Genomic DNA, 56,381 nt, shown 5'->3' with positions numbered 1-56,381 from the left:
CACGATCATTCCGGTCACGATCGTGCCGAGCATGGTGCGCCGCCACAAAAACCAGCCGAGGCCGGCGAGCGTCGCGTAAAGCTCATGGTTGGAAGGCGCGAACGACAGCCCGTCGGACGTCGTCAGCACGTCGGGCACCACCACCGCGGCGAGCGCGGCGGCCGGCGCGTAGCGCAGCATCTTCTGCACGCGCGCCGGCAGTACCGTGCGCTCGCCGCCGATCAGGAACATCGCGCGCGTGAGCGCGGTGACGAAGGTCATGCCGAAAATGGCGAGCCAGATTTGCGTGGAGGTCATCGGGAGTCTCCGGCGCGATCGTTCACGCCACGAATGCGGCGCAGGTCGGCGCGCTCGATCATCAGGTCGGCCGCGCTGCCGGCCGCGATCGCCGCGATCACCGAGAGCAGCAACGCCAGCCGGTACGGCAGATCGAGCGCGAGCAGCGACACGATGCCGGCCACGCTGACCGCGACCAGCGTCGAGCGGGTGGCGATCGCCGACACCATCACCGGCAGCAGCGCGAGCGTGCCGGCCAGCGCGAGCCCCCAGTTGTCCGGAATCAGGCTCGCGAGCAGGATGCCGATGATCGACGACACCTGCCACGACAGCCAGCTCGATACCGCCATGCCCCAGAAGTACGCCTCCTTGCCCGGCACGTAGCCGGCCGGAAAGCTCTTCTTGACGAATAGCAGATAGATCACGTCGCCGTTGAAATAGCCCAGCACGATGCGCCGCCACATCGACAGATACGAGAAGTGCGGCGCGAGGCCGGCGCTGAAGATCACGAAGCGGGTGTTGACCATCGCCGCGGTCAGCAGCACCGTCCACACCGGCAGCTTCGCGGCGAGGAGCGGCAACACCGCCAACTGCGACGAACCGGCATAGCACAGCAGCGACATCGTGAGCGCCTGGGGCAGCGTCAGCACGGACTTGCTCATCGCGATGCCGGTCACGAGGCCCCAGGAAAAAATCGCCATCAGCGTGGGGGCATAGGCGCGCGCGCCTTCACGAAAAGCGCGGCGATCGGTGTCGGACAGTCGAGCGAGCATCGGGCGAAGGGTGCGGGCGCAGGAAACGCCGTCAAGAAGGCCAGGTCGGCGCCAGCTTGCGAGACCACCCGCTGGCGCATCCGGATTTGATTTATGCGTGCGCTGGATTATAGCGTCCGGGGTGCGCCCAAATGCCCGTGGTGTGTGCAAAAGACGCTAAAATAGCGCTCCCGGCTATGTCCTGCGCTCATGGCCGCACCTCATAACGCACCTGCTGGAGAACCGTATGTCAATGGCCGACCGCGACGGCAAGATCTGGATGGATGGCAAGCTCATCGAGTGGCGTGATGCCAAAATCCACGTGCTCACCCATACGCTGCACTACGGCATGGGCGTGTTCGAGGGCGTGCGCGCTTACAAGACGGCCGACGGCGCCACCGCGATTTTCCGCCTGCAGGAGCACACCAAGCGCCTGCTGAACTCGGCGAAGATCTTCCAGATGGCCGTGCCGTTCGACCATGAAACGCTCGCCGCCGCGCAGCGCGAAGTGGTCCGCCAGAACAAGCTCGAGTCGTGCTATCTGCGCCCGATCATCTGGGTCGGCTCGGAAAAGCTCGGCGTGTCGGCCAAGGGCAACACGATTCACGTCGCGATCGCCGCGTGGCCGTGGGGCGCATACCTTGGCGAAGACGGCATCACCAAGGGCATCCGCGTAAAGACGTCGTCGTTCACGCGCCATCACGTGAACGTGTCGATGGTGCGCGCGAAGGCGTCGGGCTGGTACGTGAACTCGATCCTCGCGAACCAGGAAGCGATCGCCGACGGCTACGACGAAGCGCTATTGCTCGACGTCGACGGCTACGTGTCGGAAGGCTCGGGCGAGAACTTCTTCCTCGTCAACAACGGCAAGCTGTACACGCCTGATCTGTCGTCGTGCCTCGACGGCATCACGCGCGACACCGTCATCACGCTCGCGTGCGACATGGGCCTGCAGGTGATCGAAAAGCGCATCACGCGCGACGAAGTCTATACCTGCGACGAAGCGTTCTTCACCGGCACGGCGGCCGAAGTCACGCCGATCCGCGAGCTCGACAACCGCACGATCGGCGCCGGCGCGCGCGGCCCGATCACCGAAAAGCTGCAGTCGGCTTTCTTCGACGTCGTGAACGGCAGGAGCGCGAAATACGCGCACTGGCTCACGAAGATCTGAGCGACGTTTCGAGATGCCCCGCGCAGCCCAACGGCGGCGCACTGCAAGCACCCCGCATACAAAGAGAAAGTCTCATGAGCGAAATCAAGGAAATGCCGCTGGTCGAACTGTCGGCAAAAGATCTGCCGGCGTATTGTCCGAACCCGGCCATGCCGCGCTGGAGCGCGCATCCGCGCGTCTTCATCGACGTGTCGCACGGCGAAGCGCGTTGCCCGTATTGCAGCACGCGTTACAAGCTGCGCGACGGCGAAGTGATCAAGGGCCATTGATCCAACGCATCGAGCGGTTCTGAGCCAGCTTGCACGGCACGAGGCGCGCGTTTTGAATCACGCGCTCGCCGCGCCGCAGGCTCGACCGCACGACCCGTGCGGCCGCACCGCCGCCGCGCCGCCATCGCGGCGCGTGTGGCCAAACGGCATCGCGCCGTGCGGCTTTCCGCTTTCCCCATTTACCTATCCGAGTGCCGCGCGCATCGCGCGCGCGGCGCTTGTTATCGACACCGGACACTCACTCTGATGCGTCGCGCGTTGGTTATCGCACCGAACTGGATCGGTGACGCATTGATGGCGCAGCCGCTGTTTGCGCGCCTCGTGAAATTGCATCCGCGCATCGTCATCGACGCGGTCGCGCCCAGCTGGGTCGCACCCGTGCTCGAACGCATGCCGGAAATCCGCGACGTCTACGCGACCGATCTCGCCCACGGCAAGCTGCAGATGCTGCGCCGCTGGCAGCTGTCGAGCGATCTGCGCGACGTCGGCTACGACGCGGCCTACGTGCTGCCGAATTCGTTCAAGTCGGCGCTGATTCCGTGGCTGGCGGGCATTCCGCTGCGCATCGGCTACACCGGCGAGAGTCGCTACGGCGTGCTGAACGTGCGTCACGCGAATCCGCGCAAGGACGCCCGCCCGCCGATGGTCGGCCACTACGCCGCCCTCGCCTACGCGCCAGCCGCCAAGTTCCCCGAAGATCTGCCGATGCCGCGCCTCGACACGGACCTGAACGAGGCCTCGCGCGTGTCGGCGCGCTTCAATCTCGATACGCGCGTGCCGCTGCTGGTGTTCTGCCCCGGCGCAGAATACGGTCCCGCGAAGCGCTGGCCGCCCGAGCACTTCGCGTCGCTCGCGCAGATGGTCGGCCAGTCGTTCCCGTACACGCAAATCGTCGCGCTCGGCTCGCCGAAAGACGCGCCGCTCGCGCAGGCGATCGCCGAGAAAGCGCCGAACGTGCGCAACCTGTGCGGCCAGACTGCACTCGGCGAGGCTTGCGCGCTGATCTCGCGGGCCAACGCGGTCGTCACCAACGACTCCGGACTGATGCACGTCGCCGCCGCGCTGCGCCGCCCGCTCGTGGCCGTCTACGGTTCGACCGATCCGCGCCACACCCCGCCCTTGTCCGAGCTCGCGAAGGTACAATGGCTTCATCTCGAATGCAGCCCCTGTTTTGAGCGCGAGTGCCCGCTCGGTCATCTGAACTGTCTGAAGCAACTGGGCGCCGAGCAGGTTTTCGGCGATTTGCGCGGCATGCTGCTCGCGCAGCGCTGAGCCGACTGGTACTTGCACGCAACACCGCACGCCCCGAGCGCGTCGCGTCATGTTCGCGCCTTGCGGCACGGGCAAGCTGACGCCGGGGGCGATGGTCCGGCGCTCTGGACCGTCCCGCTACCGCAGACCCGCAACCGCGCGCCGCGCACAAGAGACTGACAAGCCATGCCACGTTTTGCCCATATCTTCGAAGCCGCCGCCGATACCCTGACCGCCTACTATCAGGCCGTCGCCGAGGTCAATATCGACAGCTTGATGGGCTTGTGGATCGACGAGGAGTTCGTCAGCTGCATCTGCGCGGACGGCTCGCATCTGCACGGCCTCGAGAGCATCCGCAATGGCTTGCAGGTCCAGCTCGAAGCGCTGCCGGTGTCGATCGAGCCGCTCGACATCCGCGTCTACGACAGCCTCGGCACCGTCGTCTATGCGATTGCCGAAGCACATCGTCCGGCCGACCCGACCGCCACGCCCGCGATGGTTTTCACCACCTACGTGATGGTCCATGAACGCGGCGAGTGGCGCATTGCGCATATTCACGCAAGCCCGATGCCGAACGAGACCGCCAGCCAGTTCGCAACGAAGATGCGGCATGGCCAGGGCCCGCTGCACTGACGCGCGGCACCACGACGGATTCAGAATCACGTTTTCTCGCTCTTCCGCCGGTATGAGTTCGACGCCACATAAACCCGCTTCCTCCGGTACGGCCCCCGCCAAGGTGGCGGCCGCCGTCGAGGCGACCGTCGAGCTGCTGTACCGCGCGCCGCTCTGGCTGCCGAACCGGCATGTGCAGACGATCGTCCCGTCGCTGTTCGCGCGCCGCCCCGCGGTATCGTTTCGCCGTGAGCGCTGGGACACCCCGGACGGCGATTTCATCGATCTCGACTGGGTCGCGCACGATACTCCGCCCACCGACACCGCGCCGCTCTTCGTGCTGTTTCACGGCCTGGAAGGCAGTTCGTCGTCGCACTACGCGGTCGCGCTGATGGCCGCCGCGCGCGAATACGGCTGGCACGGCGTGGTGCCGCACTTTCGCAGTTGCAGCGGCCCGCTGAACCGGCTGCCGCGCTTCTACCATCTCGCCGACAGCAACGAGGTCGACTGGATCCTGCGCCGCCTGCGCGCCGCGCGTCGCGGGCCGGTGGTCGCGGCGGGCGTGTCGCTCGGCGGCAACGTGCTGCTGCGCTGGCTCGGTGAGCGGCAGGCCGATGCGGCGCGGGTGGTAGCGGCCGCTGCCGCGATTTCGACACCGATCGACGTCCATGCGGGCGGCCGTGCGCTGTCGCAGGGCTTCGGCCTCGTCTACACGCGCAGCTTCCTGAAGACGCTGAAGCACAAGGCCAACCAGAAGCTCGAGCAGTTCCCGGGCCTGTTCGATCGCGACGCGATGCTCGCGAGCCGGACGATGTACGAGTTCGACAACGTCGTGACCGCGCCGCTGCACGGCTTTCGCGATACCGATGACTACTGGAGCACCGCAACCACCCGCCCGCTGCTGCCGCACATTCAGGTGCCGACGCTCGTGCTCAACGCGCGCAACGACCCGTTCCTGCCGGCCGAAGCGCTGCCGTCGCGGCACGAGGTGTCGGCGGCGGTCGAGCTTTATCAGCCTGAGCACGGCGGCCACGCGGGCTTCATGACCGGGCCGTTCCCGGGCCGCATCGACTGGCTGTCGCGGCGCGTGTTCGGCTATCTGGAGCGACACGTCGATCATGGATGACATCGTCAAACAGGCGCTCGCCAAATGGCCGAACGTGCCGAGCTGCACCGGCTGGCTGATGCTCGACCGGCGCGGCAACTGGCGCATGCGCGACGAAGCGGCCCAGGCGAGCGGCGCGCCCGGCGTGCCGATCCGGCATGAGGCGCTGCTTGGCTTCATCAACCGGAACTACGAGGCCGATGAGCGCGGGCAGTGGTTTTTTCAGAACGGACCACAGCGCGTGTATGTCGAGCTGGCTTATACGCCGTGGGTGGTCAGATTGTCCGCGCACGCGGATGGAACGCTCGCGCTGCACGACCAGGGCGGCGGCGCGTTCGAGCCGACGGCGGTGTTCGCGGATGAAGACGGCGGCATTCTGTTTGCCGATCGCTCGCAGCCAGCACGTATCGCGGTGCTGCACGATCACGACCTCGAGCTCTTCTCCGATCACGCGACGCTCGCCGACGATGGCTCATTGAGCGGTGCGTTCCACTGGAGTGTTCAGCGCACCTTGCCGCTGCAAAGCGTGCGACGCGATCAGGTGGCCGCGCGCTTTGGCTTCGTTGCGAGCCCGGCGGCGCAGGTCTGACGCGCGCAGCGGCGCGCGTTCACGTCCACCCTACCCTTTCTCGTCGAGCCGCTCCTCCTTGTAGCGGCTCTCCATCTCGTGCACGCGCGCCCGAGACGAACGTCGCGCGCGCGTTCGCGAGCGAGGCCGCCGCGTCGTCGTAGCGCTCGAGCAGCATCTGCCCGTAAGCGATGCCGTACCAGTTCGCCGCGACGTTCAGCGCGGTGCGGTCCTCGATTTCCGAGCGCAATCGCGAAATCTCGTCCGCGTATTCGCTGCGCGACTGGTCCTGCAACAGACGCGAGCGCGCCCGCACGAAGCCGTACTCGGGGTCCTGATGCGGCTGCCGGTACGGCGCGCGGCGCGCGCGGTCCTCCATGTCGGCGATCCGCTCGACGGTCAGCGGGTGCGTGCGCGCATAGGCCGGAATGCCGTTTTCGTTCATCGCCGCGCGGTCGAGCCGGTGGAAGAACGTGGGCATCGCGTAGGGATCGTAACCGGCGCCGGCGAGCAGCAGAAAACCGACGCGGTTCGCCTCCTGCTCGGCCGATCGCGAGAAGCGCAGTTGGCTGTCGACCGCATACGCCTCGCTGCCGAGCGCGATCGCGCTGCCGAGGTCGCCGCTATGCGCGAGCACGCCTGCCAGCACGCCGAACAGTACACCGACGAGCGCCGCGTAGCCGCCGCGCTCGCCGTTCGAGATCATCCGCGAGATGTGCCGCTGCAGCACGTGCCCCATCTCGTGACCCAGCACCGACGCGAGCTCGGACTCCGTCTGCGTCGTCACGATCAGCCCCGTGTTCACGCCGATGAAACCGCCCGGCAGCGAAAAGGCGTTGATCTGCGTGTCGCGCACCGCGAACAGCTCGAAATCCGGACGATAACCGCCGATGTACAGCGCAGCGCGCTGGCCGCTGCCGCGAGCTTGACGGCGACCGAATTGAGATAGTCGCGCACGAGTCAGTCGTCGAGATAGTCGGGGTCGCGGCGTATCTCACGCATCACGCGCTCGCCGAGCTTGCGTTCGGCCTGTGGACTCAGCGAGCCGGCGCCGCCGCTGCCGAGATCGGGCAACTTCTGCGCGACGATCGGCGCGCGCCAGTCGTTGCTCCCGGTTTTGCCGCCAGTGCGACCGCTACCGCTGCCATTGGAAAAGCGGCTCTGCGCGCCGCCGTAGGTGCCGAACACGCCGCGCGCGATGTCGGGCGGCAGGATCGGATCGGCATGCGCGTCGCTCGGGCCGCTCACGAGCGGCGCCTCGGACGATGACGTTCCCGGCACGGTGGCCGCCCCGCCCGTCGATTGCGCGAGCGCGCCCGGCGGCATCGCGATGCGCGATGGATAGCGACGCAGCGAGGAATCGTTTTGGATGCAACGCGAAGCCGGTCTGACGAAGTCGAAAACGCCGCGCGTGGCCCGGACTAAGATAACGGGCAAGGGCGTCGCAGGACGCGTACGAGGCAAAACTCAGCGCACGACACAGCGCAAGTGGAATCAGTCGCCGCGACGATTCGAGGCCGCGCCGCACTGCTATGATAGGCGCCCTCTGAAGGAGTCAACCATGCCTGAACTCACTCATTTCGATGCGGCCGGTGACGCGCATATGGTGGACGTCGGCGGCAAGCAGGAGACTAGGCGCATCGCGATCGCGCGTGGCTCGATCCGCATGCTGCCCGACACGTTCGCGCTGATCCGCGACGGCAACGCCAAAAAGGGCGACGTGATCGGCGTCGCGCGGATCGCGGCGATCCAGGCCTCGAAGCGCACCGCCGATCTGATTCCGCTCTGTCATCCGCTCGCGCTGACACGCGTGAAGGCCGATTTCGAACTCGACGAGCAGATGCCCGGCGTGCATTGCACGGTCCAGGTCGAGACGTTTGGACGCACGGGCGTCGAAATGGAGGCGCTTACCGCCGTGCAGATCGGGCTGCTGACCGTGTACGACATGTGCAAGGCGGTGGATCGCGGCATGACCATCACCGATGTGAAGGTGATGGAAAAGCATGGCGGGAAATCGGGGGATTGGGTGGCGCAAGCTTGACGTGCGGTTCGACAACTATCCGGATAGCAACATGACCATCGACGAACTGCTCGAGCAGCTACTGGCGTTTCGCGACGCGCGCGACTGGCGGCAGTTTCACACGCTGCGCAACCTGATCGTCTCCACCGGCATCGAAGCCGGCGAGCTGTTGGAGACGATTCAGTGGAAGACCGATGCGCAGATCGACGCGCTGCTTGGCGATCCCGCGCAATCGACGAACCTCAGGCACGAGTGCGCCGACGTGTTCATGTATCTGCTGCTGGTCGCCCATACCGCCGGCTTCGATCTCGTCGACGCGGCAGCGGAAAAACTGAAGCTGAACGAAGCACGCTACCCCATCGACAAGGCGAAAGGCACGGCCGCGAAGTATTCCGAGCTTTGAACTTTGAAGGGAGGAAGCCGCGGCGCCAGCACGCCTGAGCTTCCGCGGTCCGATCAATCGTCGTCACTGTCGTCATCCGGCGTCGCATCGGCCGCCGGTGTGCCGTAGCGCTTCACCAACTGCTGCTTGAAGCCCGCGAGCGACTTCTGCTCGTCGACGAGCTGGTAGAGATAACCGAGCTGCGCCGGCCAGTCTTTCAATTCCTCGGCGAAGATCCGCAAGCGTTCGACCGTATCGAGCGCCGCCGCGGTATCGCCGGTCAGCGCCTGCAGCACCGCGTAGCGACGCAGCACCGTCTCGCCCGGCAACAGCGCGATCGCCTGCTTGTGCATCGCGAGCTTGCGCTGCAGGTTCAGCGGATTCATCGGCTGCAGCGTCGCGAGACCGTATTCGCCCCACGCGCCGAACAGGAACGACGGATCGGCGCCGTACTGCTCGGCCGGACGCGCGCCGTAGTAGAGCACCTCGGCGCGCGCATAGTCGCGATACACCGGATACAGCGCGGCGAGTCCGCCGAACACCACCACCGCGAACGCGCCGAGCGACAGATTCGCCGGCACCGCGCGCAACGGCCGTGTTTCGAGCAGGCCGAACACGAACATCGCGGGCAACAGGAAGAACATGTACTGCTGCGGATACTCGACGAGCGCATGCATCGTCAGCACGCCGATCAGCGCGATGCCGAACACGCGCGCGGCGCTTTGCGGCGCACGCGCGACGCGCACGAGCCACGCGACGAGACCCACGAGCACGATCGCAAGACCGATCAGACCGGTTTTCGCGAGCAGGTCGACGAAAATGTCGTGCGAGTTGTTGGCGATTTCGACGCCGCCCAGCTGCTTGACGAGCTCGAACTGATGGCTCGGAAATTCGCCCCAGCCGACGCCGAGCAGCGGATGCTGCTTGAACATCGTCCAGCCGTATTTCAACAGCGCGAGGCGCGGCGCGATCTGGCCGGCATCCTGGAAGCGCTCGGCCGCCGACTGCCCGAGTTCGAGGTGATAGCGCACGTTGGCCCAGCGGATCAGCGCATTGACCACGAAAAACAGCACTGCGAGCGCGACCGGCACCAGCCATTCACGGTTGCTGCGGCGCAATTGCGCTTCGTTGCGAGTCTGCGCGAAGGCCATCCAGAAGCCGGCCACGACGATCACGCCCATCTGCAGCCACGGACCCCGCGACACGGTCAGCGCGAGGCCGACCGAGAAAATCGTCGACACGAGCAGCCAGATCGGCACCGCGATGCGGCGCGTCTGCACGAGATACAGCGCGCCCGCCATCGCGAACGCAATATACGTCGCGAGGTGGTTCGCCTGCGCCATGTTGCCGAACGGCCGGCGCTCGACGGTCACGTTATACGCGACGACGAGCGGAGCCACGCGCGCCTCGAGGTGAAACAGCTGGATCACCTGACTGAACACCGCGAACAGACCGCCGACGATCAACGCCCCCGCCGCCCAGCGCAACGCGGTCTCGTCGAGCTTCACGCGCGTGAAGCCGTAGCCCACATGCACGGCCATCCACGCAGCGAGCAGGAAGCCCGCGCCGAGCCAGTTCATCGATGGCTCCGCGACCGGCAGCACCAGCGTCTGCACGACCAGCACGAGGCCGAACAGCAAGGGTACGAGCGCGACCGTGGGCGACGCGAAGCTCACGCGCGGCCGGGTGGTCGCGACCAGCAGCACGACGGCCGCCCCGGTCAGCAGAAACAGCGCGAGCGAGGTGAATTCGGCGTAGAAGGTTGGGATCGGATACGTATGGTTGGCAACCGCGTAGGGCAGGATCAACGCAAGAGCCAGCAGTACGAGAGACAGGTAGCGTGCGAAAGGGGTGGGCATCGAATCAACAGTGGGCGTCAGCAACCGGCGCACTATACAAAAATTTCGTTGCACTGTGCGCCGGTCCGGCCGAAATAGGCTGAAAATCAGCCCTTTACGTTGTGGCTTCGACTCATCCAGTCAGCGCTCGGCTGCTGTCTCGTCCACTCACTCATTTGCCCCTTATGAACGGCATTCGGGCGGCGCCAGATTCGCGGCGAGCGTCGGCGCATCGCTTGGCATCGGCCCCGAACCCGGCGCCGGCAACGACGACGCGCTCTTGCCGCTCGCAAAGCATTCCCACGTCAGCGCGCCGGTCTGCACCGCGTCCTTGCTCAACGCGACGCGCGCGCTCGGCGCATCGACGTTGTCCGGGACCGACGGCACCAGCGTCATGGTGTTTGCGCCGGCCTGCGCGACACGCGTCGAGTACGTGATCGTGATCTGACCAGTGTCGTCGTCGATCTGGATGGACTCGACGTTGCGCGTGGCGGGCGGCGACGCATAACCGCCGCTGAACGCGTTGCCGCTCGCGGCGTTTTCGGCCACCGCGAGCCGCGCCGACGCCGCGAGCGACAAGCCCTCGCCGACCCGGCTGCGCGCCAGATAGTCCTGATACGCGGGAATCGCGTAGGCCGCGATCACGCCGACGATCGCGAGCACGATCATCAACTCGATCAGCGTGAAGCCGACGCCGCAGCGGCGGCAGATGCGCGCGAACCAGCTCGCGCGCCAGCGTGCGCGGCGCGACCTACGCGTGGATTGCGTCGATTGAGAGTATGGGGAATATGGCAGGGTAACGATCATCGGCAGACTCCTGATACGAGAAACGCCTGGCCCGTGGATCGGGAACAGGCGTTTCAATCGTAGCGAGCGAAGCTCGCGCGTCACAGTCAGCCGGATGGCCAGGCTTGCATTCGGACGGCATCACGAATCAGGCAGCGATGCACCGTCAGCACCATGCTCACACCGCCGCACGTTTCGCGTTACGGCGCTTCAACAGATAACCGACGATCACGAGTAACAGCGCGCCCGCGATGCTCATCCCGTATTCGGCGACTGGCGTGTCGAGGATCGGCCAGCGGTCGCCGGCCGGGTCGTTGACCATCAGACCACCCGCGATCCAGCCGAGCAGGCCCGCGCCGAACAGTACGATGCCCGGAAAGCGATCGAGCAGCTTCAGAATCAGCCGGCTGCCCCACACGATCAGCGGAATGCTCACGACGAGGCCAAAGATCACCAAAGCCAACCGGTGCTCGTGCTCCGCGGCTTCGGCCGCGCCCGCGATCGCGATCACGTTGTCGACGCTCATCACCGCATCCGCGATGATGATCGTCTTCACCGCCGAGATCAGCTTGTCGGCCGGCTTCACGTTGTCGTGAGCGTCGTGCGCCGGCGCGAGCAGGCGCACGCCGATCCACAGCAGCAGCAAGCCGCCCGCGAACTTCAGGAACGGCACGTCGAGCAGCACGACCGCGAACGCGATCAGCACGACGCGCAGCGCGATCGCGCCGGCGGTCCCCCACACGATCCCACGCATGCGCTGCGACTGCGGCAGGTTGCGGCAGGCGAGCGCGATCACGACCGCGTTGTCGCCGCCGAGCAGAACGTCGATGACGATGATCTGAAAGACCGAGCACCAATGGAGGGTCGTGAAGAATTCGAGCATGGAAAAAAGCATAAGAAAAAATCGACCGCGCGGGCAGAACCGCGGCGCAAGCGCGGAAAAAAAAGCGGGGGAGTCTGCACTCCCCCGCTTTTCGGGACCGCCCGCTCACGAAAGGAGTTCGTAAGCGTAACAAAATCGCGCGCCAACGGCACGCGAATTCGATTTACAGCATCGCCTTCAGAAGACGCGCCATTTCCGACGGGTTCTTCGTGACCTTGATACCGCACGCGTCCATGATTTCCAGCTTCGCTTCGGCGGTGTCCGCACCGCCCGAGATCAGCGCGCCGGCGTGGCCCATGCGCTTGCCCGGAGGCGCCGTGACGCCAGCGATGAAGCCAACCACCGGCTTCTTCATGTTGTCCTTGATCCACTCAGCAGCGTTCGCTTCGTCCGGACCGCCGATTTCGCCGATCATGATGACGGCGTCCGTATCCGGATCGTCGTTGAACATCTTCATCACGTCGATGTGCTTCAGACCGTTGATGGGGTCGCCGCCGATGCCGACTGCCGACGACTGGCCGAGGCCGATCGCGGTAAGCTGGCCGACTGCTTCGTACGTCAGCGTGCCCGAACGCGACACGACGCCGATGCGGCCCTTGCGATGGATGTGACCCGGCATGATGCCGATCTTCAGCTCGTCCGGCGTGATCGTGCCCGGGCAGTTCGGTCCGAGCAGCAGCGTCTTGCGGTTTTCGCGACGCATACGGTCCTTGATCTCGATCATGTCGCGGACGGGAATGCCTTCCGTGATACAGATTGCGAGATCCAGGTCGGCTTCGACTGCTTCCCAGATTGCGGCGGCAGCGCCTGCCGGCGGAACGTAAATCACCGACACGGTCGCGCCCGTCTCAGCCTTGGCTTCAGCGACGCTCGCGTAGATGGGGATGCCTTCGAAATCTTCGCCGGCGCGCTTCGGGTTCACGCCCGCGACGTACGCTTCGCGGCCGTTTGCGTATTCACGGCAAGCACGCGTGTGGAACTGACCGGTCTTGCCGGTGATGCCCTGCGTGATGACCTTGGTGTCTTTGTTGATCAGAATCGACATGTATTGACCTCTGTTCGTTTGGCGTCGCGCGGTAGCGCCACTCGGCGCGATGCTTCACGCCTGTGTCGCTTGCGCGCCGCCACTCGTAAACCTGGCAAATGAGCTGGTAAATGCGCCGTGGACAGCTGGCTTACGCCTTGCCCGAAGCAGCCGCGACGACCTTCTGAGCCGCCTCTTCCATGCTGTCCGCCGAGATGATCGGCAGGCCGGATTCGGCGAGCATCTTCTTGCCCAGGTCTTCGTTCGTGCCCTTCATGCGGACCACGAGCGGCACCTTCAGCGACACGGCCTTCGACGCCGCGATCACGCCTTCCGCGATCACGTCGCAGCGCATGATGCCACCGAAGATGTTGACCAGAATCGCGGTCAGGTTCGGGTTCTTCAGCATGATCTTGAACGCTTCGGTGACCTTCTCGGTCGTAGCTCCTCCGCCGACGTCGAGGAAGTTCGCCGGTTCGCCGCCGAACAGCTTGATGGTGTCCATCGTTGCCATTGCGAGGCCGGCGCCGTTCACCAGACAGCCGATGTTGCCGTCGAGCGAGATGTACGCGAGGTCGAACTTCGACGCTTCGATTTCAGCCGGATCTTCCTCGTCCAGATCGCGGTACGCGACGATTTCCGGGTGACGGAACAGCGCATTCGAGTCGAAGTTGAACTTCGCGTCGAGTGCGATGACCTTGCCGTCGCCGGTCAGGATCAGCGGGTTGATTTCGGCGAGCGATGCGTCGGTTTCCCAGAATGCCTTGTACAGGCCTTGCAGGATCGCGCGAGCTTGCGGGATCGAAGCGTCGGGCACGCCGATCTTCTTCGCGAGGTCGTCTGCTTCCGAGTCCTTCAGGCCGGTCGACGGATCGACGGCAACCTTGTGGATCAGCTCAGGCGTCTTTTCCGCGACTTCTTCGACGTCCATGCCGCCTTCGCTCGACGCCATCACGACGATCTTCTGCGAAACGCGATCGATCACGAGACCGACATACAGTTCCTTCTTGATGTCGGCGCCTTCTTCGATCAGCAGGCGGTTCACCTTCTGGCCTTCCGGACCGGTCTGGTGCGTGACGAGCTGCATGCCGAGGATCTGGTTCGAGTACTCGCGAACCTGTTCCAGCGACTTGGCGACCTTGACGCCGCCGCCCTTGCCACGGCCACCCGCGTGGATCTGAGCCTTCACGACCCACACCGGGCCGCCCAGCTCTTCCGCGGCCTTGACCGCATCATCCACCGAGAAGACCGGCTTGCCGCGCGGTACCGCGACGCCGAATTTCCGCAGGATTTCCTTACCCTGGTACTCGTGAATCTTCATGCGTGATTCCCTTCAGTCTGAGAGTTGGATAGAACTTCGATTCCGTTGCCGCCGTTCAGGCCGACGCGTCGCCGCTTCGTTCGCGGGCCGCCGCGCCGTCCGACGGGGCCGCACGTTCCGCCGGACGCGGTGCATGACCATACCAGCGCGGATAAAACTGTTTCACCGCCTCGCCGTCGAAACGCAGCGCGTGGCAGCGTCCCAGCTGGAATGGCGGTTTGTCGTTGGAATGCTCGCCTGTGCCGTTGGACGATTCGTCTCCGGAACCCGCGTTCGCGCCCGGCGTGCCGTCATCGGTGTTCCATACGTCGCCGGCGAACGCCTGGATCGCGGCGGTCGGCAGGATCGCGCACAGCTCGGTGAGATGCGTGCAACCGGCCGTGCCGGCCAGCAAACGGGCAGCATCGCGACGGAAGTTGTGGAACAGATTGAGCCCGATGAGGGCACGGTAGGCGGGATTGCTGGCTTGGCACAACCCTGGATAGGGCACCCAGTCGGACGACGCCTCGGCGTTGACGACATTGAGCTTGCGATCGATGGTGATGCGAAGCCAGAGTTCATGGATCGGCTGACCATTGGGCCGGACACCCGACGCAAGCGCCACATCGCGTGGCTTTTCGTCGGTCAGGCACGCTTCCACATCCCACAGGCCATCGGCTCGCTCGTAAGCTTCCGCTCTGATTGCGCGACGATGGCGCAACTGACGGGACACTGGCGGGGAGAGCGACATGCGGGAAGGAAAGGCCGGATTGGAAAACTTCTGGAGTTTAGCATAACGGGTATTTGGGACAGCCCCGATTGCGCACGGCCTGGCGCCAGATTATGGCGCGGTAATTGCCCTACCCGTCGAGACTGGCGTGTTAGTCGCCGTCCCCGATGTCGTCGATACCCTTCAGGATCTTGCCGATCGTCGCGCCGGAGAAGCCGCGCGACGCGAGAAAGCGCGCCTGCTTCGCGCGCTCGGCCGGCGTTTGCGGCAACTGGCCGAACTTCTTGCGCCAGACCGCCTGGGCGCGCGCGAGTTCGGTTTCGCGCAATTGCACGCTCGCCTCTTCGACGAGCGCCGGGTTGAGCGCGTGTTGCTTCAGTTCGCCGAGAATGCGGCTCGTGCCGAGCCGCGATGCGCGCCGATGGATCAGGCTTTCCGCGAAGCGCGAGTCGGATAGCCAGTTTTCGGCCTGCAGCGCGTCGAGCACCGTGTCGAGCGAATCGGTTTCCTCGACGTAAGGCTTCAGCTTGCGGGCGAGGTCGGCGCGGCTATATTCGCGGCGCGACAGATAGCCGAGCGCGCGCGCTTTCAGCGAACGGGCGGGGCGTTGGGATTTTCTGTTGTCGTCTTTGTCGGACTGGCCCGGCTTCTCTTCGCCGGGTTGGCGACGCGAGCGGGTGTAGGTGACCTCGGAGGGGATTGGGGAATCGAGTCCGGAGGAATCCCGGCTGGACGACGCTGCAGCGGGCGCAGACCGCGTACGCTGCGGGCCGCGGCCCGCGGCGCGGTCATGTGCGTCGAACGGTTCGAACGGTTCGAACGGATCGCCGGACTCAGGCGATCCGTCCGCCGCGTCGCGCGGGCCGTCCGGATAGCGTCCGGAGTCGAAACCGGACAGCGGCCGGCCTTTGCGTATCACTTGATGCTTACTCTTCTTCGCCCGCGACTTCAGCGTCCGCGCCGGTCACGGCGTTCGCCATCGCGGTAACGCCCAGCGATTCGCGGATACGGTTCTCGATTTCGCGAGCGATATCCGGATTTTCGCGCAGGAATTCACGCGCGTTGTCCTTGCCCTGACCGATCCGCTCGCCGCTGTAGCTGTACCATGCGCCGGCCTTGTCGACGATCTTCGCCTGCACGCCGAGGTCGATGATTTCGCCCTGACGCGAGATGCCCTCGCCGTACAGGATGTCGAAAATCGCTTCACGGAACGGCGGCGCCACCTTGTTCTTGACGACCTTCACGCGGGTTTCGTTGCCGATCACTTCGTCGTTCTTCTTGATCGAGCCGATGCGGCGAATGTCCAGACGCACCGACGCGTAGAACTTCAGCGCATTACCGCCCGTGGTGGTTTCCGGGTTGCCGAACATCACGCCGATCTTCATGCGGATCTGATTGATGAAGATCACGAGGCAGTTCGTGCGCTTGATCGTGCCGGTCAGCTTGCGCAGCGCCTGCGACATCAGACGCGCCTGCAGACCCGGCAGCGAGTCGCCCATTTCGCCTTCGATTTCCGCCTTCGGCACCAGCGCCGCGACCGAGTCGATCACGATCATGTCGATCGAGCCCGAGCGCACCAGCGCGTCGGCGATTTCGAGGGCCTGTTCGCCGGTGTCCGGCTGCGAGACCAGCAGGTCGGCGACGTTCACGCCGAGCTTGCCCGCGTATTGAATGTCCAGCGCGTGTTCCGCGTCGATGAACGCCGCGGTGCCGCCGAGCTTCTGCATTTCGGCGACGACCTGCAGCGTCAGCGTGGTTTTACCGGACGATTCCGGACCGTAGATTTCGACCACCCGGCCACGCGGCAAACCGCCGACGCCCAGTGCAATGTCGAGGCCGAGCGATCCGGTGGAGACCACCTGGATGTCTTCGACTGCCTCACCTGCGCCGAGCCGCATGACCGACCCTTTGCCGAACTGCTTTTCGATCTGCGCGAGCGCGGCGGCGAGAGCCTTGCTCTTTTCAGCAGTCAGTCCAGCCGAGCCTTTCTTGCTTTCTTCCATGAATCGTCCTTTGCTATGATGAACGGCGTCTGAGGCAGGTGTGCACCCGTGGTTCCACTCGAATTGAGCGGAATCTCCAGGACATCACACGAAACGCAGACACTGTATAAAAAAACAGTAGTTTTGGCAAGCGCGATTGTGATGCGAACGCGCATCTTTTACTGTCGCATCGCCCCAACTACCCACAATAATGTTCGGAGACCGCTGCGCGCCGGGGCAACCCCGCGGTGCCGGCAAAGCCAGGCTGGCGCATCATGCGAATTCTGATTGCCGAAGACGACAGCATACTCGCGGATGGTCTGGTTCGATCACTCCGCCAATCGGCCTATGCGGTCGATCACGTGAAAAGCGGCGTAGAAGCCGATACCGCGTTGTCAATGCAGACGTTCGACCTATTGATCCTCGATCTGGGCCTGCCGCGCATGTCCGGGCTCGAGGTGCTGCGCCGCCTGCGCGCGCGCAATTCGAACCTGCCCGTGCTGATCCTGACCGCCGCCGATAGCGTCGACGAACGCGTCAAAGGCCTCGACCTCGGCGCCGACGATTACATGGCCAAGCCCTTCGCGCTGAACGAACTCGAAGCGCGCGTGCGCGCGCTGACACGGCGCGGCGCGGGCGGCGGCCCGACCGTCGTGCGGCATGGCTCGCTGTCGTTCGATCAGGTGGGCCGCATCGCCTACGTCAACGACCAGGCGATCGATCTGTCCGCGCGCGAACTCGGGCTGCTCGAAGTGCTGCTGCAACGGATCGGCCGGCTGGTCTCGAAAGAGCAGCTCGTCGACCATCTATGTGAATGGGGCGAGGAAGTCAGCAACAACGCGATCGAAGTCTACGTGCACCGGCTGCGCAAGAAGATCGAACCGAGCGGCGTGCGCATCATCACCGTGCGCGGGCTCGGCTACTGTCTCGAAAAAGCGGCGCCGCCGGCGAATGCGAGCGCGCCCGCCACCCCGGCCGGCTCCGAGCCTCAGACGGCACAAGCGGCACAAGCGGCACAAGCGGCACAAGCGGCACAAGCGGCACAAGCGGCACAATCGTCCACCGCGCCGTCGTCCACCGCGATGCCGGCGAGCCACCACTACAAATAGAGGCCAGCGATGTCCGCACGCGCTGATCGCGCCACGGCGCACGCTGCGGACCTCGACGAGGCGCGCGACGCGCGCTACGCCAATCCGTTCGCCCCGCCCGACGAAACCGAAGCCGCCGCCGAAGCGCGTCCGCGCTCGCTGTTCGGCGAAATTCTCGACTGGATGCTCGCGCCGCTGCTGCTGCTGTGGCCGATGAGCCTCGCGGTCACCTATCTGGTCGCGAAGTCGATCGCGAACGGGCCGTTCGACCGCGCGCTCGAAACCGACGCCTACGTGCTCGCGCGCCAGATCCATCCGGTCAATGGCGTCGCGGAGCTGTCGCTGCCCGAGTCGACGCGCGATTTCCTGCGTGCCGACAACGTCGACAGCGTGTTCTTTCAGGTGCTCGGCACGCGCGGCGAGCTCGTGGCCGGCGAGCGCGACATGCCGCTGCCGCACGAGGAGGACCGCCCGCCACCGGGCCTCGTCGAATTCCGCGACGACGTGCTGCGCGGCAACGACATCCGCGTCGCCTACACGACCGTCGAGTTTCCGCAGACGCCGGGCGCGCAGGCCGTGCTCGTGCAGGTCGCCGAAACGCTCGACAAGCGCAGCCAGCTCGCCAACGACATCATCAAGGGCGTGATCCTGCCGCAGTTCGTGATCCTGCCGCTCGCGATCCTGCTAGTGTGGTTCGGACTGTCGCGCGGGCTCGAGCCGCTGCATGCGCTGCAGGCGCATATCCGCGCGCGCCGGCCGGACGATCTGTCGCCGCTCGAAGCGCGCCGCGCGCCGCCGGAAATCGAGCCGCTCGTCACGTCGTTCAACGATCTGCTCACGCGCCTCGAACAGAACATGGAGTTGCAGAAGCGCTTCATCGCCGACGCCGCGCATCAGATGAAAACGCCGCTGGCCGGCCTGCGCACCCAGGCCGAGCTCGCGCTGCGCCAGAACGCGTCGGCCGAGGTTCGTCGCTCGCTCGAACAGATCGCGACGAGCTCCGAGCAGGCCGCGCGGCTCGTCACGCAATTGCTCGCGCTGGCGCGCGCGGAGAACCGTCGGTCGGGGCAGATCTTCACGCCGCTCGAACTCGGTGAACTCGCGCGCAGCGCGGTGCGCGAATGGGTGCAGGCCGCGCTCGCGAAGCAGATGGACATCGGCTACGAAGCGCCCGACGAGCCGGTCGAAGTCGCCGGCAATCCGGTGATGCTGCGTGAAATGCTGTCAAACGTGATCGACAACGCGATCCGCTATACGCCGGCGGGCGGCCGCATCACCGTGCGCGTGCGGCACGACGCCCCCGCGCGGCTCGTGCACCTGGAAGTCGAGGACACCGGGCTCGGCATTCCGGCCAGCGAGCGCTCGCGTGTGGTCGAGCGCTTTTACCGGATTCTGGGCCGCGAGGGTGACGGCAGCGGCCTCGGCCTCGCGATCGTGCGCGAGATTGCGGCAATGCACGGCGGCGAGCTCGCCATCGACGACAACGTCTACCAGGAGTCACCGCGGCTCGCCGGCACACTGGTGCGCGTCAGCTTGCACGTGCTCGAACGGGGCGGGACTTACCCTAACGCGCCTCTATCGTCAGCTTGACGGTCAGCGTTTTTTGAGATATTTCAGCGTGGATTACGGGAACATACCAGCACATTAACGGAAATTGAACGCCGATTCGTCGACTTACCGGACTACCCCAGGTTCAGGCGCCGAGTCAGAACGCCGTAAGTTTCCACTCCAATAATCGGTTGCACGGGAACGGCTGTGCCGGCGATCCGTGGATATATCAATATTGGAGACGACAATATGGCTACCGTTGGCGGGCAAATCTCGCGCGTGCCGATGACGCGCGATGAGAAGCGGGTGATCTTCGCATCGTCGCTGGGTACGGTTTTCGAGTGGTACGACTTCTATCTGGCCGGCTCGCTTGCGGCCTTCATCAGCAAGAGCTTCTTCTCCGGCGTCAATCCGACCGCGGCGTTCATCTTCACGCTGCTCAGCTTCGCGGCGGGCTTCGCGGTGCGGCCGTTCGGCGCGATCGTATTCGGGCGGCTCGGCGACATGGTCGGGCGCAAGTACACGTTTCTGATCACGATCATCATCATGGGCCTGTCGACGTTCCTCGTCGGCTTCCTGCCGGGCTACGCGGCGATCGGCATCGCTTCGCCGGTGCTCTTCATCGCGATGCGCCTGCTGCAGGGTCTCGCGCTCGGCGGCGAGTATGGCGGCGCCGCGACCTACGTGGCCGAACACGCGCCGGCGAACCGCCGCGGCTTCTACACCGCATGGATCCAGACCACCGCCACGCTCGGTCTGTTTCTGTCGCTGCTCGTGATTCTCGGCATTCGCACGTTCATGGGCGAAGACGCCTTCGGCGCCTGGGGCTGGCGCATTCCGTTCGTCGTGTCGATCCTGCTGCTCGCGGTGTCGGTGTGGATTCGCCTGCAACTGCATGAGTCGCCGGTGTTCGCGCGCATCAAGGCCGAGGGCAAGACCTCGAAGGCGCCGCTTTCCGAAGCGTTCGGCCAATGGAAGAACCTGAAGGTCGTGATTATCGCGCTGCTCGGCCTGACGGCCGGCCAGGCTGTCGTCTGGTACACGGGCCAGTTCTACACGCTGTTCTTCCTCACGCAGACGCTGAGGGTCGACGGCTCGAGCGCCAACATCATGATCGCGCTCGCGCTGCTGATCGGCACGCCGTTCTTCCTGTTCTTCGGCTCGCTGTCGGATCGCATCGGCCGCAAGCCGATCATCATGGCCGGCCTGCTGATCGCCGCACTCACCTACTTCCCGCTGTTCAAGGCGCTCACACACTACACGAACCCGGCGCTCGAAGCGGCAACCGCGAAGTCGCCGATCGTCGTGATCGCCGATCCGGCCGAGTGCTCGTTCCAGTTCAACCCGGTGGGCACTGCGAAGTTCACGAGCTCATGCGACATCGCGAAGGGCGCGCTGTCGCGAGCCGGCCTGAACTACGACAACGTCGCGGCGCCTGCCGGCACGATCGCGCAGATCCGCGTGGGCGATACGGTCGTCAACACGTTCGACGGCCGCGCCGGCGACGCGAAGGAGCAAGCCAAGACGTTCGAGAAGACGCTCGCCGCGACGCTGAAGGCCGCCGGCTACCCGCCGAAGGCTGATCCGGCTCAGATCAACTGGCCGATGAGCATCGTGATTCTGACGATCCTCGTGATCTACGTGACGATGGTCTATGGGCCGATCGCGGCGATGCTGGTCGAGATGTTCCCGACGCGTATCCGTTATACGTCGATGTCGCTGCCGTATCACGTCGGCAATGGCTGGTTCGGCGGCTTCCTGCCGGCCACCGCGTTCGCGATCGTCGCGGCGAAGGGCAACATCTACTCGGGGCTCTGGTATCCGATCATCATCGCGTTGGTCACCTTCGTGATCGGCATGCTGTTCGTGCGCGAAACCAAGGACTCGGATATCTACGCGAAGGATTGAGTGGACCGACAGCCTGGGCTATCTGAAAAAGTTGTGAGCCGGGGGTTGACAGCCTCCGGTGGCCCCAGCATAATCTCGCTTCTTTCGGCGAATTAGCTCAGTCGGTTAGAGCGACGGAATCATAATCCGCAGGTCCGGGGTTCGAGTCCCTGATTCGCCACCAGCTTCAAGAAAAAGCCGCTGTCCCACAAGGACAGCGGCTTTTTTGTTTTGAAACGCTGCCACGAAGCCTGACGACCGATGAGCATCCGAGTTCAGGCAGACGCAGCGACACACCACTCAACGTTGGGGAAATAGCGGCAACAATGCGCGCATTTTCCAGACGGATACCCCGGCTATGCCACGTTAGCTCAGGTCGTGAAGAGATTGAGCCGGTGTCGGGTGAAAGAGCAGCAGCACCACGGTCATCAGACCGAAGGCTGCGCCCGCATAAAAGGTCGTGGCTGCGCCCAGACGTTCCCACAACTGGCCTGCGATAACGCTCGAAACCAGCGTCACGATGCCGCTCAACAGATTGAAGAAACCGAACGCAGTCCCGCGCAGATGCGCTGGTGCCGTGTGCGCGACCATCGTAGCGAGCAGGCCTTGCGTCATCCCCATGTGCAGCCCCCACAGCGCTACGCCTACGACGACTATGCTCCAGACGGTGCCGTGTGCAAGCACGAGGTCGGCGCCAATCAACACGATCAGACCACCTATCAGCAGCCGCGTATGCCGCATCGTGTCCGCGAGCTTCCCGAACGGATAAGCGGACAGCGCGTAGACGACATTCATTGCCACCATGACGAGCGGAACGAGCGCAATCGGTACGCCGCTGCCCATCGCACGAAGCACCAGAAAAGCCTCGCTGAATCGCGCCAACGCAAAAACGGCGCCTATCCCTACGACCCACCAGTAGTCCAAACCAAGCTCCCTGAGACTCTGCCACCGCACAGGATTGCTTCTTTTGGCGCGAGGCTCGTGCTCAGGCTCCGTGATACCAAACGTCAACAGCGCGACCGCGAGCACACCGGGAATGACGGCAAGCCAGAAGGCAAGCCGAAAATTATCCGCCCATATCAGCATGATGAGAACGGCCAGCAGCGGTCCGAGGAACGCACCGACCGTATCGAGCGACTGGCGCAGGCCGAAGGCCGCGCCACGCAGGTGCTGCGGCGTGACATCCGCGATGAGTGCATCGCGAGGCGCACCGCGAATGCCCTTGCCGACACGGTCAATGACGCGCGCCGTCACCACGACTCCAACCGACGACGCAATGGCAAAAAGCGGCTTGCTCATTGCGCCGAGCGAATACCCTGCTACGGCGAGCCACTTTCGGTTGCCGAGGTAGTCACTCAGCGTTCCCGAAAACACCTTGACCATCTGGGCCGTGGCCTCCGCAATGCCCTCGATGAGCCCAATCGTGCCGGCGCCGGCGCCAAGGCTTGCCAGCAGAAACATCGGCAGCAGGCTGTGGATGATTTCGGAAGAGATGTCCATGAAAAGACTCACGCATCCTAGAACCCACACACTGCGTGGAATCTGCCGGACGACATTGACTTGTGGTTCGTTTCGCATTCGATAGGGATGGCATCAAATAACAGGTTCGAACGGCGCGGACGCATGCGAGCACCAAGGCAGCCCGCTACGACCGTTGCATCTTGTCTGGCATCGCTGAGTCGGATACCCGTCCTCTCACGCCCGAATCGAGTGCACTCCCTGACACACATCAGTGCACACCTTCCCCGCCCCAGGGCAAAAACTTGCCCTTCGCCGCACAAAGCTAACGACCAACCCGCGGTATGGCCCCTGGCACACTTCCCGCTTTAAAGAGCGCGCAAGGAGCCGGCGCAACCTCCGGTTCGACAGACAATCTGGAAATGGACGGCTAGGGTTCCGGCCTGCTTCACGCAGGTGCTGGTCCGAGAGCTGTCGACCTCAGGCGAGGTTACACGGCGGGACAAAAGCCCGGGAGAGAACGCGATGTTTGCGCTGCTCCCTGCCGTCGCTAACCGTCCCCTCCGAGGTCAACCCATGTTCAAGCTCGTTCGCTGTCTTGGCATTGCCGCCGTCTCCCTCGCCACCTTCGCCTCGAGCCCCGCGTTCGCCGCGGGCCGCAACGACTTCAAGGTCTGCTGGACCATCTACGCCGGCTGGATGCCGTGGGGTGAGGCGAAAACCCAGGGCATCGTGTCCAAATGGGCCAGGAAATACGGCATCAATGTCGACGTCGTGCAGCTGAACGACTACGTCGAGTCCATCAATCAGTACACGGCCGGCAAGTTCGACGGCTGCGCGATGACCAACATGGACGCGCTCACGATTCCCGCCTCCGGCGGCGTGGATTCGACGGCCCTGATCGTCAGCGACTATTCGAACGGCAACGACGGCGTGCTGATGAAGGGCAAGGGCAAGCAGATCGCCGACCTGAAGGGGCAGCAGGTCAACCTCGTGCAGTTTTCCGTCTCCCACTACCTGCTCGCACGCGCGCTCGAAAGCGCTCACATGAGCGAGCGCGACCTCAAGGTCGTGAACACCTCGGATGCCGACATCTCGGGCGCATTCGCGACCCCCACGGTTCACAACGCGGTCACCTGGAATCCGATGCTCGCCGATCTGAAGGCGCAGCCGAACGTCAGCGAAGTCTTCGACTCCAGCAAGATCCCCGGCGAAATCATGGACATGATGGTCGTCAACACGAAGACGTTGCAGCAGAACCCCGCCCTCGGCAAAGCGCTGACCGGTGCATGGTTCGAAATGGTCGCGCTGATGCACACGGACTCCGCGGCCAGCACGTCCGCGCTGAGCGCGATGGCGAAGGCCTCGGGCACCGATCTCGCCAACTTCAAGGGCCAACTGGCGACGACCGCCCTCTTCTATTCGCCGCAAGCCGCGCTCGACTTCGTCACCAGCGCCGACATGCCGAAGATCATGACGCGCGTCGCGAAGTTCTCTTTCGATCACGGCCTGCTCGGACAGGACGCGAAGAGCGCGGACGCGGTCGGCATGGCGTTCGACAAGGGCGTCGTGGTCGGCAACAAGAACAACGTCAAGCTGCGTTTCGATCCGACCTACGTCGCGATGGCGGCCGCGGGCAAGCTCTGACACGGACCGTCCAGGCACTCGCCGGGGGCTCGCTATCGCGGGCTCGCATCCCAGCTTTCCAACCAGGCGCTCACCATGCGACTCATCAATCGACATCCGAGCCGGATCGGCGGCTTGATGCTGCTTCTGCTGCCGTTCGTCGTGCTGTTCGCGGTCTACTTCACCGGGTCCTCGATGCGACTCTCGCTCAATCCCGATGACAAGCTGCTGCCGAGCGCGGCGCAAATGAGCGACGCGGTGAGGTCGGCCGCCTTCACCGAGGACAAGCGCACCGGCGAGTATCTGTTGTGGACCGACACGCTGTCGAGCTTGCGGCGGCTCGGCATCGGCCTTGTCGTCAGTGCCGTGATCGCACTGGTGGCCGCGATCGCGACCGGTTCGTTGCCGCTCGTCAGCGCGACGCTGTCGCCATTCATCACCGTGATCTCAATGGTGCCGCCGCTGGCGGTGCTGCCGGTCCTGTTCATCGTGTTCGGGCTCGACGAGTTGTCGAAGGTCGTGCTGATCGTCGTCGGCATCACGCCGGTGATCATTCGCGATCTGCATGCTCGCGCCCGCGAGATTCCGGCCGAGCTGTGGGTCAAGGCGCAGACGCTCGGCGCCACCAGCTGGACGCTGATTCTGCGTCTGGTGCTGCCGCAACTGCTGCCGCGCCTGCTGGCGGCGACGCGTCTTTCTCTCGGCGCGGCGTGGCTCTTTCTGATCGCCGCCGAAGCGATCGCGTCGACCGATGGCCTCGGCTACCGCATCTTTCTCGTGCGCCGCTATCTGTCGATGGATCTGATCCTGCCGTACGTCGCGTGGATCACGCTGCTCGCATGGCTCACCGACGAGCTGCTGCGCCGGATCACGCAATGGTGCTTCCCGTGGTACGGAGGCGCGCGATGATCGAAGTCCGCAACGTCTGGAAAGAGTACGGCGACCAGGTCGTGCTCGAGCGTTTGAATCTGACCGTCAAGGAAGGCGAGTTCTGTTCGATGGTCGGCGCGTCCGGCTGCGGCAAGTCGACGTTTCTGCGCCTGCTGCTGGGTCAGGAGCGCGCGACGCGCGGCGAGATCCTGCTGGACGGCAAGCCGCTGCCCGGCGAACCGGACCGGCATCGCGGCGTCGTGTTTCAACGCTACTCGGTGTTCGACCATCTGAGCGTGTTGCGCAATGTGATGCTGGGGCTGGAGCTTCCACAGGCGAAGTTCACCGGCCGGCTATTCGGTGCCCGTCGGCGCGCGGCGCGAGACGAGGCAGCGGCCATGCTCGAGCGCGTCGGGCTGGGCGCTGCGTTGAACAAGTTTCCGCAGCAGCTGTCGGGCGGCATGCAGCAACGCCTCGCGATCGCGCAGGCGCTGATGATGAAGCCTCGCGTGCTGCTGCTCGACGAACCGTTCGGCGCGCTCGACCCCGGCATCCGCAAGGACATGCATGAGCTGCTCTCCGACCTGTGGCGCGAAGCGAAGCTCACGATCTTCATGGTCACGCATGACCTGAAAGAAGGCTTCACGTTGGGAAGCCGCGTGCTGGTTTTCGACAAGGTGCGCGTCGACCCGCAGGCGCCGGGCGCCTATGGCGCGCGCATCACCTACAACATTGCGCTCGACCGTAGCCGCGATTCCATGTCCGCCGTGCAGATCGCCGAGGCTGCCGTGCGAGGCGCATCGCATATCGAACTGGTCTCCGACTGAAGGGAACTCAGGTATGAACTCAGATACGACCTTATTGCTTGAAGAAACCGTCCCAGGCGGCGGCCATACGTCGCTGATCGTCAAGCGTGGTCGATCACTGCGCATTACCGACCTGCGCGGCCGTGCGAACGTCAGCGTGATGATGGTCAACGCGACGGAAAAGAGCGAACGGCTCAATCTGCCGGATTCGTTGAAGTGCCAGCACACGGCCAGGCTCACGGTCGGGCACTGCCTGTACTCCGACATGGGCCGCGTGCTTGCCGCGATCGTCGCGGATACCTGTGGCTGGCACGACAGCATCGGCGGTGTGTCGAATGCCGACGAGGTTCGCGAACGATACGGCGCGGGCCGCTACCAGGAGCTGCGCAACGCGTTCTATCGCAACGGCACGGACAACCTGCTCGTCGAAATGGGCAAGTGGGGACTCGGCATCACTGACCTGCTGATGACGCTCAATCTGTTCAGCCGTGTCGATGTCAGCGACGACGGCGTTCTCAGTTTCGTGCCAGGAAACTCAAAAGCCGGCAACTACGTCGAGCTCTACGCACCGATGAACACGCTCGTCGTGCTCACCGCGATCCAGCACCCGCTCGACCCGAACCCCGAGTACGCGCCGAGGCCCGTCAAGCTCGAGTTGAGCGACGCGCGGCCCGAGGTCGCCGAAGTGTGCCGCACCGCATGCGAAGAGAACGCACGCGGTTTCATCAACACAGAACGCTTCTTTCTTTGAGCGAAGGCCACGCTTATGACCAGCACGCTTATCGTCAGCGACAAACGTCCGGAAACCGCGGTCTATCGCGAGACACTCGCCGCCGGCGAGCCGTGGCTTCACGAGGTGAAGGCCGGGCAAACGCTGCGCATCGTCGATCTCGAAGGCAACCAGGCGGTCGACACGCTGTTCTACAGCCTCGCCGATCCGCGCGAGCGCTTCGACCCGCAACGCACGTTGCGCCGGCAAAAGAGCCTCTACCTGACGACGGGCTCGGTGCTGTACTCGAACCTCGGCAAGCCGATGCTGACGATCGTCGCCGACACGTGCGGCCGCCACGATACGCTCGGCGGCGCCTGCGCGCAGGAGAGCAACACGGTGCGTTACGCACTGGAGAAGCGCTACATGCACAGCTGCCGCGACAACTTCCTGCGTGCCTGCGCTCACGACGGCCGCCTGTCGAAGCAGGACATCGGCGCGAACGTCAACTTCTTCATGAACGTGCCGGTCACGGCCACGGGCGGGCTCAGCTTCGAAGACGGCATTTCCGCGCCGGGCAAATACGTCGAATTGCGCGCGGAGATGGACGTGATCGTACTGATCTCCAACTGCCCGCAGCTGAACAATCCGTGCAACGCCTACAACCCGACGCCCGCGGAGCTGCTGATATGGAATTGAAGCGCATCCGCCACTGGCTTTTTCTCCTCATGCTGGTTCGCTCGGGCCGGTACTTCAGCCGTACGCGCGAAGAACTGATCCAGACGCATCGCTGACGCGACTTCGGCCGTGGACGACCACGGCCGGCCATTCCCACGGCGGGACGGCCCGCCTTCGAATCAACACACCTTCCATGTTCGAGAAGATTCTGATCGCCAATCGCGGCGCTATCGCGTGCCGCATTCTCAGGACGTTGCGCGAACTCGACGTCACCGGCGTCGCCATCTATGCGGAAGCCGACCGAGCGAGCCGCCACGTCAGCGAAGCGCCTGTCGCGCATGCGCTCGGCGAGGGTCCGGCCGCGCTGACTTATCTCGACGTGGCCAAGATCCTCGCGATTGCGCGTCGCGAAGGCGTGCAGGCGATCCATCCCGGCTACGGCTTCTTATCGGAGAACGCGGCGTTCGGCGAAGCCTGCGAAGCGGCCGGCATCGCGTTCATCGGACCGACACCCGCGCAGCTTCGCGCGTTCGGCCTCAAGCACACGGCCCGCGAAATCGCGGCCAACGAGGGGGTGCCGATGCTCGAAGGCACCGGGCTGCTCGCGGACTTGCCGGCGGCGCTCGCGGCGGCACAGGCCATCGGCTATCCGGTGATGCTGAAGAGCACCGCGGGCGGCGGCGGCATCGGCATGCGGGTGTGCTGGAACGCCGACGAACTCGGCGCCCATTTCGATGCCGTGAAGCGTCTCGGCGAAAACAATTTCAGCGATGCCGGCGTGTTTCTGGAGAAGTACATCGAACGGGCGCGGCATCTGGAAGTGCAGGTATTCGGCGATGGCAAAGGCGACGCGCTCGCGCTTGGCGTGCGTGACTGCTCGGTGCAGCGGCGCAATCAGAAGGTGCTCGAGGAAACGCCCGCCCCCTGCCTGCCGGACGGCATTCAGGCCGCGCTCTGCGAGGCAGCGGTCAAGCTCGCGAAAGCCGTCGACTATCGCTCCGCCGGCACCGTCGAATTCGTGTACGACAGCGCCGCCGAACAGTTCTACTTCCTCGAAGTCAATACGCGTCTGCAGGTCGAGCACGGCGTCACCGAACAGGTGTGGGGCGTCGACCTCGTGCGTTGGATGATCGAGCTGGCGGCCGGCACGCTCGCGCCGCTGAAGGACCTGGCGGCGAGTCTAACGCCGCGAGGGCACGCGATCCAGGCGCGACTCTACGCGGAAGATCCGGGGCGTGATTTCAAACCGAGTCCGGGCCTCTTGACCGAGGTCGCGTTCCCCAATGCCGACGGGCGCGCATTGCGCATCGATACATGGATCGAGGCCGGTTGCGAAGTGCCGCCGTACTTCGACCCGATGCTCGCGAAAGTGATCGCGTGGTCGCCGACTCGCGATGAAGCGCGCGATGCGCTCGACGCTGCGCTGCGCAACACCCGACTCTACGGCGTCGAGACGAATCGCGACTATCTGCGCCAGATTCTGCGCGACCGGCCGTTTGCGTCGGGCGAACCGTGGACTCGATGTCTCGAAGGGCTCAGGTATCGGGCCAGCACGGTCGAAGTCGTCAGCGGCGGCACGCAGACGACGGTGCAGGACTATCCCGGCCGCCTGGGCTACTGGGCAGTCGGCATCCCGCCGTCGGGGCCGATGGATGACCGGGCGATGCGGCTCGGCAATCGCCTGCTCGGCAATGCGGCCGACGCCGCCGCTCTCGAAGTCACGATGAGCGGGCCGACGCTGCGCTTCAACACGGATGCCGTGGTCGCCATCACCGGCGCGCAGGTTCCGGTGCTGCTCGACGATGTCGCTCAGCCGCTGAACACGAGCCTCCATGTGCCGGCGGGTTCGACGCTTGCGCTCGGCACGATACGCGGCGCGGGCGCGCGCGCTTATCTGTGCGTGCGCGGCGGCTTCGACGTCGCACTGTATCTCGGCAGCCGCAGCACCTTTACGCTCGGCCAGTTCGGCGGACATGGCGGCCGCGCGATCCGCGCGGGCGACGTGCTGCATCTTTATCCGCTCGGCGATGCGCAGGCCGGCGCGGCGCTCGTCGACGCGCCGACGCTCGACGGCGTGCGCACCGTTCGCGTGATCTATGGCCCGCACGGCGCACCCGAATACTTCAGCGCCCGCTATATCGCGCAGCTGCTCGACACCGAGTGGGAGGTTCACTTCAACTCCAGCCGTACCGGCGTGCGCCTGATCGGACCAAAACCCGAGTGGGCGCGCGAGGACGGCGGCGAGGCTGGACTGCATCCGTCGAACATTCACGACAATCCGTACGCGGTCGGCGCCGTCGACTTCACCGGCGACATGCCCGTGATTCTCGGACCCGACGGCCCGAGTCTCGGCGGCTTCGTCTGTCCGGTGACGATCATCGAGGCGGACCTCTGGCAGATCGGCCAGTTGAAAGCAGGCGACAAGATCCGCTTCGCGCCCGTCGAAGTCGAACAAGCGCGTGAGGCTGCGCGTGAGCGTCGTCGGGAACTGGAGAGCCTCGAGATTGCACCGGGTGCGCCGAGCGAACGAAGAGCATCGCTGACGTCGCCGATCGTGCTCGATACCGGGGCGGACCGCGACAGACTCGTCGCACGTGTATCCGGCGACACACATCTGCTGCTCGAAATCGGTCCAGCAGAGCTCGACCTCGTGGCACGGTTTCGCGGACATGCGCTGATGCAGTCCCTCGAAGCGCAGCATCTGACTGGCGTCATCGATCTCACGCCGGGCATCCGTTCGCTGCAGATCCACTACCGGCCCGAGGATCTGCCGCTCGCCAGGTTGCTCGACATCGTCGCGCGGGCGTGGGACGAGGTCCTGTTGCAGAAGGATCTGCGCGTGCCGTCGCGGGTCGTTCATCTGCCGCTGTCATGGGACGACCCCGCGTGCCAGCTCGCGATCGAAAAATATATGACCACCGTGCGCAAGAACGCGCCGTGGTGCCCGAGCAACCTCGAATTCATTCGCCGCATCAACGACCTCGACTCCATCGACGCGGTCAGGCAAATCGTCTTCGATGCGAGCTATCTGGTGATGGGCCTCGGCGACGTGTACCTCGGCGCACCCGTCGCGACACCGCTCGACCCTCGTCACCGGCTGGTCACGACGAAATACAACCCGGCCCGTACGTGGACCGCGGAGAACTCGGTCGGCATCGGCGGCGCGTATCTGTGCGTGTATGGCATGGAAGGGCCTGGCGGCTATCAATTCGTCGGCCGCACGTTGCAGATGTGGAATCGCTACCGCGAAGTCGCGGATTTCGCCGGACAGCATTATTTGCTGCGCTTCTTCGACCAGATTCGTTTCTACGAAGTATCGGCCGACGAACTGTTGCGCATCCGCGCGGACTTTCCGCTTGGGCGTTTTCCGTTGCGGATTGAAGAGTCCGAGCTTTCGTTGCGGGACTATCAGGCGTTTCTCGCTAGCGAATCCGCCAGCATCGAGCAGTTCCGTTCAAGACAGCAGGCGGCCTTCCAGGCCGAGCGCGAGCGGTGGCGTGAAGCGGGCACCTCGGAAGTCACGTTCGAGACGCCGGTCACCGAAGACACTCAGTTAGCTCCGCTTCACGACGGCGAAGTCGCCGTGGACAGCGAGATCGCCGGCAGCCTCTGGCAAGTCAAGGTGAAAACCGGCGACGCGGTCGACGCGGGCGACGTGCTGCTCATCATCGAGTCGATGAAGATGGAAATCTCAGTGTGTGCGCCGTGCGCCGGAACGGTCGGCGAGATCTACGTGGCGCCGGGTTCGCCCGTGCGCGCGGGGCAACGCGTCGCCGTCGTCGAACGTCACTAATTATCTGGACGCAAACCATGTCTTCATTCTCGTCATTCGATCTTCGCCTCCCGACACTTCGCTCCGCATACCGTGATGGAACGCTCACGCCGCGCAGGCTCGTCGCGGAACTGCTCGAAAAAGCTGCGGCGCTCAATCCATCGTTCAATCTGTTCATCCATCTTCTGACCGAAGATGAAGTCGCGCCCTACCTCGACTGGCTCGACACCCAGGACGTCGAAAGCCTGCCGCTCTATGGCGTTCCGTTCGTGATCAAGGACAACATCGATCTCGCCGGCATTCAGACGACCGCCGCGTGCCCCGCGTTCGCGTACACGCCGTCGCGATCGGCGAGCGTCGTTGCGCAATTGATCGCGCTCGGCGCGGTGCCGCTCGGCAAAGCCAATCTCGACCAGTTTGCGACCGGTCTGAACGGCACCCGGTCCCCGTATGGCAAGTGTCGCAATAGCGTGCATCCCGACTATCCGTCGGGCGGCTCGAGCGCGGGGTCGTCACTCGCGGTCGCGCTCGGCGTCGCCAGTTTCGCGCTCGGGACCGACACGGCCGGTTCCGGTCGCGTGCCTGCCGCGCTGAACAATCTCGTCGGTCTCAAGCCGACTAAAGGCCTGCTGTCCACCGCGGGTGTGGTGCCCGCGTGCCGCACGCTCGATTGCGTCACGTTCTTCACGGCGACGGCGAAAGAAGCGAGCGAGTTGCTTGCGTTGAGCGCGCACCCCGATCCTCGCGATGCATACAGCCGCGCGAATCCGCAATGGAATACGGCACGCGCGTTTGGCGAGCCCACGGCGTTCAAGTTCGGCGTGCCGGCGCAACTGGAATTCGCCGGCTGTTCCGAGAGCCCCGGGCTGTTCGCGAAGGTGCGCGCGTTGCTCGAAGAAGCAGGTGGTGAAGCTGTCGAAATCGACTTCACGCCGTTTGTCGAAACCGCCAATCTGCTCTATCAGGGGCCGTGGGTGGCCGAGCGTTATAGCGTGGCGGGCGAGTTGATGACGGAGAAACCCGCTGCGGTTTTGCCCGTCATTCGCGATGTGTTGGCGAAGGCACCCGGCGCGAGCGCGGTCGAACTGTTTCGCGCGCAGTACCGCTTGCAGGAATTGAAGGCCCTCTGCGATGCGTCGATCGATTCACTCGATTTCGTTCTGACGCCGACGTATCCGCGTGCCGTGACGCTCGACGAGTTGGAGCGCGACCCCATTGGTCCGAACTCCCTGCTCGGCTATTACACGAACTTCATGAATCTGCTGGACTATGCCGCCGTCGCTGCGCCGACCGGTTTCATGAAGAATGGTCTGCCCTGGGGCGTGACCGTCTTTGGCCGCGCGTTCACCGACCAGTATCTGTTGGGTGTGGCCGACCTGCTGCAACGAAAGAGCGGCGTGCACTGCGTCGGAGGTCTAACCGTCGAGCCGGAGCCGCGCGGCGAACGATGCGCGGCGAGCCACGATCGCATGCGGATCGCGGTCTGCGGCGCACACATGCAAGGTTTGCCCCTCAACCGCGATCTGCTTGCCCGACGCGCGCGGCTCTTGCAGGCCACTCAGACTGCCCCGCAATACCGGTTGTCGGCGCTGCCTGCGTCGGCGGACGGCACGAGGCGTCCAGGCCTGTGGCGCGTCACCGATGGCGGCGCAAAAATTGCTGTCGAAGTGTGGGAAATGCCCAGCGCGGAGTTCGGCTCGTTTATTTCGACCGTTCCGTCTCCGCTGGTTCTGGGGAAGGTCGAACTCGTCGACGGTTCGTGGGTTACCGGTTTCCTCTGCGAGCCGTATGGCGTGCAGTCGGGAACCGATATCTCGGAGTTTGGCGGATGGCGAGCATGGCTTGCCAGCGAGCATTGCGCGAGTTTCTGATGGAACGAACGATGAGCGGCGGCGTCGCAGGGTATGGGCAGTGAAGCGCCGCGGGTTTGGTTGGCACCTCCGGCTTCCTTCCGCAATTCCGTCGCAACTTCGAGAGGTTCCTTAATGACGCTCCGCACCGTCGCGCTCGCCGCAACCACCGCTGCGCTCACGCTCGCCGGCACGACCGCCGCCCTCATCACACAAGCTCAAACGCCGAGCACCGCCGACAGTCAATGGCGCGCCAGTTCCACCATGCTCGCGACGCTGCTGCAGGACGGCTACAAGATCGTCGCCGTGGTCAACAACGGTCCCGCCGACACGATCTTCGTGCAGCGCGATCAGAGCGCGTTCAAATGCATCGATCCGCAGCAACCGGATGCAAAAGCAAAAACGTCGGTGGCGCCGGGCTGTTACGAGCTGGTACCGCCGAGCGGCGCCACGCCGGCGTCGGAATCCAGATAACGTGATTTGAAGCGCGAGCTCAACCTAACCCCGGCTCGCGCGAAAGACTTCGGCGTCGCGCCAACATCGCGACGCTTCAGCGATCCACGAGCCGGCTCAGATTGCCGCGCACCCGCTGCAGCAGCGCGATCAACTGCGCCGCTTCTTCATCGCTGAAACCATTGAGCGCTTCGAGCGCGACCTCGTCGCCGACCTTGCGCGCCTTGCCGAGCGTGCGCTCAGCCTTCGGCGTCATGCGCACCTGGCGCTCGCGGCGATCCTGCGGATTCGCGGTCCGCTCGATCCAGCCGCCCTCCTCCATCCGGTCGAGCAGCCGGCCCGCCGAGATCGGCGCGACCTCGAGCAGATCCGCCAGCCGGGCCTGATTGATGTCGCCGTAGTGGCCGAGATAGGCCAGCACGCGACACTGCGCGCGCGTCAGATCGACCGACGACCTCGCGAGATCGTCGAACCGCTTGCCCGCCAGCCGGCCGACGTCGTAGATCAGAAAGCCGAAGCGCTCTTCGAATTGGGTTTTCATGCGCGGATTATACGGAAGCACTTCGGCGTACAGCGCGACTGCGTGTGCGTTCTATCCTCAGCACAACTCCCGATAGCGCCAACCCGTATTGACGATATACTAAGCATGCTTACTATTTCGACCCTCCCCACCATTCATGTCTTCCGCCTCCACGTCGACGAGCGCCACTGAGCTGCTCAACCGGCCGATGATCACGATCTCGATCATGCTCGCGACGCTGATCCAGACGCTCGACAGCACGATCGCCAACGTGGCGCTGCCGCATATGCAAGGCACGCTGTCCGCGTCGCAGGACGAGATCACGTGGGTGCTGACCTCCTATATCGTCGCCGCCGCGATCGCCACGCCGCTCACCGGCTGGCTGGCGGATCGCCTCAGCGTGAAGCGGCTGCTGCTGATCGCGATCGGCGGCTTCACCGTGTCTTCCGCGTTGTGCGGACTCTCCGAGACGCTGTCGCAGATCGTCGTGTCGCGTCTGTTGCAAGGGATCTTCGGCGCGTCGCTGGTGCCGCTGTCGCAGTCGATCCTGCTCGACATCAACCCGCGCGAAAAGCAGGGCCAGGCGATGGCCGTGTGGGGCATGGGCGTGATGGTCGGGCCGATCCTCGGTCCGACGCTCGGCGGCTGGCTCACCGATAGCTACAACTGGCGCTGGGTGTTCTTCATCAACGTGCCGATCGGCGCGATCGCGCTGTTCGGCGTCGCGAGCTTCCTGCCGACGCGCGAGCCGAAACACGACGTGAAGTTCGACGCGTTCGGCTTCATCACGCTCGGCCTCGCGATCGGCGCATTGCAGGCGATGCTCGATCGCGGCGAGCAGCTCGACTGGTTTTCGTCGACCGAGATCGTGATCGAGGCGCTCGTCGCGGCAATCAGCTTCGCGTTTTTTCTCGTGCACACGGCGACGATCGGCGAGCGCTCGTTTTTCAAGTACAAGTTGCTGAAAGACCCGAACTTCGCGACCGGCACGTTGTTCATCTTCGTGATCGGCGCGGTGATGTACGCGACCCGTGCGCTGCTGCCGCCGATGCTGCAAAACCTGATGGGCTATCCGGTCGCGACCACGGGCCTCGTCACCGCACCGAGCGGCGCCGGCACGATGGTCGCGATGCTGATCGCCGGCCGGCTGCTCAAGCGCGTCGACGCGCGGCTGTTGCTGCTCTGCGGTTTCCTGATATCGGCGTTCGCGCTGTGGCAGATGATGCAGTACACGATCGTGCTGTCGGCATCGGACATCGTGTGGCCCGGCGTGATCCAGGGCTTCGGACTCGGCCTCGTGTTCGTGCCGCTGTCCACGCTGACGTTCTCGACGCTGTCGCCGGAGCTGCGCGCGGACGGCACCGCGACTTATAGCCTGATGCGCAACATCGGCAGCAGTATCGGCATTTCGATCGTGCAGACGCTGATGACGCGCAACACGCAGATCTCGCACGCGGACCTCGCTGCGAACGTCACCGCGTTCAATCCGGCGCTCCAGTCGATGCTCAACAGCGGCTCGAACTATGAGATCGCGGCGCTGAACGCGTCGATCACGCAGCAGGCGGCGATGGTCGCGTATCTGAACGACTTCAAGCTGATGTTCGTGGCGACGCTGCTGGTCATCCCGCTGTTGCTGCTGATCCGGCCGTCGCACAAGGCACCGGATGCGTCGATCGCGCATGCGGCGATGGATTGAGACCGAATGCGCCGACGTCCGCCTCAGCCTTCGATTCGCCCGCGCGTCACGCCGAGCAATGACGCCATCGCCGCATACGCCGCGGCGGCATCGCGGGCGCGGATCGCCTCGAACACCGCCGTGTGCTCGGCGAGCGACGCGTTGAACACATCGGCGCGTTTCGCATTGAGCCGCAATTGTGCCTCGAGCGTGCGCTCGATCAGCGCGCCAAGCGGGATCAGCAGTTCGTTGCTGCACGCGGTGAGCACGCGCAGGTGGAACTGCAGATCCGCGCGCACCCATTCGTCGACGTTGCGCGCCGCCACCATCGCGGTATGCGCGGCCGCAAGCGCACCCAACGTGTCGTCGGTGTGCGCGGCGGCCGCGAGGCCGGCGGCATAAGGCTCGATCATCTCGCGCATTTCCTGCAGCTTGAGCGCGAACGCCATCGGCTCGGCGACGCGTGAATACCAGTCGAGCAGATCGGCATCGAGCAGATTCCACGCGGACTTGACCCGCACGCGCGTACCCACGCGCGGCCGCGATTCGATCAGCCCTTTCGACGTCAACGTGCGCAGCGCCTCGCGCAGCACCGTGCGGCTCACGCCGAACATCTCCATTAACTCGGCTTCACGAGGCAGGATCGACTCCGGCGCATAGTCGCCGCGCAGAATCGCGGTCGCCAGCAGTTGGGCGACTCGCCCGTGCAGATCGTGCGTAATGGTTTTCTCCTCGCGGTTGATGATCCCGTCGCGCAACGCGGCGGTAAGTCGGCAGATCTCACCACTATGTGACAAATAGTACTATTAATAGTATTTTAATGCAGTTTTGTTGTAGCATGGAATTCCCCGAAATTTTGCATGCCCGCAGACCTGCTTTGCATGGGTTCGGAGTAAGCGCCAACTTCGATCGACACCGGAGACACACACCATGAAAATCACCAAGCTCGAAACCTTTATCGTCCCGCCGCGCTGGTGCTTCCTCAAGATCGAGACCGACGAGGGCATCGTCGGTTGGGGCGAGCCGGTGGTGGAAGGCCGCGCGCATACGGTCGCCGCGGCCGTCGAGGAGCTGTCCGATTATCTGATCGGCAAGGACCCGCTGTTGATCGAGGATCACTGGCAGGTGATGTACCGCGCGGGCTTCTATCGCGGCGGCCCGATCACGATGAGCGCGATCGCCGGCGTCGATCAGGCGCTGTGGGACATCAAGGGCAAGCATCACGGCGTACCGGTGCATGCGCTGCTCGGCGGCCAGGTGCGCGACAAAATCAAGGTGTACTCGTGGATCGGCGGCGACCGTCCGAGCGATGTCGCGAACAACGCACGCGCGGTGGTCGAGCGCGGCTTCAAGGCCGTCAAGATGAACGGCTCGGAAGAGCTGCAGATCATCGACACCTTCGACAAGGTGCAAGGCGTGATCAACAACGTCGCGGCGGTGCGCGAGGCGGTCGGGCCGAACATCGGAATCGGCGTGGACTTCCACGGCCGCGTGCATAAGCCGATGGCGAAGGTGCTCGCCAAGGAACTCGACCCGTACAAGCTGCTGTTCATCGAAGAGCCGGTGCTGTCGGAAAACGCCGAGGCGCTGCGCGACATCGTCAATCAGACCAACACGCCGATCGCGCTCGGCGAGCGTCTCTATTCGCGCTGGGACTTCAAGCACATCCTGTCGGGCGGCTACGTCGACATCATCCAGCCGGACGCGTCGCACGCGGGCGGCATCACCGAGTGCCGCAAGATCGCCGCGATGGCGGAAGCCTACGACGTCGCGCTCGCGCTGCATTGCCCGCTCGGCCCGATCGCGCTCGCAACCTGCCTGCAGATCGACGCGGTCAGCTACAACGCGTTCATCCAGGAACAGAGCCTCGGCATCCACTACAACCAGGGCAATGACCTGCTCGATTACATCAAGAATCCGCAAGTCTTCAAGTACGAAGACGGCTTCGTGTCGATTCCGCAGGGCCCCGGACTCGGCATCGAGGTCAACGAAGAGAAAGTGCGCGAGATGGCGAAGGTCGGTCACCGCTGGCGCAATCCGGTGTGGCGTCACGCGGACGGCAGCGTCGCCGAATGGTGATCTGAACACCTGGGCGAAGCAGGCGGAACGCCGCCGGCGGGCCACATGACGCGCGGGCCGTCGCAGTAACGTAACTTCCCGGACCAGCCGGCTCGAACCGGCGTTCGAGCGCTGCCGCCCCGACCTGCATCACTCCCCGCCGAGCCTTATCCCGCCTGGCTTTCGCGACGTTTGTTCGGTATCGGACATACGTATGGCCTGCTCCTTGCTGAAATGCATGCCAACAACGCATGCAGCGAGGAGCATCATGGGCGAATTCCTTCCTGACTATCTGATCCGCGAACAGGCGGCGGTCGGCGCGCTGGTTGCGTTCGGCGTGCTGCGCATCATCGGCGCGATGCTCGCGTACGAGCGCGGATGGAACATCTCGGTAGTCGGCAAATGCTTTATCGCCGCGGCGGTGCTGTACTGCCTGCCGCAGGTCTTCGATCTGCTCACGCAGATGGTCGGCTCGCACGCGGCCGGCGCCGAACTCGAAGGCAAGGCCGCGGGCTGCGCGATCGCGTTGTTCTGCGCGCCGATTCTCGGTCATCGCCTCGGCTTCGAGTAAGCGGGCTTCGCAGTGCGGCGCTTTTTTACGCGGCGCGCATCCGCGGGTGCTGTCGTAGAACTGACGCACGATGGACGCACGCGGCCGTCGCGCATCCATCGCCGATTGGTCAATCGCCTATGCCGCGCCGCGCGTTCAACCGAGCGCAGCGAACGCCGGCACGGTGTGTGACAACGCGGCCGCGACGACGAACACGCCGATCATCACGAGCGCTTCCAGATACATCACGTTGACGAAGGTGTGCGCATCCATCGTCGACGCGGTGCGACGCAGGCGTGGCAGCGCCGATGTGCGGTTCAGCGCGCCGAGCACCAGCGCGAGCGCGACCAGCACGAGCTTCAACGTCAGCACATGACCCCACGTGCTCGCCTGAATCGCTTCGAACGAACTGCCCGAGTCGCGCACCGCATTGAAGACGCCCGACAGCAACACCAACGCGACCGCGACGATCGTCACGTTCGACACCTGGGTCGCCGTGCGGATCAGCATGCCCCGCGCGGTGGATGCCCCGAGCGCCGGCAGCACCGCCAGGCCGGAGGCCATCGCGAGTCCGCCCCATACGCTCGTTGCGAGCACGTGCAGCGTCTGCATGCCGATCGCGGCCGAGACCACGCCGGCATCGGCCGCGTGACCGAGCGACGCCTTACCCGCCGCGATCGCGAGCACCGCGAGCCACAGCAGCGTATTGCGCAGCATGCCCGTGCCATGGCTCAGCGCGGTGCCGAGCAGCACCAGCGCGCCGCCGAACGCGACGCTCCAGCCATAGCCGACATGCGTTTGCGTCAGCACCGTCGGCACCACGCCGAACGCCGCGGACAACCCGACACCGCTCATCGACGCCGCCTGATACAGGAGCCAGCCGAGATCCGCGAGCACCAGCACGATGGTGGCCGCGAGCATCGAGCGTTGCGCGCGCATCCAGCCCGGACGCGCCGGTGAAGTGCGCTGGAGCCCGTCCCTCGCGAGCCATGCGCCGAGTAGCGCCGAGCCGACGGCGAAGCCGAACGAGACGTTCATGAGCGTGGCCATTGCGACCTGCCCGATCCACAGTCCGTCGAAGTTCATTTGACGTTGAACGCGAAGTCGCCATGGGTACGATGGCCGTCGGTGGCCACCGCGATCCAGTGCACCGCATAGCGGCCGCTCGTCAACTGAGGCAGCGCGAGGTGCATCACGCGGGCGTCCGCGCTATCGACCGTCGACGCGCCCGGCGTCGCGGGCTTGCCGTTTGCATCGGCGAGTGTGATCTTGCTGAATGCGGGCTCGAGCGGCTCGGTGAAATGGATCGTCAGGTCGGTAGGCGCGACGGCGTCGGCGTTCGCGGCCGGCACGCTCGAGATCAGATGCGCATGCGCGAACGCGGTGGACGACATGGCCAGCGCCACCGCGCCGGACATCAACGCTCGCAGCGTCGACGAGGAGAAATCGAATAGCTTCATGTAAGGCCGATAGCGGATGAGAACGAACGGAACATAGGCGGGCCGGCGAGGCGCATCGTCTGCACGACGGCCGGCGAGCCCGGAAGTGTACGCTTCGATGGCGCGCGCGGGGATCGGTTCAACCTGGCTTGATCGAATGCGTCACGCGGCATCACGCTTGCAGCGACGGCGCCGTGATTATTTTTGAGGCAAAGACGTCGACCACGATCCGTGACGCAACCAAAGTCCGAAACCGGCATAACGCGACATACTGTCGCATGGCTGTCACACCTGGAACCGTCTCTAATGCGGCAAATAGTCACGATTACCCTTCGATGATAGAATGCTGCGTCGCCGCAGCGACGGCTGTCCTTCACACCGAGCCGCCCGAAGTTCGGTCAGGTCCCCGATTCCGATGGAGTTACGCGTGTCTTCAAGACGCCTCTTCCGCCCGTTGCTTGCCCTTCTGTTGATCGGCACCGCGGGTGTCTATAGCGCAGCGAAAGCGCAGACTCAACCGAAGGCCCCCGACACGATGGAAGCGCGCGTGCAAGGCTGCACGGCCTGCCACGGCTCGCATGGGCAAGGTACCGACAACGACTACTTCCCGCGCCTCGCGGGCAAGCCGGCGGAATATCTGTTCAATCAGTTGCAGAACTTCCGTGAAGGGCGCCGCAGGTACCCGCCGATGAACTACCTCGTCACGTATCTCTCCGACGACTACCTGCATCAGATCGCCACCTTCTTCTCGCAACAACGCCCGCCGTATCCGACGCCGGCCAAGCCGACCGTCTCGGCCGCCACGCTCGCGCGCGGTGAGCAGATCGTGCTGCACGGTGATGCATCGAAGCAGGTGCCCGCTTGCGCGGCTTGCCACGGCAAGGCACTGACCGGTATGGAACCGGCAATTCCGGGTCTCGTCGGTCTGCACGCCGACTACATCAGCGCGCAGCTCGGTTCATGGCGCTCGGGCACGCGTCACGCGATCGCGCCGGACTGCATGCACACCATCGCCACGCGCCTCAGCGACGAAGACGTGAACGCCGTCGCGGCCTGGCTTTCCACGCAGCAGGCTCCGCAAAACCCCGTGCCGGCTCCGGCCCGCTCCTTGAAGACTCCGCTTGCCTGCGGCAGCGAACCGCAATAAGGCGCCGGGAGAGACATTCAAATGAAACACAAGTCTTTGTTCGCCCTCTCGGCAGTCGTCGTGGTCGCGGCCGCCGCACTCATTCCCGTCCTGTGGTCGGGCGGCGACCGTCTGCATAGCAGCGGCGCAGCCGTGGCGGCAACGCCCGCGGACCAGGCCGACCTGATCAAGAAGGGCGAGTATCTCGCCCGCGCCGGCGACTGTATCGCCTGCCACACGGTGCGCGGCGGCCAGCCGTTCGCGGGCGGCCTGCCGATGGCCACGCCGTTCGGCACGATGTTCACGCCGAACATCACGCCGGACGACCAGTACGGCATCGGCAAGTGGACCCAGGACGACTTCTATCGCGCGATGCACACAGGCCGCTCGAAAGATGGCAGCCTGCTCTATCCGGGCTTCCCGTTCACGAGCTACACGAAGGTCACGCGCGCCGACTCCGACGCGATCTACGCATATCTGCGCTCGGTCGCGCCGGTCAACGTGCCGAGCCGTCCGCACGAACTGAAATTCCCGTTCAACCAGCGCAACATGCTGATCGGCTGGCGCACGCTGTTCTTCCGTGAAGGCGAGTTCAAGCCGGATCCGACCAAGTCGGTCGAATGGAACCGCGGTGCGTATCTGGTCGAAGGCCTTGGTCACTGCGGCATGTGCCACACGTCGATCAATGCGATGGGCGCCCCGGTCAACTCGGCCGCGTTCGCGGGCGGCCTGATTCCGCTGCAGAACTGGTATGCGCCGTCGCTGACGTCGAACCGCGAAGCCGGGCTCGGCGACTGGGACCTCAAGGACATCGCCGACCTGCTCAAGACCGGCGTGTCGAGCCGCGGTGCGGTGTTCGGTCCGATGGCCGAAGTGGTTCACAACAGCCTGCAGTATCTGTCGACCGAAGACATCAACGCGATGGCGACGTACCTGAAGACGATTCCGCAGAAGAGCGAAGCACCGGAACCGCTGCAGCTCGAAACCTCGGAAAAGTTCGGCGGCGAACTGTTGAAGCAAGGTCAGAAGATCTACGCTGACAACTGCGCGAAGTGCCACGAGGATAACGGTCTCGGCCGGCCGCCGGCATTCCCGCCGCTCGCGAACAACCAGTCGATCCAGATGCCGTCCGCGGTCAACCCGATCCGCATGGTGCTGAACGGTGGTTATCCGCCGAGCACGGAAGGGAACCCGCATCCGTATGGCATGCCGCCGTTCGCGCAGGCTCTGTCGAATCAGGAAGTCGCAGCGGTCGTGACGTACATCCGTATGTCCTGGGGCAACCACGGCACGGCCGTGTCGCCGCAGCAAGTGGCCGACTTGCGTTCGGCGCCGCTCGACTAAGCAGGGTTCGACGCACCCCGGGCGCGGCCTGCGAAATTCGCGGCCGCGCCCTTCGTTTTTTCAGGACCGGTATGATGTAGGGCTATTTGTGTTGGAGGTTGCCCTCGTGGGACCGTGCAGGAGGAAAGAGTTGTGCCCTTCGGTGAGCGTTTGAACAGCATCACCCATCTCGTCGGCGCCGTGCTGTCGGTGGTGGGGCTGGCGGCGCTCGTCACGATGGGCGCGCTCGCCGGCGACGCGTACAAGGTCGTCAGCTTCGCCGTATATGGTGCGATGCTGTTCGTGCTGTACGCGATCTCGACGCTGTATCACAGCGTCAGCCATCCGCGTCTGAAGGCGATTCTGCAGAAATGCGATCATTCGGCGATCTACCTGCTGATCGCCGGCAGCTACACGCCGTTCACGCTCGTCACGTTGCGTGGACCGTGGGGCTGGTCGTTATTCGGCGTGAGCTGGGGGCTCGCTGCCCTCGGCATCGTGCAGGAACTCACGCTCGGGCGACGCACCCGCAGCGTGTCGATGGTGCTGTATGTGTTGATGGGATGGCTCGCGCTCGTAGCCGTCCACCCGCTGGTGCAGGCGTTGCCGGCCGCGGGGACCGCGTGGCTCGTGGCCGGCGGCGTCATCTATAGCGTCGGCATCTATTTCTTCATCAACGACGAGCGCATCCGCCACGGACATGGTATCTGGCACCTGTTCGTACTGGCGGGCAGTCTGTGTCAATTCGTCAGTGTCGCGCGCTATGTCGCGTGACATTCCACGGCGACGAATTGCAACTTAAGGCCAGTCGACGTGTCTGCATAGCGCGTTGAAACATTCGGCACATCTGTGAGCGTGCCGCCGATTTCTCCGTGAACGGAACCGGGCCTCGGCCTCGAACACCCATGCGGGCGTGTCGATGCCGCGCTGGTTTTTCCGCGTTGGGGTCCTTTGGGCCCAGCGGGGCCGTTCGCGACACTGCATTGCAAAGAGCTTTTATGTCTTTTGATTCCCTCGGCTTGTCCGAACCGCTGGTCCGCGCTGTCAATGAACTCGGCTACACCAGCCCGACTCCGATCCAGACTCAGGCGATCCCGGCCGTGCTCAACGGCGGCGATCTGCTCGCCGGCGCGCAAACCGGCACCGGCAAGACCGCCGGCTTCACGCTGCCGATCCTGCAGCGCCTGAATTCGATGCCGCCGGCCGCCGGCGGCAAGCGCGTGGTGCGCGCGCTGATCCTCACGCCGACTCGCGAACTCGCCGCGCAGGTCGAAGAAAGCGTGCGCGCCTACGGCAAGTATCTGAAGCTGAAGTCGACCGTGATGTTCGGCGGCGTCGGCATCAATCCGCAGATCGATGCGCTCAGGCGCGGCATCGATATCGTCGTCGCGACGCCGGGCCGTCTGCTCGATCACATGCAGCAGAAGACCATCGACCTGTCGCATCTCGAGATCCTCGTGCTCGACGAAGCCGACCGCATGCTGGACATGGGCTTCATCCACGACATCAAGCGCGTGCTCGCGAAGCTGCCGCCGAAGCGCCAGAACCTGCTGTTCTCGGCGACCTTCTCCGACGAGATCAAGACACTCGCCGATGGCCTGCTCGACTCGCCGGCGCTGATCGAAGTCGCGCGCCGCAACACGACGGCCGAAACGGTCGCGCAGAAGATTCACCCGGTCGATCGCGACCGCAAGCGCGAGTTGCTCACGCATCTGATCCGTCAGCACAGCTGGTTCCAGGTGCTCGTGTTCACGCGCACCAAGCACGGCGCGAATCGCCTCGCCGAGCAGCTGGCGAAGGACGACATCAGCGCGCTCGCGATTCACGGCAACAAGAGCCAGTCGGCACGCACGCGCGCGCTCGCCGAGTTCAAGGACGGTACGCTGCAGGTGCTGGTGGCGACCGACATCGCCGCACGCGGCATCGATATCGATCAGTTGCCGCACGTGGTCAACTTCGATCTGCCGAACGTGCCGGAAGACTACGTGCACCGCATCGGCCGCACGGGTCGCGCGGGTGCGACCGGCGAGGCGGTGTCGCTCGTATGCGTCGATGAACTGCAGTTGCTGAAGGACATCGAGAAGCTGATCAAGCGTCCGGTCCCGCAGGAAGTGATCGCCGGTTTCGAGCCGGACCCGACCGCGAAGCCGGAGCCGATCCTGCGACGCGGGCAGGGCGGCGGCGGGCGCTCGCCGCGTCAGGGACAAGGCGCGGTGCGTCGTGACGGCGGTGCTGGTGGTGGCGCACCGGCCAAGCCGGCTCAAGGCTCCGGTCAGCGTTCGGGACAAGGCACGGGTCAGCGTTCGGGCCAGCCTGCGTCGAACGCTCAGCCCACGCCGCGGCCACAAGGTGCGAAGCCGGCCGGCAATGGCAATCAGCCGCGTCGCGATACGCAGCGTCACGACGATCGGCCGCGTACCGCCGCGCATGATGGCGCTCCCGCGCACCATGCGCCGCGCAAGCCGCAGGGCAATCGTTCGCACAACGGCAATCCGGGCGCGTTGCTCGGCGGCGGCGCGAAGCGCAACGATGCGCCGCGTGGTGCGCAACCGTCGCGCAACGGCGCCCGTGGCCGTTAAGCGTCGCGCGGCCTGAAGGCTGCCCGCGCATCAGCCGTTAGCGCTTCCCTGCTCGAAGACTAACGGCTGCTCGCGGCGGCAGCCTGCTTCAAATGCTCGACCTGCCGTTCCCATCGCTCGAGCACCACACTCCCCTCTCCTTGCAATTCGAACGTGATGCCGCCCGTGAGGCGCGCATAACGGACGCTTTGCGCTTCCGCTGTGTCGATCGAGCCGAGCAGATAGACGAGGCCGCTGTCGTCGCCAGCAACACCGGGCAGCGGCGCGACACGCAACTGCACCTGATAGAACGCCGCATCGCAGACGAAGCTCAGCGCCGCGCGCCCGCTTTGCGCGATCGCGCGCGTCGCGCGCGCCTGCGGCCATAGCGCGATGCACAGCGTGCGCGAGTCGGGCGCATAGAGTTCGCCGACGCTCAGCAGAGATGTGCGCACGTGGCCGTTCGCATCGACGCTCAGTAGCGACGCGGTGAAGCCCAGCTTGTCCGCAAGCGACGAACCGTCGAACAACGCGCGCACGTTGGCCGGCCATTCGTCGAACACGATCTGTTCGAGCGGACGCGCGGACGTAGATGCGGAGGAGGAAGCGCTCATGCCATCGATCCAGTCGAAGTAGTCGGTAGAGCTCCATCATGCCTCGGAAAAACCAAAGCCCGCATGAGCGGGCTGCGGTTCGCTTCGTCAGGTCGTTGCAGCTGCATTCAGCCGATGCCTCGCGCAATGATCGATAGCTCAGCGAAAGAATACGTGCTGCGTGATCTTCGCGAGCGGATAATGCACGCCCGGCTGAATGCGCGCCGGCAGATCGAGCGGCTTGAGCAGCATCTTCACGCACATGTCGGCGGACAGATTGCGGCGCACCAGCTTGTTGATGCGCGCCGCGCGCTCGCGGTTATACGCGGAGTCGTGCACGCGCTCCGGATAGCGAATCGCGAACACGTGCCGCAACGCGATCTCCGAATCTTCGTTCTTGATTTCCATCACGCGACGCATCAGCGCGCCCAGCACCGCGAGCCTACCGTTGCCCTCGATCCGGTTGTACTTCTTGAAGTACCTGAAAAAGTGCTTGTAGTGACGGACCTCGTCGGTGCGGATGTTGTCGGTGATCTGCTTGAGGACCGCTTCGTCCGAGCACTCGTTGATCGCGCGGTACAGCGTCGCGGTACCCGTTTCGACTACGCAACGCGCGACCATCTCCAGCGCGCGGGTCTTTTCGAAATCCTCGACCGAGCACGTGAGCGAATACTCGCCCATGAAATTGCGGAACGCGGTGTCCCAGTCGAACTCGGGCCATACATACGCGATATAGGTCTTCAGCGCCCGGCCGTGCTGCATTTCCTCGGGCTCCCACTCGTGGTTGAGCCAGGCCGAGACCTCGGGGTCGTCGTTGAAAAACGTACTCAGATTGCTGGTGTAGAGATCGGTGCCGCTTTCGATGAACGAAGCCGCGCACAGCAACAGCAGCAGGTCCTCGTTGGCCGCGGCCTTCTGACGGTCAATGCGCGTCAGATCGATGTCTTCGATCCGCCAGGGCATGACATGGTTCAGCTCTGTGTGCATCGTGTCTTGCTCCCATGCTGTACCGACCCGTGGAGTTCTTCGCAACTGCCACCGCGCTCGCCGTGATGTTTCTGCGTGTCGGATACAACGCCGTGAATTAGAGTTGGGCCCTTGTACTCTGCATCTTAGCCGGAGATATCCGACCATGCAGATCACACAGCACAGACCATGCCGCATCGACGCAGTTCCGATTTCAAGATAGTCGAAATCTTCCAACGTGTTAAATCGATGTGCGCAAGGCATAAAAAGCCAGCCCAAAAGGCTGGCTTTTCGGACAGACATCAGACCCGGCGGGGTTGGGGCACGGGCGGGCGCCCTACGCGGGCCCCCTTGGGAGGCCCCCCCTTGGGCGGGCCCCCTCTTCCTCAGGCAGGTTGGACGTCGCCCGGGATGGGACGCACGCGACGCATGCGCAGCGCGACGATGATCAGCGATACGCCCGAAAGCACCGCCGCAAGCAGGACGTAATAACTTGGCGCGAGTTTGTCGCCGGTCAAATGAATGAAGGTTTCGACGATGGTCGGCGCGAAGCCGCCGAAGATCGTCACGCCGATGCTGTAACCGATTGAAAGGCCAGTCGAGCGCACCTGGGTCGGGAAGATCTCCGACATCAGCGCGGGCATCGGCCCCGAGTACGAGGCCTTGAAAATACCGGCGACGCCTTGCAGCACGAGCAGCCAGCCAATCGTCGGATGTGTCTGCAGCCATGCGAACATCGGATAGATCAGCAGGCCCATCAGGATCGACGTGCTCAGCATGATGCGAATTCGGCCGATGCGATCGGACAGCGCGCCCATGATCGGCGAGAAGATGAACTGCATGCCGCCGTTCAGCACGACGACGCCGAACGACGCAGCCGCCGCCATATGCAGCTGCTTGACCGCGTAAAGCGGCATGTAGAGCTGCAGCACGTACACGCCGACCGTCGACTGCGCAACCATGCCGATCGCGAGCAGCAGGTTGACCCACTGATTCGAGAACGACGCGTCCTTCGTTCCGCTGACGACCTTGTGCTCGCCAGCCGCCTCGCGAGCCGCGCGTTCTTCACGCAATGCGAGGAATTCGGGCGTCTCGTCGAGATGCGAGCGGATGTAGTAGCCGACCGGCCCGACCAGCAGACCGAACACGAACGGCACACGCCAGCCCCAGCTGTTCAGATGCTCGGCCGGCAGCCACGCGGTCAGCAGCGAACCGAAGGCCGCCGCGGTGATCGCCGCGAGACCCTGGCTCGCGAACTGCCAGCTCGCGTAGTAGCCGCGCCGGGTCGCGCTGTGCTCGACCATGAACGCGGTCGCGCTGCCGAACTCGCCGCCGACCGCGAAGCCCTGCACGAGCCGCGCCAGCAGCACCAGCAGCGGCGCCGCGAGACCGATCGTCGAAAACGGCGGCATCACGGCCATCGTGAAAGTACCGACCATCATCAGCGCGATCGCGAGCGTGAGCGCCGCCTTGCGGCCCTTGCGGTCGCCGTACACGCCGAGCACGACCGCGCCGAGCGGGCGCATCAGGAACGAGAGGCCGAAAGTGGCGATCGCGAGCAGCGTCGACAGCCACTCGTCCTGCATCGGGAAGAACTGCTTCGCGATGATCGTCGCGAAGTAGCCGTAGACCAGGAAGTCGAACCACTCGAGCGCGTTACCGATCGACGACGAGAAAACGATCCGCCGCACCATCGCTTTCGAAAGCGGCGCGGCGTGGGGGAAAGCGGTCGTCGAGTGCGACGCGGGGGTGTTCATGATGGTCTCCTGCCTGTCTGCTGCGTGATAGCCGTGGTAGGTGCGGCACCGCCTGGGTCTGCGAGGCGGCTGGCGGGCGCGCAATAGCGCGGCATATGCCATGCCGCGCGTTGGTTACGTGTTACCCGGGTGTCGGACCTGAGTCCCGGTGCGGACCTCGGCCCCGTGCGTCGCCTCGTTGTGGCCTAGAAGCCGGCGGCGAGACCGTCGCGGCGGCTGTCGCTGGCCGCCACGTAGCCGCGCTCCGGCTCGTTGCGATCGAGTTGCCAGATGAACTGGCCGGAGCCGAAGTCCATGTACGGATCGTCGACCGACTTGATCGTGTGGCCGAGCTTCTGCAGGCCCTCGGTGGTCTTCGGATCGAGCGTCGACTCGATATCGACCGTGAAGTCGCGGTTGACCTTCCAGCGCGGCGCGTCGCACGCGGCCTGCGGCTGCTGAGCGTAGTCGAGCATGCGCACCACCGTTTGCAGATGGCCTTGCGGCTGCATGTCGCCGCCCATCACGCCGAAGCTCATCACCGCTTCCTGCTGGCCGCTCACCTGCTGCGTGAGGAACGCCGGGATGATCGTGTGGAACGGTCGCTTGCCGCCCTCGACGACGTTCGGCGACTTCGGATCCATCGAGAAGCCGCAGCCGCGGTTCTGCAGCGCGATGCCGCTGTCCGGCACCACCACACCCGAGCCGAAGCCCATGTAGTTCGACTGGATGAAGCTGACCATCATGCCGCTCTCATCCGCGGCCGACATGTAGATCGTGCCGCCCACCTTCGGCATGCCGAAGTCGAAGTGCGTCGCCCGCTTCGGATCGATCAGCTTCGCGCGCGAGCTCAGGTACGCGTCGTCGAGCATCTGCTCGGGCGTGACTTCCATCGACCGCGGATCGGCCACATAGCGATACAGGTCGGCAAACGCGAGCTTCATCGCTTCGATCTGCAGATGCTGCGACTCGACGCTGTCGACCTTCAGCGACTTCACGTCGAACTTCTCGAGGATGCCGAGCGCAACCAGCGCCGCGATGCCCTGGCCGTTCGGCGGAATCTCATGCACGGTGTAGCCGCGATAGTCCTTGCCGATCGGCTCGACCCAGTCCGCGCGGTAGTTGCGGAGATCGTCGGCGCTCAGCGCGGCGCCGCCTTCGCGTGCGAACGCGGCGATCCGCTCGGCGATCTCGCCTTCGTAGTACGCGCGCGGGCCCTGCTCGGCGATCAGGCGCAGCGTCTTCGCGTGACCGGGCAAGCGCACCAGCTCGCTGACCTCAGGCGCGCGGCCGCGCGGCATGAAGGTCTGCGCAAAGCCCGGCTGATCCTTCAGTTCCGGCACCGCGGCCGCCCATTTGTACGCGACGATGCTCGCCACCGCGTGACCGCGCTCGGCGATCTCGATGGCCGGCTCCATCAGGTCGGCGAACGGCAGCTTGCCGAACTTTTGGTGCAGCGCTTCCCAACCGGCGATCACGCCCGGCACCGTGACGGCGTCCCAGCCACGCTTCGGCTGTTTCGCGAAGCCGTTTTCCTCGCCGTATTTGCGCTTGAAGTAATCGACGTTCCACGCAGCCGGCGACACGCCCGACGCGTTCAGACCATGCAGCTTCTTGCCGTCCCACACGAGCGCGAACGCGTCGCCGCCCAGGCCGCACGACACCGGCTCGACCACTGTCATCGCTGCGGCCGCCGCGATGGCCGCGTCGACGGCATTGCCGCCCTTCCACAACATGCGCAGCCCGGCCTGCGCCGCGAGCGGATGCGAGGTCGAAACGATATTGCGTGCGAATACGGGCAGACGTTGCGTCGGATAAGGGTTTTGCCAGTTGCTGAAGCCAGTCATGTCGAACACTCTCGAAAGCGCGGGCCGGCACGAAAAAGTCGCCGGACATCATGGGAAAGGTTGTAAGGCAGGTAAATCGCGGAACCCAGGATTGCATCGCGAAGCGCACCAAAAAACAAATTCATTTATCAAATGAATAAATGCGTCTTGCACCTGAGTGAAGGTTCGAGCAGGTTCGGAGCGTTCGCGGCCAGTTGGCGGACAAGGGGCGCGATGGTTTTACAATAGCCGCAATCGCGTTCGTCGACGGCGGGCTTTCTGCCAGCCGCTCGATGATCGCGACGGACCACGCCGACACGACAGCCACCACTCAAGACACATGACACGAGACCCCCGCCTGACTCTCAACGCCCGGCAACAGGAATTGCTGGAGTGGGTGCAACGCGACGGCTTCGTGACCGTGGACGACCTCGCGAGCCACTTCGACGTCACCCCGCAGACGATCCGCCGCGACGTCAACTGGCTCGCCGATATGAATCTGCTGCGCCGCTATCACGGCGGCGCCAGTCTGCCGACCAGTTCCGAGAACGTCTCCTACACCGCGCGCCAGCGCATGTTTCATGAAGAGAAAAGACGCATCGCGGCGCTAGTCGCCACTCACATTCCCGATCAGGCATCGCTCTTCATCAATCTCGGCACGACCACCGAGGAAGTGGCACGCGCGCTGAACCGCCACCGTGGACTGCGCGTGATCACGAACAATCTGAACGTCGCAAGCATGATGAGCGGCTACCCGGATTGCGAAGTGCTGGTGACGGGGGGCATCGTGCGGCCGTGGGATAAGGGCATCGTCGGTGAACTGGCGATCGACTTCATCCGGCAGTTCAAAGTCGATTTCGCGATCATCGGCACGTCGAGCATCGAAACGGACGGTACGCTGCGCGATTTCGACACGCGCGAAGTGCGTGTCGCCGAGGCGATCATCGAGCACGCACGCACCGTGTTCCTGGCCGCCGATCACTCCAAGTTTGGCCGCCCGGCGCTAGTTCGCCAGGGACATCTGGAGCAGATCGACGCATTGTTCACCGACGCCGCGCCGGCCGCCGACATGGCCGAAGCGCTGAACGCCGCGAATTGTCAAATCTATATCGCCGGATAATTCCAGGCGATCTCCGCCATGCTGCGGTGCACGCAAAACCTCGCGTGAAATCAAGGATCTGGCTGCGGGGCCGGACCGCCTATCGCGCGACCAATTGTCAAATGGAAAATTTACGGGGACCAGGTTGGCGTTTCATCGGTGCTCGCCTACACTCCAGTTCCCCAACGTGCGTTGCGAGTTTCGCACGGCGTCGGTTTGTGAATCTGTCGTGTAAGCCGTACCTCCCGCCCTGATCCTTAGCGGACCCCGCCCCGGCCTGTCGGTCGACTGCAAGGCTGTCCGCAATTTGCTGACATGGAGAGAACGATGCTGAGTCCGCATGAATTCGCCACGTTGTTACTCGTCAAGGACGCCCCCAACCAGGTCGAAATGGACCGAGAAGAACTCGATGCGTTGCTCGAACGCCAACTGGTGCAACTCGAACGCCTCGCATCGGGCAACGAAGAATGGCGCGTGACCGAAACCGGCGACACCGCATTGCGGGCCATCAAACGTTTTTCCTGAGATTCCCTGTCGTTCGATCCGAGAGCCGTTGGCGGCGTATCCGCGCCGCCCTGGCGGATGCGCCGCGCGCTTCGCTCGCGACTGCCGGGCTCGTATCGTTCAACTCCCTGACAGCGGGCCGCCTTCGCGGCCTTTTGTTGTGCGCATCTCATTTACACAGTAAATTCACGCGACGGACTTCCCCGCCCTCGCGCATGCCCAAGACGCTCTCCGCCGACGACATCCAGCAGTTTCGCGAAGCCATGCGACGCGTCGCCGAAAACGCATTTGCGACCCGCGGCGCGCAAGGCGTGACGATGCGCGAGCTGGCGAAGGAGCTCGGCTGCAGCGCGATGACACCGTATCGCTATTTCCGCGACAAGGAAGAAATTCTGGCGATGGTTCGCGCCGCCGCGTTCAACCGCTTCGCCGCGCGCCTCGAAGCGGCCGCGCGCGGCATCCCCGCGAACGCCCCCGCCATCGATCACAGCGCCGTCGGCCGGGCCTACGTCGACTTCGCGCTCGATGAACCGCACGCCTACCGTTTGATGTTCGATCAGACGCCGCAACAGCAAGGCGCTTACCCTGAACTGGCCGCGGCGTCGCAGCGCGCGTGGCGTCTGCTGGAAGCGCACTTCGAGCGGCTCGTCGAGGCGGGTATTCTCGAAGGCGATCCGCGCCTGATCGGCTATGCGTACTGGACGAGCCTGCACGGCTTCACGATGCTTGCGCTCGCGAACCAGCTACCGCCGTCGGCCGCGCAACAGGCCGATTCCGCCGGCGACGGAGCGCCGAAGCCATCACGTGAAGCCGTGTTCGCGCAGCTTTTGCGCATGCTGTGGCGCGGAGCGTTGGCGCCGCACAAGTGAACCGGCTCGCCGGTCAACCCGTTGCTGCTTACCCGTTACGCAAGGTCGGATCGGCACTCGCACGCCAGCTGATCGCCCTTGCGCGCTGCTCGTTGAAGAACTCGACCCACTGGTTGCGCACCTTCGGATCGCTGCTCGTCGCCTCGCTCGCATGGCGCTGCGCGATCGATGCCTGGAACGCGCAGAAGTCGTCGTTCGACAGCCGGCCGCGCCGGTTCGCCACATAGGCATCGAAGAACGTCTCATAGACGTTCTGCGCGTCGCTGCCGTAGTCGACGGTTTGCGGCGAGCACATCTTCTGTAACGCCTCGAACGACGTTGCGCCCCTCGTCCCTTCCAGACTTGGCGTACTCACGCATCCCGCCAGCAGCGCCGCCGCGCCGATCATCAAAAGTCCACGCATACATCACCTCGAAATGGCTGCTACCGAGAGTATCGTCCGCGGTCGCGCGTTGTGCCACTCCCGTGCCATTCGACCCAAGGCTCGCTCGGGTCGAAGCGAACTTTACTTTTTCGAATATGTTCATTAAAGTTCGAAAACGAACATGATTCGTTCAATCAGCTTTCCAACTTACTCGCAGATTCGATGCAGAGGCTCACCAGGTGACGCAAGGCACGAAATATGATTTGCTCGTCGTCGGTGGCGGGATCAACGGCGCCGGCATCGCCCGCGACGCGGCCGGCCGCGGCCTGGCGGTGCTGCTGTGCGAGCAGGACGATCTGGCCGCGCACACCTCGTCGGCAAGTACCAAGCTGATCCACGGCGGCCTGCGCTACCTCGAGTACCGCGAGTTCGGGCTCGTGCGCAAGGCGCTGCAGGAGCGCGAGACGCTGCTGCGCGCGGCGCCGCACATCATCTGGCCGCTGCGCTTCGTGATGCCGCATATGCCGGATCTGCGCCCCGCCTGGCTGATCCGCGCGGGTCTGTTCCTGTACGACCATCTGGCCAAACGTGAGCTGCTGCCGGGCTCGCGCGGCATCGTGATGAGCCGGCATCCGGCCGGCGCGCCGCTCGTCGAAACGATCAAGCGCGGCTTCGTTTATTCGGACGGCTGGGTCAACGACGCGCGCCTCGTCGTCCTGAACGCACTCGACGCGCACGAGCGCGGCGCGACGATCCTCACCCGCACGAAACTGGTCAACGCAGAGCGCGCCGGCGGCGAGTGGCGCGCGCAACTGCAACGCGCGGACGGCACGACGCTCGACGTGCGCGCCGCCGCGATCGCGAACGCGGCGGGCCCGTGGGTCGGCGAGCTGCTGAAGGGCGCGCTCGGCCGGCCATCGGCGCATAGCGTGCGGCTCGTCAAGGGCAGCCACATCGTCACGCGGCGCCTGTTCGAGCACGACCACGCGTACATCTTCCAGAACGCCGATAAGCGGATCATCTTCGCGATTCCCTACGAGCACGACTACACGCTGATCGGCACCACCGACCTCGAATATCGCGGCGACCCGTCGCAAGTCGCGATCGACGCCAACGAAACGCAGTATCTGTGCGATTCGATCAACCGCTACTTCAGGCAGAAGATCTCGCCGGCCGACGTGCGCTGGAGCTATTCGGGCGTGCGCCCGCTGCTGGAGGACGAGAACGCGGACAATCCGTCGGCGGTCACGCGCGACTACTCGCTCGAACTCGACGCGCCCGCGGAACAGGCGCCGCTGCTGTCGGTGTTCGGCGGCAAGATCACGACGTTTCGCAAGCTCGCCGAGCAGGCCGTCGATACGCTCACCGACGCGCTGCGCCACGGCGGGTCCGCGTGGACCGTCGACGCGCCGCTGCCGGGCGGCGACATCGCACAGGCGAACTTCAATCGCTTCCTCGGTGAGTTCTCGCGCGAGCACGCATGGCTGCCGGCGTCGCTCGCGCATCGGCTCGCGCGCGCGTATGGCACGCGCGCGAATCGCGTGATCGGCCTCGCGCGCTCGCGCGCCGAGCTCGGTCCCGAGTTCGCGCCGGGACTGCACGAAGCCGAGCTGGTTTATCTGCGCGATACCGAATGGGCGCGCACCGCGCAGGACGTGCTGTGGCGGCGCTCGAAGCTCGGCCTGCACGTCGAGCCGGGCACGCTCGATGAGGTTACGCGCGATATCGACGCGTGGTTCGCGCGCGAACCGGCCCGGCAGAGCGCGTAGGCGGCCCGGCCGGGCAAACTGGCATGCCCCGACAAAAGCGGCGGCAAACACAACGCGGCGCCAATGCCGGGTGAAGCAAACGGCGCGAGCCCGTAGAAACGGCGCACACCATGCGCGCGTCCCGGGCCGGCCCCACCGCAGCTTCGGCTGGACGACACCGGCACGCGCCCTCACACTATGGCGGCCCGCTCACGACAACACGCCGCTCGCATCGCCGGCCAGCAATCCGGCGATCCGTAACATGCATGGAGAAGAGACAATGCTGGATCAGTACGTTCTCGCGCTTGACCAAGGCACCACCAGCTCGCGCGCGATGCTGTTCGACCGGCGCGGCAACGTCGTGTCGAGCGCACAAAAGGAATTCCAGCAGATCTACCCGCACCCGGGCTGGGTCGAGCACGATCCGCAGGAAATCTGGTCGACGCAGGCCGGCGTCGCCGCCGAGGCGGTCACGCGAGCCGGCATGAACGGCACGTCGATCGCCGCGATCGGCATCACAAACCAGCGCGAAACCACGATCGTGTGGGATCGCGAAACCGGCCACCCGATCTACAACGCGATCGTCTGGCAGGACCGCCGCACCGCCGACTTCTGCGACGACCTGAAAGCGCAGGGTCTCGAAGCGAGCGTGCGCGCGAAGACCGGCTTGCCGATCGACTCGTATTTCTCGGCGACCAAAATCCGCTGGATTCTCGACAACGTCGAAGGCGCGCGCGAAAAAGCGCGTCAGGGCCGGCTCGCGTTCGGCACCGTCGACAGCTGGCTGATGTGGAATTTCACGAAGGGCGCGCTGCACGTCACCGACGTGACCAACGCGTCGCGCACGATGCTGTTCAACATCCACACCCTGAAGTGGGACGACGAACTGCTCGCCGCGCTCGACATTCCGCGCAGCATGCTGCCGGAAGTACGGCCGTCGTCGGAGGTGTACGGACCGACGGTGACCACCGTGTTCGCGTCGAAGATTCCACTCGCGGGCATCGCCGGCGATCAGCACGCCGCGCTGTTCGGCCAGATGTGCACCGAGTCCGGCATGGTCAAGAACACCTACGGCACCGGCTGCTTCCTCGTGATGAACACGGGCGCCAAACCGATCGAATCGAACAACAATCTCGTCACGACGATCGCCTGGCAGATCGGCGAGCGTATCGACTACGCGCTCGAAGGCAGCATCTTCATCGGCGGCGCCGTGGTGCAGTGGCTGCGCGACGGCCTCGGCATCATCAGGAACGCGGCGGAAATCGAAACGCTCGCGCGCGGCGTGCCGCATTGCGACGGCGTGTATCTCGTGCCCGCGTTCGCCGGCCTCGGCGCGCCGCACTGGAACGCGCATGCGCGCGGCACGCTGTTCGGCGTCACGCGCGGCACGACCTCCGCGCATCTCGCGCGCGCGGCGCTCGATTCGATCGCCTATCAATCGCTCGACGTGCTGAAGGCGATGGAAGCCGACTCGGGCATTCGCATCGGCGAGTTGCGCGTGGACGGCGGCGCCTGCGCGAACAATCTGCTGATGCAGTTCCAGGCCGACATCCTCGGCGTCGACACGGTGCGCCCCCAGGTGTCCGAGACCACCGCACTCGGCGCCGCCTATCTGGCCGGTCTTGCGGTGGGCTACTGGAAGGACATCGACGAGTTGAAAAGCCAGTGGAAGCTCGAGCACCGCTTCACGCCGGCGCTACCGCCTGCGGAGGTCAGGACCTGCCTCGATGGCT

General features: G+C 64.6%; 52 protein-coding genes, 1 tRNA gene, 1 pseudogene and 1 riboswitch (2 of these 55 running past the window's edge). Of the genes and pseudogenes, 33 read left to right on the top strand and 21 right to left on the bottom strand.

The genetic code is table 11. The annotated features are described in order from the left end of the window. Both OKW35_RS29870 and OKW35_RS29865 read right to left on the bottom strand, forming a co-directional pair. A protein-coding gene (locus OKW35_RS29870; RefSeq protein WP_429553950.1) for an AzlD domain-containing protein crosses the window boundary here: on the bottom strand, positions 1 to 297 show its 5' portion. 27 nt of this gene lie to the left of the window's left edge; 297 of the gene's 324 nt are visible here — the first part of the coding sequence; its start codon is at positions 295 to 297; its stop codon lies beyond the left edge, outside the window. Then, the gene (locus OKW35_RS29865) at positions 294 to 1,049 is read right to left on the bottom strand and encodes an AzlC family ABC transporter permease (protein ID WP_429553949.1); all 756 of its coding nucleotides are present in this window, start codon (positions 1,047 to 1,049) and stop codon (positions 294 to 296) included. Before OKW35_RS29865 ends, OKW35_RS29870 begins: the two co-directional genes overlap by 4 nt. Positions 1,050 to 1,275: 226 nt before the next feature. Between OKW35_RS29865 and OKW35_RS29860 the strand changes: the two genes are divergently transcribed. The 7 genes from OKW35_RS29860 to OKW35_RS29830 all read left to right on the top strand — a co-directional run bounded on the left by OKW35_RS29860 (position 1,276) and on the right by OKW35_RS29830 (position 6,025). Then, positions 1,276 to 2,199, top strand: a complete 924-nt coding sequence (locus tag OKW35_RS29860) for a branched-chain amino acid transaminase (protein ID WP_184058336.1) — start codon at positions 1,276 to 1,278, stop codon at positions 2,197 to 2,199. A gap of 74 nt (positions 2,200 to 2,273) precedes the next feature. Further along, positions 2,274 to 2,468, top strand: a complete 195-nt coding sequence (locus OKW35_RS29855; RefSeq protein WP_008920434.1) for a zinc-finger domain-containing protein — start codon at positions 2,274 to 2,276, stop codon at positions 2,466 to 2,468. 52 nt (positions 2,469 to 2,520) lie between these two features. After that, on the top strand, positions 2,521 to 2,715 hold the full coding sequence (locus OKW35_RS29850; protein ID WP_429293882.1) for a hypothetical protein: 195 nt from the start codon (positions 2,521 to 2,523) through the stop codon (positions 2,713 to 2,715). Beyond that, complete coding sequence (waaF, locus tag OKW35_RS29845; protein ID WP_429553948.1) at positions 2,715 to 3,740, top strand: lipopolysaccharide heptosyltransferase II; 1,026 nt, start codon at positions 2,715 to 2,717, stop codon at positions 3,738 to 3,740. The genes OKW35_RS29850 and waaF overlap by 1 nt, the downstream gene beginning before the upstream one ends. Positions 3,741 to 3,905: 165 nt before the next feature. Beyond that, positions 3,906 to 4,352 (top strand): nuclear transport factor 2 family protein, encoded by a 447-nt coding sequence (locus tag OKW35_RS29840; protein ID WP_184058340.1) that lies wholly within the window; start codon positions 3,906 to 3,908, stop codon positions 4,350 to 4,352. Positions 4,353 to 4,404: 52 nt separating this feature from the next. Then, positions 4,405 to 5,457 (top strand): hydrolase, encoded by a 1,053-nt coding sequence (locus OKW35_RS29835; RefSeq protein WP_429553947.1) that lies wholly within the window; start codon positions 4,405 to 4,407, stop codon positions 5,455 to 5,457. Then, on the top strand, positions 5,450 to 6,025 hold the full coding sequence (locus OKW35_RS29830) for a DUF2946 family protein (RefSeq protein WP_429553946.1): 576 nt from the start codon (positions 5,450 to 5,452) through the stop codon (positions 6,023 to 6,025). The genes OKW35_RS29835 and OKW35_RS29830 overlap by 8 nt, the downstream gene beginning before the upstream one ends. Positions 6,026 to 6,089: 64 nt before the next feature. Here OKW35_RS29830 and OKW35_RS29825 read toward each other — a convergent pair. Beyond that, positions 6,090 to 7,379, bottom strand: a pseudogene (locus OKW35_RS29825) (M48 family metalloprotease); the annotation flags it as partial. Between the two features lie 186 nt (positions 7,380 to 7,565). On the opposite strand from OKW35_RS29825, the gene moaC reads away from it, so the two are divergent. Both moaC and OKW35_RS29815 read left to right on the top strand, forming a co-directional pair. Beyond that, positions 7,566 to 8,045, top strand: a complete 480-nt coding sequence (gene moaC / locus OKW35_RS29820; RefSeq protein ID WP_184058346.1) for a cyclic pyranopterin monophosphate synthase MoaC — start codon at positions 7,566 to 7,568, stop codon at positions 8,043 to 8,045. 31 nt (positions 8,046 to 8,076) lie between these two features. Then, positions 8,077 to 8,427: a nucleotide pyrophosphohydrolase gene (locus OKW35_RS29815; protein WP_090805453.1), complete on the top strand. Its 351-nt coding sequence runs from the start codon at positions 8,077 to 8,079 to the stop codon at positions 8,425 to 8,427. A 53-nt stretch (positions 8,428 to 8,480) separates the two neighbouring features. Here OKW35_RS29815 and OKW35_RS29810 read toward each other — a convergent pair whose 3' ends face one another. The 8 genes from OKW35_RS29810 to recA all read right to left on the bottom strand — a co-directional run bounded on the left by OKW35_RS29810 (position 8,481) and on the right by recA (position 16,970). After that, positions 8,481 to 10,265, bottom strand: coding sequence for a PglL family O-oligosaccharyltransferase (locus OKW35_RS29810; RefSeq protein WP_429553945.1), 1,785 nt, complete (start codon positions 10,263 to 10,265; stop codon positions 8,481 to 8,483). A 162-nt stretch (positions 10,266 to 10,427) separates the two neighbouring features. Then, positions 10,428 to 11,051, bottom strand: coding sequence for a pilin (locus tag OKW35_RS29805; RefSeq protein WP_429553944.1), 624 nt, complete (start codon positions 11,049 to 11,051; stop codon positions 10,428 to 10,430). A gap of 157 nt (positions 11,052 to 11,208) precedes the next feature. After that, positions 11,209 to 11,913: a TerC family protein gene (locus OKW35_RS29800; protein ID WP_429555101.1), complete on the bottom strand. Its 705-nt coding sequence runs from the start codon at positions 11,911 to 11,913 to the stop codon at positions 11,209 to 11,211. 163 nt (positions 11,914 to 12,076) lie between these two features. Next, complete coding sequence (gene sucD, locus OKW35_RS29795) at positions 12,077 to 12,958, bottom strand: succinate--CoA ligase subunit alpha (protein ID WP_184058350.1); 882 nt, start codon at positions 12,956 to 12,958, stop codon at positions 12,077 to 12,079. Between the two features lie 130 nt (positions 12,959 to 13,088). Further along, complete coding sequence (gene sucC / locus OKW35_RS29790) at positions 13,089 to 14,258, bottom strand: ADP-forming succinate--CoA ligase subunit beta (RefSeq protein ID WP_013090442.1); 1,170 nt, start codon at positions 14,256 to 14,258, stop codon at positions 13,089 to 13,091. A gap of 55 nt (positions 14,259 to 14,313) precedes the next feature. After that, the gene (locus OKW35_RS29785) at positions 14,314 to 14,988 is read right to left on the bottom strand and encodes a DUF2889 domain-containing protein (protein WP_429404492.1); all 675 of its coding nucleotides are present in this window, start codon (positions 14,986 to 14,988) and stop codon (positions 14,314 to 14,316) included. Between the two features lie 130 nt (positions 14,989 to 15,118). Further along, the gene (recX, locus tag OKW35_RS29780; RefSeq protein WP_429404490.1) at positions 15,119 to 15,886 is read right to left on the bottom strand and encodes a recombination regulator RecX; all 768 of its coding nucleotides are present in this window, start codon (positions 15,884 to 15,886) and stop codon (positions 15,119 to 15,121) included. Positions 15,887 to 15,893: 7 nt separating this feature from the next. Beyond that, complete coding sequence (gene recA / locus OKW35_RS29775; protein WP_018421721.1) at positions 15,894 to 16,970, bottom strand: recombinase RecA; 1,077 nt, start codon at positions 16,968 to 16,970, stop codon at positions 15,894 to 15,896. 254 nt (positions 16,971 to 17,224) lie between these two features. On the opposite strand from recA, the gene OKW35_RS29770 reads away from it, so the two are divergent. The 4 genes from OKW35_RS29770 to OKW35_RS29755 all read left to right on the top strand — a co-directional run bounded on the left by OKW35_RS29770 (position 17,225) and on the right by OKW35_RS29755 (position 21,656). Further along, on the top strand, positions 17,225 to 18,058 hold the full coding sequence (locus OKW35_RS29770; protein WP_429553943.1) for a response regulator: 834 nt from the start codon (positions 17,225 to 17,227) through the stop codon (positions 18,056 to 18,058). Between the two features lie 9 nt (positions 18,059 to 18,067). Further along, positions 18,068 to 19,627 carry a sensor histidine kinase N-terminal domain-containing protein gene (locus tag OKW35_RS29765; protein WP_429553942.1) on the top strand — a complete coding sequence of 520 codons (1,560 nt, stop codon included), beginning with the start codon at positions 18,068 to 18,070 and terminating at the stop codon, positions 19,625 to 19,627. A 207-nt stretch (positions 19,628 to 19,834) separates the two neighbouring features. Further along, positions 19,835 to 21,493, top strand: coding sequence for an MFS transporter (locus OKW35_RS29760; RefSeq protein ID WP_429404486.1), 1,659 nt, complete (start codon positions 19,835 to 19,837; stop codon positions 21,491 to 21,493). 86 nt (positions 21,494 to 21,579) lie between these two features. Then, a tRNA-Met gene (locus tag OKW35_RS29755) sits at positions 21,580 to 21,656 on the top strand. A 182-nt stretch (positions 21,657 to 21,838) separates the two neighbouring features. Here the strand turns inward: OKW35_RS29755 and OKW35_RS29750 are convergent. Beyond that, positions 21,839 to 23,050 carry an MFS transporter gene (locus OKW35_RS29750; protein WP_429553941.1) on the bottom strand — a complete coding sequence of 404 codons (1,212 nt, stop codon included), beginning with the start codon at positions 23,048 to 23,050 and terminating at the stop codon, positions 21,839 to 21,841. A gap of 299 nt (positions 23,051 to 23,349) precedes the next feature. Beyond that, positions 23,350 to 23,449: riboswitch (guanidine-I (ykkC/yxkD leader) on the top strand. Positions 23,450 to 23,506: 57 nt separating this feature from the next. On the opposite strand from OKW35_RS29750, the gene OKW35_RS29745 reads away from it, so the two are divergent. The 8 genes from OKW35_RS29745 to OKW35_RS29710 all read left to right on the top strand — a co-directional run bounded on the left by OKW35_RS29745 (position 23,507) and on the right by OKW35_RS29710 (position 33,715). Continuing rightward, positions 23,507 to 24,577: a putative urea ABC transporter substrate-binding protein gene (locus OKW35_RS29745; protein WP_429553940.1), complete on the top strand. Its 1,071-nt coding sequence runs from the start codon at positions 23,507 to 23,509 to the stop codon at positions 24,575 to 24,577. Positions 24,578 to 24,652: 75 nt separating this feature from the next. Next, complete coding sequence (locus tag OKW35_RS29740) at positions 24,653 to 25,465, top strand: ABC transporter permease (protein WP_429553939.1); 813 nt, start codon at positions 24,653 to 24,655, stop codon at positions 25,463 to 25,465. Next, complete coding sequence (locus OKW35_RS29735) at positions 25,462 to 26,253, top strand: ABC transporter ATP-binding protein (protein WP_187609934.1); 792 nt, start codon at positions 25,462 to 25,464, stop codon at positions 26,251 to 26,253. The genes OKW35_RS29740 and OKW35_RS29735 overlap by 4 nt, the downstream gene beginning before the upstream one ends. A gap of 13 nt (positions 26,254 to 26,266) precedes the next feature. Next, a complete protein-coding gene (locus OKW35_RS29730) occupies positions 26,267 to 26,983 on the top strand; it encodes an urea amidolyase associated protein UAAP1 (protein ID WP_429553938.1) in 717 nt (238 codons plus the stop codon). 15 nt (positions 26,984 to 26,998) lie between these two features. Continuing rightward, the gene (locus OKW35_RS29725) at positions 26,999 to 27,640 is read left to right on the top strand and encodes an urea amidolyase associated protein UAAP2 (RefSeq protein WP_184022979.1); all 642 of its coding nucleotides are present in this window, start codon (positions 26,999 to 27,001) and stop codon (positions 27,638 to 27,640) included. A gap of 172 nt (positions 27,641 to 27,812) precedes the next feature. Continuing rightward, positions 27,813 to 31,412, top strand: coding sequence for an urea carboxylase (gene uca / locus OKW35_RS29720; protein WP_429553937.1), 3,600 nt, complete (start codon positions 27,813 to 27,815; stop codon positions 31,410 to 31,412). Positions 31,413 to 31,429: 17 nt separating this feature from the next. Next, positions 31,430 to 33,262, top strand: coding sequence for an allophanate hydrolase (gene atzF / locus OKW35_RS29715; RefSeq protein WP_429553936.1), 1,833 nt, complete (start codon positions 31,430 to 31,432; stop codon positions 33,260 to 33,262). Between the two features lie 114 nt (positions 33,263 to 33,376). Further along, positions 33,377 to 33,715: a hypothetical protein gene (locus tag OKW35_RS29710; protein WP_429553935.1), complete on the top strand. Its 339-nt coding sequence runs from the start codon at positions 33,377 to 33,379 to the stop codon at positions 33,713 to 33,715. A gap of 76 nt (positions 33,716 to 33,791) precedes the next feature. On the opposite strand, the gene OKW35_RS29705 is transcribed toward OKW35_RS29710, so the two are convergent. Then, complete coding sequence (locus OKW35_RS29705) at positions 33,792 to 34,235, bottom strand: MarR family winged helix-turn-helix transcriptional regulator (RefSeq protein WP_184050828.1); 444 nt, start codon at positions 34,233 to 34,235, stop codon at positions 33,792 to 33,794. A gap of 205 nt (positions 34,236 to 34,440) precedes the next feature. On the opposite strand from OKW35_RS29705, the gene OKW35_RS29700 reads away from it, so the two are divergent. Continuing rightward, complete coding sequence (locus OKW35_RS29700) at positions 34,441 to 35,910, top strand: DHA2 family efflux MFS transporter permease subunit (RefSeq protein WP_429555100.1); 1,470 nt, start codon at positions 34,441 to 34,443, stop codon at positions 35,908 to 35,910. 23 nt (positions 35,911 to 35,933) lie between these two features. On the opposite strand, the gene OKW35_RS29695 is transcribed toward OKW35_RS29700, so the two are convergent. Then, a complete protein-coding gene (locus OKW35_RS29695) occupies positions 35,934 to 36,647 on the bottom strand; it encodes a FadR/GntR family transcriptional regulator (RefSeq protein WP_090801764.1) in 714 nt (237 codons plus the stop codon). 172 nt (positions 36,648 to 36,819) lie between these two features. Here OKW35_RS29695 and dgoD point away from each other — a divergent pair, with 172 nt between their 5' ends. Together dgoD and OKW35_RS29685 are read left to right on the top strand one after the other, a co-directional pair. Continuing rightward, complete coding sequence (gene dgoD, locus OKW35_RS29690) at positions 36,820 to 37,968, top strand: galactonate dehydratase (RefSeq protein ID WP_090801766.1); 1,149 nt, start codon at positions 36,820 to 36,822, stop codon at positions 37,966 to 37,968. A gap of 247 nt (positions 37,969 to 38,215) precedes the next feature. Further along, positions 38,216 to 38,518, top strand: coding sequence for a hypothetical protein (locus tag OKW35_RS29685; protein ID WP_184006488.1), 303 nt, complete (start codon positions 38,216 to 38,218; stop codon positions 38,516 to 38,518). Positions 38,519 to 38,653: 135 nt separating this feature from the next. Here the strand turns inward: OKW35_RS29685 and OKW35_RS29680 are convergent, their stop codons facing one another. Together OKW35_RS29680 and copC are read right to left on the bottom strand one after the other, a co-directional pair. Further along, entirely contained in the window at positions 38,654 to 39,583 is a 930-nt protein-coding gene (locus OKW35_RS29680; RefSeq protein WP_429404471.1) for a CopD family protein, read from the bottom strand. After that, positions 39,580 to 39,957, bottom strand: a complete 378-nt coding sequence (gene copC, locus OKW35_RS29675) for a copper homeostasis periplasmic binding protein CopC (RefSeq protein WP_184022972.1) — start codon at positions 39,955 to 39,957, stop codon at positions 39,580 to 39,582. The genes OKW35_RS29680 and copC overlap by 4 nt, the downstream gene beginning before the upstream one ends. 394 nt (positions 39,958 to 40,351) lie before the next feature. Here copC and OKW35_RS29670 point away from each other — a divergent pair, with 394 nt between their 5' ends. The 4 genes from OKW35_RS29670 to OKW35_RS29655 all read left to right on the top strand — a co-directional run bounded on the left by OKW35_RS29670 (position 40,352) and on the right by OKW35_RS29655 (position 44,964). Beyond that, a complete protein-coding gene (locus OKW35_RS29670) occupies positions 40,352 to 41,083 on the top strand; it encodes a c-type cytochrome (protein ID WP_429356121.1) in 732 nt (243 codons plus the stop codon). 21 nt (positions 41,084 to 41,104) lie between these two features. Then, positions 41,105 to 42,406, top strand: coding sequence for a c-type cytochrome (locus OKW35_RS29665; protein ID WP_429553934.1), 1,302 nt, complete (start codon positions 41,105 to 41,107; stop codon positions 42,404 to 42,406). Positions 42,407 to 42,538: 132 nt separating this feature from the next. Then, positions 42,539 to 43,159 (top strand): PAQR family membrane homeostasis protein TrhA, encoded by a 621-nt coding sequence (gene trhA / locus OKW35_RS29660; protein ID WP_035471054.1) that lies wholly within the window; start codon positions 42,539 to 42,541, stop codon positions 43,157 to 43,159. Between the two features lie 224 nt (positions 43,160 to 43,383). Next, positions 43,384 to 44,964 (top strand): DEAD/DEAH box helicase, encoded by a 1,581-nt coding sequence (locus OKW35_RS29655; protein WP_429553933.1) that lies wholly within the window; start codon positions 43,384 to 43,386, stop codon positions 44,962 to 44,964. Positions 44,965 to 45,023: 59 nt separating this feature from the next. Here the strand turns inward: OKW35_RS29655 and OKW35_RS29650 are convergent, their stop codons facing one another. From OKW35_RS29650 to ggt, 4 genes are all read right to left on the bottom strand, one after another. Further along, positions 45,024 to 45,557, bottom strand: a complete 534-nt coding sequence (locus tag OKW35_RS29650; protein ID WP_090801778.1) for a hypothetical protein — start codon at positions 45,555 to 45,557, stop codon at positions 45,024 to 45,026. Between the two features lie 138 nt (positions 45,558 to 45,695). Next, the gene (locus OKW35_RS29645) at positions 45,696 to 46,523 is read right to left on the bottom strand and encodes a ferritin-like domain-containing protein (RefSeq protein WP_026226031.1); all 828 of its coding nucleotides are present in this window, start codon (positions 46,521 to 46,523) and stop codon (positions 45,696 to 45,698) included. Positions 46,524 to 46,888: 365 nt separating this feature from the next. After that, positions 46,889 to 48,259 carry an MFS transporter gene (locus OKW35_RS29640; RefSeq protein WP_184058388.1) on the bottom strand — a complete coding sequence of 457 codons (1,371 nt, stop codon included), beginning with the start codon at positions 48,257 to 48,259 and terminating at the stop codon, positions 46,889 to 46,891. 185 nt (positions 48,260 to 48,444) lie between these two features. Continuing rightward, entirely contained in the window at positions 48,445 to 50,085 is a 1,641-nt protein-coding gene (gene ggt / locus OKW35_RS29635; protein ID WP_429553932.1) for a gamma-glutamyltransferase, read from the bottom strand. 319 nt (positions 50,086 to 50,404) lie between these two features. On the opposite strand from ggt, the gene OKW35_RS29630 reads away from it, so the two are divergent. The 3 genes from OKW35_RS29630 to OKW35_RS29620 all read left to right on the top strand — a co-directional run bounded on the left by OKW35_RS29630 (position 50,405) and on the right by OKW35_RS29620 (position 52,536). Continuing rightward, positions 50,405 to 51,184 (top strand): DeoR/GlpR family DNA-binding transcription regulator, encoded by a 780-nt coding sequence (locus OKW35_RS29630; protein WP_184022964.1) that lies wholly within the window; start codon positions 50,405 to 50,407, stop codon positions 51,182 to 51,184. Between the two features lie 306 nt (positions 51,185 to 51,490). Continuing rightward, on the top strand, positions 51,491 to 51,688 hold the full coding sequence (locus OKW35_RS29625; RefSeq protein WP_167368606.1) for a hypothetical protein: 198 nt from the start codon (positions 51,491 to 51,493) through the stop codon (positions 51,686 to 51,688). Positions 51,689 to 51,882: 194 nt separating this feature from the next. Continuing rightward, positions 51,883 to 52,536: a TetR/AcrR family transcriptional regulator gene (locus tag OKW35_RS29620; RefSeq protein ID WP_429553931.1), complete on the top strand. Its 654-nt coding sequence runs from the start codon at positions 51,883 to 51,885 to the stop codon at positions 52,534 to 52,536. Positions 52,537 to 52,564: 28 nt separating this feature from the next. On the opposite strand, the gene OKW35_RS29615 is transcribed toward OKW35_RS29620, so the two are convergent. Further along, positions 52,565 to 52,939 carry a hypothetical protein gene (locus OKW35_RS29615; protein WP_184050855.1) on the bottom strand — a complete coding sequence of 125 codons (375 nt, stop codon included), beginning with the start codon at positions 52,937 to 52,939 and terminating at the stop codon, positions 52,565 to 52,567. Between the two features lie 200 nt (positions 52,940 to 53,139). On the opposite strand from OKW35_RS29615, the gene glpD reads away from it, so the two are divergent. Further along, on the top strand, positions 53,140 to 54,669 hold the full coding sequence (glpD, locus tag OKW35_RS29610; protein WP_429553930.1) for a glycerol-3-phosphate dehydrogenase: 1,530 nt from the start codon (positions 53,140 to 53,142) through the stop codon (positions 54,667 to 54,669). Positions 54,670 to 54,928: 259 nt separating this feature from the next. Continuing rightward, on the top strand, positions 54,929 to 56,381 hold the 5' portion of the coding sequence (gene glpK / locus OKW35_RS29605) for a glycerol kinase GlpK (RefSeq protein WP_429553929.1). The gene runs 47 nt beyond the window's last position; the window shows 1,453 of its 1,500 coding nt (coding positions 1-1,453); its start codon is at positions 54,929 to 54,931; the stop codon falls past the right edge of the window.

Origin of the sequence: Paraburkholderia sp. MM5477-R1 (assembly GCF_050436385.1) — a bacterium.
GTDB classification, from domain to species: Bacteria; Pseudomonadota; Gammaproteobacteria; order Burkholderiales; family Burkholderiaceae; genus Paraburkholderia; species Paraburkholderia tuberum.
This window is presented reverse-complemented; position numbering and strand designations above follow the sequence as displayed.

Bases quoted from the DNA above. Each gene is read 5' to 3' on its own strand.
- sucD (WP_184058350.1), bottom strand. From the start codon at position 12,958: ATGTCGATTCTGATCAACAAAGACACCAAGGTCATCACGCAGGGCATC.
- OKW35_RS29625 (WP_167368606.1), top strand. From the start codon at position 51,491: ATGCTGAGTCCGCATGAATTCGCCACGTTGTTACTCGTCAAGGACGCC.
- OKW35_RS29725 (WP_184022979.1), top strand. From the start codon at position 26,999: ATGACCAGCACGCTTATCGTCAGCGACAAACGTCCGGAAACCGCGGTC.
- OKW35_RS29770 (WP_429553943.1), top strand. From the start codon at position 17,225: ATGCGAATTCTGATTGCCGAAGACGACAGCATACTCGCGGATGGTCTG.
- OKW35_RS29740 (WP_429553939.1), top strand. From the start codon at position 24,653: ATGCGACTCATCAATCGACATCCGAGCCGGATCGGCGGCTTGATGCTG.
- OKW35_RS29705 (WP_184050828.1), bottom strand. From the start codon at position 34,235: ATGAAAACCCAATTCGAAGAGCGCTTCGGCTTTCTGATCTACGACGTC.
- OKW35_RS29835 (WP_429553947.1), top strand. From the start codon at position 4,405: ATGAGTTCGACGCCACATAAACCCGCTTCCTCCGGTACGGCCCCCGCC.
- waaF (WP_429553948.1), top strand. From the start codon at position 2,715: ATGCGTCGCGCGTTGGTTATCGCACCGAACTGGATCGGTGACGCATTG.
- recA (WP_018421721.1), bottom strand. From the start codon at position 16,970: ATGGAAGAAAGCAAGAAAGGCTCGGCTGGACTGACTGCTGAAAAGAGC.
- OKW35_RS29760 (WP_429404486.1), top strand. From the start codon at position 19,835: ATGGCTACCGTTGGCGGGCAAATCTCGCGCGTGCCGATGACGCGCGAT.
- OKW35_RS29810 (WP_429553945.1), bottom strand. From the start codon at position 10,265: ATGCCCACCCCTTTCGCACGCTACCTGTCTCTCGTACTGCTGGCTCTT.
- OKW35_RS29730 (WP_429553938.1), top strand. From the start codon at position 26,267: ATGAACTCAGATACGACCTTATTGCTTGAAGAAACCGTCCCAGGCGGC.
- OKW35_RS29680 (WP_429404471.1), bottom strand. From the start codon at position 39,583: ATGAACTTCGACGGACTGTGGATCGGGCAGGTCGCAATGGCCACGCTC.
- atzF (WP_429553936.1), top strand. From the start codon at position 31,430: ATGTCTTCATTCTCGTCATTCGATCTTCGCCTCCCGACACTTCGCTCC.
- OKW35_RS29685 (WP_184006488.1), top strand. From the start codon at position 38,216: ATGGGCGAATTCCTTCCTGACTATCTGATCCGCGAACAGGCGGCGGTC.
- OKW35_RS29735 (WP_187609934.1), top strand. From the start codon at position 25,462: ATGATCGAAGTCCGCAACGTCTGGAAAGAGTACGGCGACCAGGTCGTG.
- OKW35_RS29865 (WP_429553949.1), bottom strand. From the start codon at position 1,049: ATGCTCGCTCGACTGTCCGACACCGATCGCCGCGCTTTTCGTGAAGGC.
- sucC (WP_013090442.1), bottom strand. From the start codon at position 14,258: ATGAAGATTCACGAGTACCAGGGTAAGGAAATCCTGCGGAAATTCGGC.
- OKW35_RS29620 (WP_429553931.1), top strand. From the start codon at position 51,883: ATGCCCAAGACGCTCTCCGCCGACGACATCCAGCAGTTTCGCGAAGCC.
- moaC (WP_184058346.1), top strand. From the start codon at position 7,566: ATGCCTGAACTCACTCATTTCGATGCGGCCGGTGACGCGCATATGGTG.
- dgoD (WP_090801766.1), top strand. From the start codon at position 36,820: ATGAAAATCACCAAGCTCGAAACCTTTATCGTCCCGCCGCGCTGGTGC.
- OKW35_RS29645 (WP_026226031.1), bottom strand. From the start codon at position 46,523: ATGCACACAGAGCTGAACCATGTCATGCCCTGGCGGATCGAAGACATC.
- OKW35_RS29630 (WP_184022964.1), top strand. From the start codon at position 50,405: ATGACACGAGACCCCCGCCTGACTCTCAACGCCCGGCAACAGGAATTG.
- OKW35_RS29815 (WP_090805453.1), top strand. From the start codon at position 8,077: ATGACCATCGACGAACTGCTCGAGCAGCTACTGGCGTTTCGCGACGCG.
- OKW35_RS29745 (WP_429553940.1), top strand. From the start codon at position 23,507: ATGTTCAAGCTCGTTCGCTGTCTTGGCATTGCCGCCGTCTCCCTCGCC.
- OKW35_RS29860 (WP_184058336.1), top strand. From the start codon at position 1,276: ATGTCAATGGCCGACCGCGACGGCAAGATCTGGATGGATGGCAAGCTC.
- OKW35_RS29855 (WP_008920434.1), top strand. From the start codon at position 2,274: ATGAGCGAAATCAAGGAAATGCCGCTGGTCGAACTGTCGGCAAAAGAT.
- OKW35_RS29670 (WP_429356121.1), top strand. From the start codon at position 40,352: ATGGAGTTACGCGTGTCTTCAAGACGCCTCTTCCGCCCGTTGCTTGCC.
- uca (WP_429553937.1), top strand. From the start codon at position 27,813: ATGTTCGAGAAGATTCTGATCGCCAATCGCGGCGCTATCGCGTGCCGC.
- OKW35_RS29750 (WP_429553941.1), bottom strand. From the start codon at position 23,050: ATGCGAAACGAACCACAAGTCAATGTCGTCCGGCAGATTCCACGCAGT.
- OKW35_RS29830 (WP_429553946.1), top strand. From the start codon at position 5,450: ATGGATGACATCGTCAAACAGGCGCTCGCCAAATGGCCGAACGTGCCG.
- ggt (WP_429553932.1), bottom strand. From the start codon at position 50,085: ATGACTGGCTTCAGCAACTGGCAAAACCCTTATCCGACGCAACGTCTG.
- OKW35_RS29785 (WP_429404492.1), bottom strand. From the start codon at position 14,988: ATGTCGCTCTCCCCGCCAGTGTCCCGTCAGTTGCGCCATCGTCGCGCA.
- OKW35_RS29655 (WP_429553933.1), top strand. From the start codon at position 43,384: ATGTCTTTTGATTCCCTCGGCTTGTCCGAACCGCTGGTCCGCGCTGTC.
- OKW35_RS29665 (WP_429553934.1), top strand. From the start codon at position 41,105: ATGAAACACAAGTCTTTGTTCGCCCTCTCGGCAGTCGTCGTGGTCGCG.
- OKW35_RS29840 (WP_184058340.1), top strand. From the start codon at position 3,906: ATGCCACGTTTTGCCCATATCTTCGAAGCCGCCGCCGATACCCTGACC.
- OKW35_RS29615 (WP_184050855.1), bottom strand. From the start codon at position 52,939: ATGCGTGGACTTTTGATGATCGGCGCGGCGGCGCTGCTGGCGGGATGC.
- OKW35_RS29650 (WP_090801778.1), bottom strand. From the start codon at position 45,557: ATGAGCGCTTCCTCCTCCGCATCTACGTCCGCGCGTCCGCTCGAACAG.
- copC (WP_184022972.1), bottom strand. From the start codon at position 39,957: ATGAAGCTATTCGATTTCTCCTCGTCGACGCTGCGAGCGTTGATGTCC.
- OKW35_RS29800 (WP_429555101.1), bottom strand. From the start codon at position 11,913: ATGCTCGAATTCTTCACGACCCTCCATTGGTGCTCGGTCTTTCAGATC.
- OKW35_RS29700 (WP_429555100.1), top strand. From the start codon at position 34,441: ATGCTCGCGACGCTGATCCAGACGCTCGACAGCACGATCGCCAACGTG.
- OKW35_RS29765 (WP_429553942.1), top strand. From the start codon at position 18,068: ATGTCCGCACGCGCTGATCGCGCCACGGCGCACGCTGCGGACCTCGAC.
- OKW35_RS29710 (WP_429553935.1), top strand. From the start codon at position 33,377: ATGACGCTCCGCACCGTCGCGCTCGCCGCAACCACCGCTGCGCTCACG.
- OKW35_RS29805 (WP_429553944.1), bottom strand. From the start codon at position 11,051: ATGATCGTTACCCTGCCATATTCCCCATACTCTCAATCGACGCAATCC.
- OKW35_RS29640 (WP_184058388.1), bottom strand. From the start codon at position 48,259: ATGAACACCCCCGCGTCGCACTCGACGACCGCTTTCCCCCACGCCGCG.